Genomic DNA, 57,069 nt, shown 5'->3' on the forward strand with positions numbered 1-57,069 from the left:
CGATTCGCGCCCAACGTGGCCTAGGTACGTCCCTAGACTTTCGGCGAGCTGAACTAAGGCGTTTTCACACACCCTCGGCCGTAAAGCGCCATCTAGGAGGTCGGCGGCCTGGGAGGGCACTCGACTGAATCGTCGTTCGATGCGAAGAGAGGATGGTTTCGCAGCGCCTGTTCGAGGTCGAGTTGATTTACCAAGCGCTGGCGCTTGACGTTCAGCGGCACCTTGGCGGGCCGCGGCGGCTCGCCGTGCAGCGTGCGTGAGGGGGCTGCGAAGCGGCGGTTGTCACGCAACGCCTGCACCTCGGCTGCGATAGCCAGTGTCCGACCCAGCCGCTTGTTGTCGACGATTGCTCCCTGGTCGACCTCCGGGAAGCGATCGTAGATGGTGTAGGGCAGGGAAGCGCCATCCGCCCACAATTCGACATGACCATCCGGATACTCGGCCACCTCGATGTATCGGTGGATCAGGCCGCGGTGTTCCGGGAGATCTTCGAGCAGGTACAGCACCTTGGCGTACTGCAGCGTCAGGCTCTGTGACACCTTGCGCCACTCGCGCCAACTGAAGATCCGTGCCAGATCCTCGTCGCCGCGCAGCGGCCGGTGGGCATCGAACTCGCTGCGCGGCGTTTTGCCGAAGCGAGCGTTGAAGTCGACCATGAAGATGGGGGCGAACCTGTTCGCCGCTTCCATCGAAGTGATACCGTGCAGCCGCAGCTCCTTGACCAGACGGTCCTGCAGGGTACCGTTCATCCGTTCGACACGGCCCTTGGCCTGACTTGTGTTGGCGCACAGGATATCGATGTTGAGCTCGTACAACGCCCGGCCGAACTGTGTATAGCCGCGGCCTTCGGCATTGTCCTTCGCATTGACCCGAAAGACGCCAGCCTTGTCGGAATAGAACGCTTGGGGCTTGCCATGGCGCTCGAGGTAAGCGCGTGTGGCGGCGAAATAGGCCAGCGTCGATTCTGTCGGCACGAACAGCAATTGCAGCAGGCGGCCGGTGGCGTCGTCCACGAAGACGAGCAGCGTGCAGGCCGGCGCCCGGTCCTCGAACCAGGCGTGATCGCTGCCGTCGATCTGCACCAACTCGCCCAGACAGGACCGGCGATTGCGCGGTTGATGGATCTGGGGCGGACGTTGCCTGCGTGGCACCCAGAATCCCGCGTCGATCATGATCCGGCGCACCGTCTCCTTGGCCAAGTCGATGCCGTGACGCTCGCGCAGCTTCTCGGCGGCCAAGGTCGGGCCGAAATCGGCGTAACTGTCGCGGATCAGGCCGCGCACGCGCGCCTCGACGCCTGGCGGGAGCTGGTTGTGTCCGGGCTGCCCCCAGCGGCGGGAGACCAGACCCTGTGGGCCGTCCAGCCGGTAGCGCTGCGCCAGCCGCTCGATCTGGCGCCGGCTGATGCCAAGCTTCTCGGCGGCGCGCCAGACCATCAGACCGTCCCGCACGACGGCCTCGATGACCTTGCAGCGATCCAGTTCCCGCAGGCTCATGGTGATGGTGTCCGGTCGTGTCATGTCGCGCTCCAACGAAGCCATGGGGTACGACATCTCAATCTAGCCCAGGTACGACATTACAACTTGGCCGTGACATCTCTTGTACGTATAATGTTTGTTATGTTAAATCACAAATAAATCCCCCATGAACACACCCCAGCCCCCTATCATCACGGCCTTTGAACGATCGCCCGATGGCGGTCGGGGGCTTGCGCGGGATACGCGGGTGCGTTGGGCGCTCGAGGAAGTTGGCGTGGCTTATGGCGTCCGGCATGTCTCGTTCGCGGCGATGAAACAGCCTGCGCATTTGGCGCTGCATCCGTTTGGGCAGATTCCTACCTTTGAGGAAGGCGATCTGGTTCTGTTCGAGACCGGCGCGATCGTGCTCCATATTGCCCAGCGCTATCCGGGGTTGTTGCCTGACGATGGCAATGCCCGCGCCCGTGCGATTGCGTGGATGTTTGCCGCGCTCAACACTATGGAGCCGCCGATTCTGGAGCTTGCGGTCGCCAAGTTTCTGGAGGGCGACCGGCCGTGGGCGGCGGAGCGGCTGCCGCTGGTCATGGGTCGGATCCGCGATCGGCTGGTGCAACTGTCCGCGCACCTTGGCAAGTCAGACTGGCTCGACGGTGCGTTCAGCGCGGGCGATCTGATGATGGTGTCGGTGCTGTTGCGGCTACGGTCGTCAGGGCTGCTGGCCGAATTCTCGAATCTCGCGGCCTACGTCGGCCGGGGCGAAGCGCGGCCCGCGTACCAGCGGGCCTTCGACGCGCAACTGGCGGATTTCAATGCCGCCAATCCGGCAGGCTGAGAAGAACCAGAACCAATAGCGCCGCCGAGTCGTTTCAGACTCCGCGGCGCCCTGCCCTCAGGCGCCTACCGGTTTGCCTTCGCGATGCCGCACCACCACCGTCGACGAGCGCGACGGGAGGTTGGCGTCGGGCCAGTTTCCGCCTGCCGCGCCGGTGCCGGTCGGGTGCTGGATGTTGATGAAGAACGTGGTCAGATCCGGCGTATAGGCCAGGCCAGTGATCTCGCATCCCACCGGGCCGACCAGCAGCCGCCGCACTTCCTTCGTGACCTGATCGACGTAGTGCATCGAGTTGGCACCGAAGATGTTCGTGACGGAAGAACCCGTGCCGGCGTCGGTTTGCACCCAGAGGCGTCCCTTCGGATCGACGCGGATGCCATCGGGGCTGCTGAAAGTCGCGCCGACCATGTTGCCCTTGAGATTGGCGGCGGCAATCGACGGATCGCCGGCCAGCAGCAGGATTTCCCACTTGAACTTGGTGGCCAGCGGGCTATCGCCGTCCTCGCGCCAACGGATGATATGGCCGTGCGAGTTGTTCGGGCGCGGGTTGGCGGCATCGGTCTGGACGCGGCTGCCGTTGTTGGTCAGCGTGCAGTACACCGTCCGATCCTGACCGACCGTGATCCACTCCGGGCGGTCCATCAGCGTGGCGCCGGCAACGCGGGCCGCGGCTTTGGTGTTGACCAGCACATCGGCCTGGGTATTGAAATCGACGTTCACCGGCGTGACGACGCCCGGCGCGGCCTGGGTCCAGTTGCCGGGGTCCGACGCGCCGGCGACGAGACCGTTCTTGCCCTGGGTCAGTTCGACCCATTCGCCCGTGCCGTCGCCGTTGAACTTGGCCGCGTAGAGCGTGCCGGTGTCGAGCAGGCTGGCGTTGTTCAGGCGATTGGTGGCGTCGAACGCGGCGCTCGGGATGAACTTGTAGATGCAGCCCGGCGTGCCGTCGTCGCCCATGTAGAAGGCCACGCGGTTATCGGCCGTGGTCATGAACGCGGTGTTCTCATGATCGAAGCGGCCCATCGCAGTGCGCTTCACCGGCAGGCCACTCAATTGCTGGAGCGGATCGATCTCGACCACCCAGCCGTAGCCCTGCTCTGCCTGGGTCGGATCCAGATAGTTGTCGGTGGTTTCCTCGCACGTCAGGTAGGTGCCCCACGGCGTATGGCCGCTGGAACAATTGTTGAGCGTGCCGATGACCACCGGTCCCACCGTCGTGGCGGCCGGGCCGGAGACGCGATACGAGGTATTGCCCGAGTAACGCTTGTTGTACAGCGAGTTGCGCTTGACGCCCCACTTGCCGGCAACGAGTTCGATCTCGATCACGGACACACCGACCGACGACAGCACGAGACGCTTCTGTTCGGGCGTCGCCGTGGCGGCGTTGTACGAGCCGGACATCAGGATTGCGGCATCCGGCGCTTCGTGATTGATCACCAGCAGGCCGCCCTTTTGCGGATCGACGCCCGGGATTTCGAAAAAGTGCATGCCGTCGTGATTGCCACCGGCCTGCTGTTCGGTTTCCATCGACGTCTGAAATGCGCCCTTGTACCCGACCGCGCCCGGCGCAACCGGATCGCCGGCGGAGAACAGCACATAGCTTTCGTAGGTCGCGGGCACGGTCACCTGGTTGGCCGTGATCTTCGCATCGAGCCCCTTGAAGGTGACGCTGTAATCGAGCGGCTGCTGCGGCGTGGGGCCAGGTGCCGGGGCCGGTGCGGGACCCGGCGCAGGAGCGGGCGCGGAATTGTCGTCGCCGCCGCAGGCCGCGAGCAGCGATCCGCCGCCGAATGCCGACAAGAGCGACATACCGAGGCTGCCGCGCAGCACGCGGCGGCGGGCCGGGTTGGCTGCCACCAGTTCTTCGAGCGTCTGGCCCGGAACCGTCTTGATGCCTTCGGCTTCGCGACGCGGTGCGCGCAACTCGTCAGTGATATACGACATGCTTCCTCCAGTCTTTGCGGGGCAGGCGCTCGTTGCATGCAGAGCACCCGGTTTCGGGATCAGCCGCAGATACTAGGGAAGTGATGTGTCGGTTTCGTTACTGAATGACTGGACAATCAGTCAGATAGTCAGATGCCCGGACGGGACGGTGAGATTCGGGCCGCTCAATCCAAGCCCTTCGATCCTCGTCGATACACGCCAGGCGTGTGGGATGGCAGGCGCCGATTCGCCAACGATCGCTGCATCGGCGCCCTTCCCTGCGCTCGTTCCGACTTTGGCCCAACGCCATTACGGATCGCCCGCCGCGAGATAGTCGTCCACCGCACTGCCCACGGTCGGATGGAAGCGGTCATCGCCGAACACATCGGTCAGTTCGAAGCGCCGGAGCTTGTCGCGCACCGGGTCCTTCATCTCGGCGAAATGTAGTGCGATACCGTCTTCGGCCAGCGCTTGCGCAAGTTCGCGCAGCATGTCGGCCGACGTCACGTCGACGCTGGTCACGGGTTCGGCGGCAACTACCACGCGGCGCACCGGCGTAGGCGCCGCCGCGACGGCTTCCAGCAGCCGCTGCTGGAACAGTTCGGCATTGGCGAAGAACAGCGGCGCATCCCAGCGGAACAGCACCAGCCCGGCAATCTGCTCGCCATGCGGATATCGCTGCAGGTCGTGGTAGCCGCGCAGGCCCGGCACGCGGCCCAGCACGGCAAAATGCGGCCGCCAGCCGTCCCACAGGAATTCGATGATCGCCAGCGCCACCGCGATGCAGATGCCGGGGATGGCGCCGAACGCCGCCACCGCGACGAAGCACAGCATCGACAGCCAGAACTCCCATTGCTGGATGCGGAAGATGCGCTTGAGATCCTTGAACTCGAACAGGCCGAGGGCCGCGGCGATCACCACGGCAGCCAGCGCGCTGTGCGGCAGATCGCGCAGCAGTTTGGGCGCGAACATCAGCAGCACGGCCACCGCGACCGCGCCGACCACCCCGGTCAGCTGCGTGCGCGCGCCGGCGGCTTCCGCCACGGGCGTGCGCGACGCACTACTGCTGACCGGAATCCCCTGGAAGAACCCCGCCGCCAGGTTGGCAACGCCCAGCCCGACCATTTCCTGGTTGGGATCCACATGCACGCGTGCGCGCGCGGCGAACGTGCGCGAGAGCACGCTGGTGTCGGCAAAGGCAATCAGTGCCACCGTACAGCCGCCCAGCACGATCTTGACCAGATCCGCCCCCTCGAACCATGGCACCACAAACACCGGCAAGCCTTGCGGAATCTCGCCCAGCACCTTCACGCCGAATGCGTCCAGATCGAAAACGATGACCGCCAGCGTGGCCAGCACCACCGCGATCAGCAGCCCGGGAATGCGCAGGAAGCGCTTGAGCAGCAGGATCACCGCCAGGCTGCCCGCTCCTACCGCAAAGCTGTACCAGTTGGCCTTGCCGGCGAAGATCGACTGGGCCAACTGCCATAGTTCGGCAAGCGGTCCTGCATCGTCGACCTTGATGGCAAACAGCTTGGGAAGCTGACTGACCAGCACCGTCAGCGCGATGCCGTTGGTGTAGCCATAGCGAATCGGCTTCGATAGCAGTTCCGTGATGAATCCCAGCCGCAGCAGCCCCAGCGTGATGCAGAACACGCCCGCGACGATTGCCATTAGGCTGGCCGTGGCGATCGCGCGAGCCGGGTCTCCGGCCGATGCGCTGAGCACCACGGCAAGGATCGGTGCGGCCAGCGCGGAGTCCGGGCCGAGCACAAGGATGCGGCTCGGGCCAAACAGCGCATAGGCCAGCAGCGGGACAATCGTCGCGTACAAGCCGTAGACGCCCCCCACGCCCGACGCCTCCGCGTAGGCGATCCCGACCGGCACCAGCATCGAGGTCAGCACCAGCCCGGCCGCCAGATCGCGCGGCAACCAGGCAGCCTGATACCCCTTCAGTATCGCGATGCCGGGAAGCCAGCGCAGTGCGCCGTCCAGCGATGCGGGTGGATGCAATGCCATGGCCGTGTGCGATCCGTTTTGCCTCGATCAGGTTTCGATGATAGTCATCCACTACCTTTGCATCGCGGGCCCCGATTTGCCATTGGACTTTGGACTCACGACGCCGCGCGCGCCGCGGGCGCGGGGAATTGCGGTATCCCTTTGGGCCAATTGAGCGTCACGCCTTCGCGCACTACGTTGACTATCGAGAACGAGTACGACGCGATCTTCGCGTCGGCTTACGTCATGCCACCGGAGACGCGCAATGAGCAAACGGGATACGTCCAGCCTGGCGAGCTTGTCGCCATTCGAACTGAAAGACGAGCTGATCAAGCTTGCGGGCAGCACCAGTAACCGGCTGATGCTCAATGCCGGGCGCGGCAATCCGAACTTCCTTGCGACCGTTCCGAGACACGGATTCTGGCAACTGGGGCTGTTCGCGATGACCGAATCGGAGCGCTCGTTTTCGTATCTGAGCCCGGGCGTGGGCGGATTCCCGCGCCGCGCGGGCATCGAGGAGCGCTTTGACCTGTTTGCGCGCCATTACCGCGATGTGCCCGGTGTGCACTTCCTGGCGGGCGCGGTCTCCTATGTGCGCGATCAGTTGGGGCTCGACGGCGGCGATTTTCTATACGAAATGTGCGAGGGCATCCTGGCCTGCAACTACCCGGTGCCCGACCGCATGCTCAGGTTGAGCGAAAAGATCGTCAAGCAGTACATCCGCAGGGAAATGATCGGCAAGCATCCGTTCACCGGTGACTTCGATCTCTACGCCGTGGAAGGCGGCACGGCCGCGATGACCTACCTGTTCAACTCGATGCGCGTGAATCATCTGCTGAAGGCGGGCGACACGATCGCGCTGGGCATGCCGATCTTCACCCCGTACATCGAGATCCCGGAGCTGGCCGAATACCACCTGACCGAACTGTCGATCGACGCCGATCCCGCCGCCGGCTGGCAGTATCCGAAGCAGGAACTGGACAAGCTGCGCAACCCCAAGGTGAAGGCGTTCTTCCTGGTCAATCCCAGCAACCCGCCCTCCGTGCGCGTCAGCGACGAAAGCCTGGAATATCTGGCCGAGATCGTCAAGGAGCGTCCGGACCTGATCATTCTGACCGACGATGTGTACGGCACGTTTGCCGACAACTTTGTCTCCCTGTTCGCAATGTGTCCGCACAACACGATCCTCGTGTACTCGTACTCGAAGTACTTCGGTGCCACCGGCTGGCGGCTCGGCGTGATCGCCACGCACAAGTCGAACCTGCTCGACGCCAAGATCGCTGACCTGCCCAAGGACGAGCGCCACGGCCTCAATCAGCGCTATGCGTCGATCACCACCAAGCCGGAAAAATTGCTGTTCATCGACCGCGTGGTGGCCGACAGCCGCACCGTGGCGCTGAACCACACCGCCGGCCTGTCCACGCCGCAGCAGGTGCAGATGGTGTTGTTTTCGCTGTTCTCGCTCGTGGATACGGCCGAAACGTACAAGCAAACGATGAAGCAGCTGATCCGCAGCCGCAAGGCCGCGCTGTACCGCGGCATGGGCACGCCGCCGGCGCCGGTCGACGCTAACGTGGTCGATTACTACACGCTGCTCGACGTGGAGCAGATGAGCCGAGAAGTCGGTCCCGATTTCGTCGCGTGGCTGCTCGATTCGATCGAGCCGCACGAACTGCTGTTCCGCCTGGCCGAAGAAGCCGGCGTGGTGCTGCTGCCGGGCGGAGGTTTCGGCACGCGACATCCGTCAGGCCGCGTCTCGCTGGCCAACCTGAACGAGGAGGATTACGTCAAGATCGGTCGATCCGTGCGCAAGCTGCGCGACGAATACCTGGAACGCTACCGCGCCGCGGGCAAAGAGGGCAAAGAGGGCAAGGCCAAGAAAAAATAGGCGCACCCCGGGCAACGCCAGCACGCAGTTCGGACGCCGATAACAAGAGGGAAACATCATGACCTGGTTCGTTGACACGCTGAAGGCCTATCCGGAGATCGCCATATTCCTTGCGCTGGGCATCGGGTACTGGGTCGGCGGCAAGAGCTTCAAGGGCTTCAGCCTTGGCGCTGTGACGTCGACCCTGCTGGTGGCCATTGTCATCGGCATCCTGGGCGTCAAGATCTCGGCCAACGTGAAGTCGGTGTTCTTCCTGATGTTCCTGTTTGCCGTGGGCTACGGCGTGGGGCCGCAGTTCGTGCGCGGCATTGCCAAGGACGGGCTGCCGCAGGCGATCTTCGCGGCAATCATGGCGGTCTTCTCGCTGGCAGCGGCGGCCGTGGCGGCGAAGATCGCCGGCTACGATCTCGGTTCGGCGGCGGGCCTGTTCGCGGGGTCGCAGACCATCTCCGCATCGATGGGGCTGGCCACCGACGCCATCAATCGGCTGGGGCGCTCGCCCGAGGAAACCAAGGTCCTGCTGGACGGCATGCCCATCGCCTATGCGGTGACCTATATCTTCGGCACCGTGGGCTCGGCCATCATCCTGGCGCAGCTGGGGCCCAAACTGCTCAATATCGATCTGGTGGCGGCATGCAAGGAATACGAGACGATGCTGGGCGCCGGCTCGGCCAGCGCCGATGGGGCGACCGAATGGCATGACTTCGAGATGCGCGCGTATTCCGTGGCGCAGGACAGCCCGTTCATCGGCCGCACGGTCGGCGAGATCGAGGCCGGCACACGCGAAGGCGTGCGCGCATTTGTGGAGCGGATCCGGCGCAACGGCAAGATCATCGAGATCGACCGCACCACCGTGATCGAAGCGCAGGACGTGGTGGCGATCGGCGGCAAGCGCGACCAGATGATTCTGCGGCTGGGACCGAGCGGACGCGAGGTGGAAGATGCGGAATTGCTGAACATCCCGACCGAAGGCGTCGACATCTACATCACCAATAAGAAGGTCGACGACAAGACGCTGCAGGAGCTCGCGCGCTGGCCCGGCGCGCGCGGCGTGTTCCTGAAAAAGATCAAGCGCGGCCCGACCGAGACAGTGATCCCGGTGCTGCCCAAGACGCGCCTATATCGCGGCGACGTGATCACCGTGGTCGGGCGCACGCAGGACATCAACGCCGCCGCACGCGAGATCGGCTACGTCGATCGCCCCACCACCGTGACTGACGTGGCGTTCGTGTCGCTTGCCATTACCGTCGGCGCGCTGATCGGCGCCGTCGTGATCAACGTGGCCGGCATCCCGCTGACGATTTCGACGGCAGGCGGATCGCTGATCGCCGGCATCGTGTTCGGCTGGTTCCGTGCCATTCATCCAACCTTTGGACGGATCCCCGAACCGACGTTGTGGTTCATGAACTCGGTGGGCCTGAACGTGTTCATCGCCGTGGTCGGCATTTCCGCCGGGCCCGGCTTTGTCGCCGGGCTGCAGAAGCTCGGCATCAGCCTGTTCCTGTGGGGCATTTTCGCCACCACCGTGCCGCTGCTTCTCGGCATGCTGCTGGCAAAGTTCGTGTTCAAGTTTCACCCCGCGCTGATCCTCGGCATCTGCGCCGGCGCGCGCACCACAACGGCCGCGCTCGGCATGGTGTGCGAAGCGGCCAAGAGCCAGGTGCCCGGGCTTGGCTACACGGTTACGTATGCCGTGGGCAACACGCTGCTGACGATCTGGGGCATGGTGATCATCATCATCCTGTCCTGACGCAGGACCGCGCGCATACGCCGCGTGTCTGCGGTTATCGCCCCAGGGCCTTGGGGGCGCAGCAAGCGCCGCCTGACGTCCAACGGGTTTTCCCGCACTGTCCCAAAATGCAAAACCGTTGTCACGGATAATCAAATCGTCGCCTCCCAATACGGGATACTTCGCTCGTCGCGGCCAGCCCGGCGCGCGTAGCCGCAAGCAGGTTTTCACCTGCTGTGGCGCAAGTATTCGAGGAGACGGTTTTCATGTTCCCACGCAACCGCAACCGCAACCGCACCTATGCGGACGCTCCGGCCCGTAACGGCGGCCCACCGCGTTCGCGCCATTACCCCTGGCTGGTCTTTGCATTGAGCTTTTGCCTGCTGTTGTCCGACTACATGTCGCGCCAGGTGCTCAACGCACTGTTTCCGCTGCTCAAGGCGGAATGGCTGCTGAGCGACGCCAGCCTCGGCGCGCTCGGCGGCGTGGTGGCGCTGATGGTGGGCGTGCTGACCGTGCCGCTGTCGATGCTCGCCGACCGTTGGGGACACGTGCGCAGCCTCACGCTGATGGCGTTGCTGTGGAGTCTGGCCACGCTCGGATGCGCGCAGGCCAATTCGTTCGGCGCGATGTTCGTCGCCAGGCTATGCGTGGGCGTTGGCGAAGCGGCCTACGGCAGCGTCGGCATCGCGCTGGTGCTCTCGGTGTTTCCGCGCGACATGCGCTCCACGCTCAGCGCGGCGTTCATCGCCGGCGGCGCTTTCGGATCGGTGTTGGGCATGGCGCTCGGCGGCGTGATCTCGGCTCATTTCGGCTGGCGCTTTGCGTTTGCCGGCATGGCGCTGTTCGGGCTGGTGCTGGTTGTGCTGTACCGCATGGTCGTGACCGAACGCCGACTGCAGCAGCAGCGCGTAACAGTCGAGCCTTCGCACCCCGCCGCCGCGCCGGGCTGCGCCATGTCGATCCGCGCCCTGCCCGCGGCGCTGTTCTCGTCGCGCTCGATCCTGTGCGCGTACGTGGGCAGCGCCTTGCAGTTGCTGGTGATGGGGTCGCTGCTGGCGTGGATGCCGAGCTATCTTGGCCGCTACTACGGCATGGCCACGGCGCCCGCGGGCCTGGCATCGGCCGGCTTCGTGCTGGCCGGCGGCGCCGGCATGATCATGTGCGGCGTGCTGACCGACCGCGTAGCGCGCCGCACGCCCGCGCTGAAGTGGCGCATGGCCATGCTCTACAGCGTGGGTTGCTTCGCCCTGCTCTTCACTGGATTTCATATGGCGCCCGGCGCGGCGCAACTGGCGCTGATGGCGGGCGGCATGCTGCTGGCCGGCGGCAGCGCCGGACCGGCCAGCGCGGCGGTGGCCAACCTCACCGACCCGAGCATCCACGCCACGGCATTCGCCACGCTGACGCTCGCCAACAACCTGATCGGCCTGGCGCCGGGGCCATATCTGGCCGGCGTACTGGCCGACCACATCGGCCTGTCGCTCGCGTTGCAGTGGCTCACGCTCGGTGCGTTGCTGGCCGCGCTGTGCTTCGTGATCGGACGCCGCACCTATTCGGCCGACCTGTTGCGCCTGGCGCAGCGCGGCCGGTACGCCTGATTTCTTCCACGACACCGACTGACGATGACGATGACGATGCACCTGCCATCCGACACCACGATCCTGATCGTCCCCGGTCTGCGCGACCACGTTGCCGAGCACTGGCAAACGCTGTTGCAGGCCGAACTGCCAAACGCGCGCAGCGTGCCGCCGCTGGAGATCGACAAGCTTAGCCGCGCAGCGCGTGTCGCCGCACTGGACGCGGCCATGGCCGCCATCGACGGCCCCGTGATGCTGGTCGCGCACAGCGCCGGCGTGATGATCACCGCGCATTGGGTCCACAGCGGCTCGGCTCATCTGGGCCGCGTGCGCGGTGCGCTGCTGGCAACGCCGGCCGATCTCGAGCGCCCGATGCCGCCCGGCTATCCCGACATGGCGACGCTGGACCAGCACGGCTGGCTGCCGGTGCCACGCGGCCCGTTGCCCTTCCCCGCGCTACTGGCCGCGAGCCGCAACGATCCGCTTGCGGCGTTCGAGCGTGCCGCCGATCTGGCCGGCGATTGGGGTTGCTGGATCGAGGACCTGGGCGAAGTCGGTCATCTGAATCCCGCTGCCGGCTTCGGGCCATGGCCGCAAGCCAAGGCGCTGATCGGGAGGCTGGTGGCACTGACGTCGCACCCGGCACCGAGCGCACCCAACGGTTCAGCGCAATAGGTTTTCGCAGTCATCCGCAGTACCCCACGTTGTAATTTCCGACGGAAAAACCGCAGCAATTCAGCACAAAAAACACAAGAGGAGACTTGTCACATGAAGCTCAAGGGCATGGCCATGGCCGCATTGCTTGCGTGCACCGGCAGCGCTTTCGCGCAATCGAACGTCATTCTGTATGGCGTGGCCGACATCAACATGGAATACGTGAACCACGTGGGCGCCGTGCCTACCGCGGCGAACGGCTTCAATCCCGGCCCGTCGCACGACGTGTACCGCATGAGTTCCGGCGGTCTGGCGGGCTCGCGCTGGGGCTTGCGCGGCACCGAGGACCTGGGCGGCGGCCTCAGTGGCGTGTTCGTGCTGGAGAGCGGTTTCAGCCTCGACAACGGCACGCTGCAGCAAAGCGGCCGGCTGTTTGGCCGCCAGGCTTTCCTGGGATTATCCGATGCACGTTTCGGGCAAATCAGCCTGGGCCGCCAATACACCTCGATGTTCGAGGCGCTGGCCAACTTTTCGCCGACCGCGTATGCCACGCAGTACGAGCCCGTGGTGCTGCAATCGGGCGCCAACTTCCGCGAGGACAACACCGTCAAGTACACCGGCAAGTTCGGGCCGGTGACCGCGTTGGCGCACTATTCGTTCGGCACCGGCCTGGCGCTGCCGGCCTCGGTGGGCTTGCCGATCCCGATCGGCGGCAATGGCGAGGTGCCGGGATCGTTCCGCCGTGACACCGCCTACGGTGCGGCGCTGGCCTGGCAGAGCGGCCCGTTCGGCGCGACGGTCGGCTATGACCAGTGGAATCCCACCATCGGCACCAGCAGCGGCACGCTCAAGAAGCTCGCGGTGGGCGCCAGTTATACCTTCGGCAACGTTGCCAAGATCATGGGCGGTTATCGCTGGGGCCAGAACAAGAACGCCGCGGGCGACACCCTCCAGCGCGACGACTTCTACTGGATCGGCGCCAACTACCAGCTGACGCCAGCCGTCGGCCTGACGCTCGAATACAACTATGACGACGTCAAGAACCTGTACGGCGCCAACGCCCCCAATCCATGGCAGATTGCCTTCGTCGCCAACTATGCGTTCTCGAAGCGCACCGATGTCTATCTCACCACGGCCTACGCCAAGAACGCGGGCCTGATGATGGAATCGCTGGCGACCGTCTACGCCAACAGCCTGTCGCTGGGCAACAGCTACGCGCTCGCCAACGGCCAGAGCAACATGATCGGTGTGGCGATCGGCGTGCGCCACAAGTTCTGATGCCTGCCATCGACTGACGCGTCCAGTATCTCGCGTGCGGCAGTCGGTTGGTATCGGGATCTCTTACCCCGCCCGGCACGAACCGAACCGCATGGGCCACCCGGCACGATGCCGGCGTGGCCATTTTTCATGGTGCGGGCGAGTCATGCGCTGCGCCATGCGTGGCGCGCCACTTCGATACGCTGCAGCCAAACTGCGTGCCAAACCAGCGCGAGAACGCGCTCAGCGATGAGAAGCCGAGCAAGGTGGCCACTTCCGACAGCGGCCGTGCGCGATTCTCGATATAACGCGTGACCAGCGTCTTGCGCGCGTCGTTGACCACCTCCGAATAGGTGGTGCCTTCCTGCTGCAGCCAGCGATGCACGGTGCGGCGGTCGACGCCAAGCTGCAGCGCCACGCGATCCACGGAACACGTGCCGCCCGCCAGCAGTGCGTGCACCAGCCTGCGCACCTTGTCGGCCATGCTGGCGTTGGACTGCGCCAGCAACGCGTGCAGATAGCGCCGCACCTGCTGCGCCATGACCGGATCGTACGAAGGCAGCGGCGCGTTCAGGTCCGACGCCACACACACGATGCCATCGAAATCCTGGTTGAACAGCGCCTGCATGCCGAACACGCGCAAATATGCTGCGTGGCTTTCGGGCGGCGCATGCGAAAAGCAGATGCTGCGCGGCCGCCACGACGGCCCCAGGAACAGGCTCAGCATGCGATACACCACGCCTGCGGCTAGTTCGGTAGCCTGGCGCAGCGATCCGGGCGCATCGCTGAGGATGTGCAGGCGGATCACGACCAGGCCGTCGACATCTTCCACGCGCATCGCCAGCGCCTCGTTCTGCAGGCCCATGTACCGCACCATCGATTCCAGCGCGCCGCGCAGCGTCGGTTCCTCGCGCACTACAAAGGCGAGCGGGCCGAGATTGGAGAACTGGCGCAGCTCGGCCATGCGCAGCGCAAAATCGGGCGCGTTTGCCAGCAACGCCGACGCTTCCAGCAGCCTGCCCACCGACGCGGCGGGAATGCGTGTATCGGGATCGAGCAGCGCGTTGCGCCCGATCCGTGCATTGCGCAGCATCTGGTGGGGATCGAGCCCCACCGCACGCGCCACTTCCACGTAGTTGGTAAGGCTTGCGCTGCGAAGGTAATAGGACATCGTGTTTTCCCTGACTGTCCCGAAATGTAAATCGACTGTCCCGCAGCGTCAAATTGCCGCGCGCCGTTGATCGATACTTCCAGCACCGAAACGCACCTTCAATGGAGCCAGCACATGCAATTTCTCGACGATTCGCTGCACCCGGAAAACATGGAAAAAGTGGTCATCACGGTGGCCCCGTATGGGCCGGAATGGATGCCCGAGGATTTCCCCGAAGACATCCCGGTGACGATGGAAGCGCAGATTCAGAAGGCAGTGGACTGCTACGAGGCCGGCGCCACGGTGCTGCACCTGCACGTGCGCGAACTCGACGGCAAGGGCTCCAAGCGCCTGTCGAAGTTCAACGAGCTGATTGCCGGCGTGCGCGCGGCCGTGCCCGACATGATCATCCAGGTGGGCGGCTCGATCTCCTTCGCACCAGAAGACGAAGGTCAGGCCGCGGTGTGGCTGTCCGACGATACGCGCCACATGCTGGCGGACCTGGACCCGAAGCCCGACCAGGTGACCGTGGCAATCAACACCACGCAGATGAACATCATGGAACTGCTCTACCCCGAATATCTCGAGGGTACGTCGCTGTCCAATCCGGCCTTTATCGAGGCCTATCGCGAAATGACCGTGCCGGCCGGTCCCGGTTGGGTCGAAGAGCATCTGCGCCGCCTGTCCGCGTCGGGCATCCAGCCGCATTTCCAGCTGACCGGCATCCACGCCCTGGAAACGCTCGAACGCATGGTGCGCGCCGGCGCGTACAAGGGCCCGCTGAACCTGACGTGGATCGGCATCGGCGGCGGCTTCGACGGTCCCAACCCGTTCAACTTCTTCAACTTCGTTCATCGCGCGCCAGACGGCTGCACGCTGACGGCCGAATCGCTGCTCAAGAACGTGCTGCCGTTCAACATGATGGCGATGGCGATGGGCATGCATCCGCGCTGCGGCATCGAGGACACCATCATCGACCAGCACGGCAGGCGCATGACGTCGGTGCAGCAAATCCAGCAGTGCGTGCGCGTGGCGCATGAACTGGGCCGCGAGATTGCCAGCGGCAAGGAAGCGCGCGAAATCTATCGCATCGGTACGTGGTACGACAGCGTCGATGAAACGCTCGCCGCACACGGCATGCTGCCCAACCGCCAGCCGGGCCAGAAGCGCGCGCCGCTGCGTGCCGCTGCCTGACCGCCACGCCATACGCCCTACGCAATAGGCCATGTCGACGCCCGACGCATGCACGCCAGTGCCCAATCCCTGCATCAACATCTGCCGGCTCGACGCCGCGCGCAAATATTGCCAGGGATGCTGGCGCACCTCGGTCGAGATCGGCCTGTGGAGCGGCATGAGCGATGCCCAGCGGGCGTTCGTGATGGAAGCGTTGCCGTCGCGGCGCCAGCGCGGCAACGCGGCGCCGCCGGGCGGCCAGCCCTGAGCGGCCATCGCGCCGCTACGCGCACGGCGCATGTCCCCTGCTTTTCCCGGACCTGCTGAGATTCCGACACTTTCCTGTTCAGCCCACGCGGGGCAGGTCCGGCTCTTTACACACCTACAATATCCACACGATGGAGGAGACAACCATGCCGAAGAGAAACGCCTTGCTCTTCATCCGCCGCGCCGCGGTGCTTGCCGCAGCGGCCCTGCTGATCCCCGCGGCCCACGCATGGACCAACAAGCCGGTCCGCATGCTGGTGCCCGCGCCGGCCGGCGGCACCATGGACGTAATGGCGCGGCTGCTGGCCGAGCAGCTTACCGCTGACCTGGGCCAGCCGGTGGTGGTCGACAACAAGCCCGGCGGCGGCGGCGCGATCGCCATCGCCACCCTGCTGGCCGCCCCGGCCGACGGACAGACCGTGATGGTGACGGCCACCAATGTGCTGACCGAAGTGCCGCAGGTGCAAAAAACGCCCTACGACACGATGAAAGACATCCGCCCACTAGCCGCTGTGGGCCGCTCGCGCATGGTGCTGGTAGGCGCGCCGGGACTGCCGCCCAAGGATCTGAAGAGCCTGATCGCGTACGTCAAGGCCAATCCGGGCAAGCTGAGCTTTGCGTCGTACAGCGCGGGCACGGCATCGCACTATGCGGGGGCCATCATGAACCAGGAAGCCGGCATGGACCTGCAGCACGTGCCGTTTGCGGGTTCCGGCCCGGCGCTGTCACAGGTCATGGGCGGACAGATTCCCCTGATGTACGACGGCATGGTGACATCGCTGCCGATGATTCGCGCTGGCAAGGTGCAGCCGTATGCGGTGGCGTCGAAGACGCGTTCGCCACTGCTGCCGCAGGTGCCGACCTTTGCCGAACAGGGCTTTCCCGATATCGATTTCAGCAACTGGGTGGGCGTGATCGGCTCATCGCATCTGCCGATGGATCTGTCCGTGAAAATCCAGAACGCCGTGTACAAGGCCGCAAACCAGCCCAAGGTGCGCGAACGACTCGAAGCGCTCGGCTATGAACCGATGCCGCCGCAGACGCTGCACGAACTGGAGCGCTCGCTGCACGCCGAATACGATCGCAACGCCAGCATCGTCAAGAATTTCCGGATCCAGCCCTGACGCGCGCAACGCCGGCGCAACCACGGGCCGCCACCACACCCACCATCCAGCCGCCTGCCACCGCAGGCGGTTTTTTTTCGTCCCGGCTCCGCCACGTTGCACCTTACCAGTCCGCCTGCTGTCGATTGTTGTCGTTCAGACAACACGATGAGCGCCCGCGCGACGCTACTGGCGCGCGCTTCGGCTACCTACAATCCGTTCCGACGATCGACGCACAAGCTGTTGCAGCCGTCGAACGGTCGACGAGGATGGCCGCGCAACGACGCGCGCCGAACCACATCCCCACAGTCGGTCAAGACGCGGTCCAGACCACCAGGTCCGCAAATATGGCAGCACCGCCGCACCGCGCGGCGTATCTCAACCCTACAGACAGGACTAACGAAGATGAGCGCAACCACCCGCAATGTGCAGCCGGTTACCGCCAGCCTTGGCAAGCAAGGCTCCGGCGAACTCGTATCGTCCCGCTACGCGGTACGCGTCGGCGACGTCGACGTCGCGATGATCAGCGATGGCGTTCTGCCGCTGCCGACGTCCACCATGTCCACCAACGTGAGCGAAGGCGACCGCAACGACTGGTTCGACAGCCGCTTCCTGCAGCGCGACATGTTCGACTGGGCGCTGAACATCGCGCTGATTCGCAGCGGCGACCGCCTGATCCTGGTTGACTCGGGCGTGGGCGACGGCTTCGAGTATTTCTCGCGCGCCGGTCGTTCGGTGATGCGCCTGGAGACCGCCGGCATCGACCTCGCCGCAATCACCGACATCGTGATCACGCATATGCACATGGATCACGTTGGCGGCCTGAACATCGATGGCGTCAAGGCCAAGCTGCGCCCCGACGTGCGCATCCACGTGGCGGCGGCCGAGGTGGAATTCTGGAAGAACCCGGACTTCAGCAAGACCGTGATGCCCGAGGCGGTTCCCCCCGCACTGCGCAAGGCGGCAGCCAAGTTTGTGCAGCTCTACGGCGAGAACATCGTGCAGTTCGACCAGACCGTGCAGGTGGCGCCGGGCGTCTCGGCGCGCGTGACCGGCGGTCACACGCCCGGCCACTGCGTGGTGGATGTCGCATCGAAGGGCGAGAAGCTGACCTTCGTCGGCGATGCGCTGTTCGAAGTCGGCTTCGACAACCCGGCGTGGCAAAACGGCTTCGAGCACGAGCCCGAAGTGGCGGTGGACGTGCGGATCGCGCTGCTGAACGAAGCTGCCGAAACGGGATCGATGCTGGCCGCCGCGCACGTGGCGTTCCCGTCGATCGGTCACGTTGCACGGCAAGGCGACCGCTACCGCTTCGTGCCGGTGCAGTGGGACTACTGAAATCGGCCGATCGGCGATCGTCATGAAGATGGCGCCGCCGCACCAAGTCTTCAGCCAACGGCAAGCGCCGCGGGATTCAGGCCCCGCGGCGCTTGGTTCATTCGAAATCAAAACCGCCCGCACATCGGGGCGGCTGCCGTTCAGAACGGCACGCTGCCGATGATGCCCGCGCGTTCCATCTTGCGATGGCAGGGGGCATAGTCCATCACCGCGTAGTGCTGCGTGGCCGTGTTGTCCCAGATCGCCACGCTGTCTGGCTGCCAGCGCCACCGTACCTGGAATTCCGGGATATACGCCTGCGACACCAGATAGCGCAGCAGGTCCGCCGCACCGGGATTGGCGTCCTGGCCAAAGCGCACGCGCCCCGGTGTGTGGAAGTTGGTGAAGTGCGTCGTGAAGCCGTTCACGTAGAGGATCTTCTCGCCGGTTTCGGGATGGGTGCGCACCACCGGGTGTTCGGCGTCCGGATACTGCGCCTTGAGCGCCAGACGCTTTTCAATCGGCATCGCGGCGCCGAAACTGGCCTCGATACTGTGGCGCGCACGCAGGTCGGCGATCTGGGTCTTGACCTGGTCGGGCAGCCGTTCGTAGGCCAGCGCCATGTTGGCCCACATCGTGTCACCGCCCACCGGCGGGCATGCCACGCAGCGCAGCACCGCGCCGAACTGCGGCGCCTCGCGCCATGTGGTATCCGAATGCCAGCAGTTCTCGTAACGATCGTTCGGCTGATCGGGTGATTTGTAGATCCGCACCAGACCCGGATGCTCCGGATCGCTGCCCGCCACCGGATGATCCTCCAGTTCGCCGAACCGGCGCGCGAAGGCAACGTGCTCGGCGCGGCTGATCTGCTGACCGCGCAGGAACAGCACGCGGTGCTTGAGCAACTGTTCGCGGATCGCCCCGAACAGGTCGTCATTGCGCACGGCTTCGCCAAGATTCACGCCGATCAGTTCCGCGCCGAGGGCGCAGGTCAGTGGTTGCACTTGCATGATGGGTTCCTCAGATGACGAAGATCGACGATCCGGTGGTCTTGCGCGATTCCAGGTCGCGATGCGCCTGCACTGCGTCTTCCAGCGCGTAACGCTGATTGATCTCGATGCGGATGCGGCCCGCTGCCACGTGGTCGAACAACTCGCGTGCCAGCGTGGCTTTCTCGGCCGGATCGGCAATGTAGTCCGCCAGCGCCGGGCGCGTCAGGTAGACCGATCCCTTCATCGCCAGCAGCACGGGATCGAACGGCGGAATCGGCCCGGACGCCGTGCCCACGCACACCAGCAGGCCGCGCCGCTTCAGCGCATTGAGCGAAGACATGAAGGTGTCCTTGCCGACGCTGTCGAACACCACGTCCGCACCCACGCCGTCGGTGATCTCGCGCACGCGCCGGGCCACGTCCTCACGCGAATAGTTGATGACGTGATCGCAGCCATGTGCGCGCGCCACATCGGCCTTGGCTTCAGTGGAAACCGTGCCGATCACGTTCAGGCCCAGCAGCCGGGCCCATTGCGAAACGATCAGCCCCACTCCGCCAGCAGCGGCGTGCAGCAGGATCGTGTCGCCCGGCTCGAACGCGTGGATGCGGCGCATCAGGTAGGCCGATGTCAGGCCGCGCATCGTCATGGCCGCAGCGGTCTCGAAGCCGATGCTTTCCGGCAGACGGATCAGCGGCGCAGCGGGCACCAGGCGCTCGGTGCTATAGGCGCCCAACGTGTTCAGAAATCCGGTATAGGTCACGCGGTCGCCGAGCGCGACGTTGGTCACGCCCGCGCCCACCGCCTGCACCACGCCGGAAGCCTCGACGCCCATGCCGGCGGGCAGCGGCACGGGATACGTGCCGTTGCGGAAATAGGTGTCCGCATAGTTCAGGCCCACCGCCACGTGACGGATGCGAACCTGCCCCGGCCCGGGCTCGCCCACTTCCACGTCTTCGTAGCGAAGCACCTCCGGTCCGCCGGTTTCGTACATGCGCACTGCCTTGGCCATCGTCTGTCTCCAGGATCGCGGCGGCACGATGCGCGCCGCCATGCCTGCAAATCTAGTGGCCGACGGCTTGCCCCGCTTTGCATCGGGCACCGGAGACTTTGCATTTCATGCCAGCGGCCCTATCATTCCGCCCATCACGACAAGCACGTGGTCCGGCACGCCGCCGCGCGTCGCCCGCAACACGTGCGCATGGGGACAAACAAGGTGAGCACGCTGATACGCGCCGCGGCCCTGACCAACTTCTTCGAAGTGGCCGCCGCCATGCATCTCGACGGCCAGCCGCTGCTGCGCCGGGTCGGACTGAGCCGCGCGCTGCTGGCCGATCCCGACCAGCGCATTCCGGTGCAGGCGTGCGTGGCGCTACTGGAGGCCGCTGCGGCCGCAGCCGACTGCCCCACTTTCGGACTGCGCATGGCCGAATCGCGCCAGTTGTCCGATTTCGGCACGATGAGCCTGTTAATCAGTCACCAGCCGACCCTGCGCGATGCGCTCGGCACCATCGTGCGTTATCGCCATCTGGTCAATGAATCGGTGGCGATCCTGATCGAGGACGCGGACCACGTGGTGATCATCCGCCAGGAAGTGGTGCTCGACGCGCCGTCGCGGCAAGCGACGGAACTAGCGCTGGGCGTGGTGTTCCGCCTGTGCCGCGCGCTGCTTGGCCCGCAGTGGCATCCGCTCAGCGTCAACTTCACGCACGCGGCGCCGCCGGACACGCGCGTGCATCGGCGGTTATTCGGATGCCCGCTGGCGTTCGACGCCGAGTTCAACGGCATCGTCTGCCTGCGCGCCGATCTCGACATGCCGCATCCGATGGGCGATGCGGCCATGGCGCGCCACGCGCAGCGCATCGTCGATACGCTCCCGCGCATCAACCAGCCGTCAATCGGGCGCGATGTGCGCAATGCGGTCTACCTGATGCTGCCAATGGGCCGCGCCACGAGCGAGGCCGTGGCGCAGGGCATCGGCCTGAGCCTGCGCTCGATGCAGCGCGCGCTCGATGCCTCCGGCGAATCGTTCACCGACATCCTGACCGAAGTGCGCCGCGATCTGGCGCAGCGTTACGTCGGCAATCCGGCCTATTCGCTGCTGCGCGTGTCCGAACTGCTTGGCTACGGTTCGGCGGCGTCTTTCACGCGCTGGTTTTCAGCGCAATTTGGGCAGCCGCCCAACGTCTGGCGTCGCGAGCACGCGGGCAAGGCCGACGCGGCAACGCGAACGTAGCGCGCGCGCTCGCCATCGGGTCAGGACGCATCGTTGCGCCGGGCGGAATTGACCTTGACCACATCGAGCACGGCGGCGGTCATCAGCGCCGTCGACAGTCCGAACATCAGGATGCCGTGCGCCGACTCGATCGGGCCCAGCATGCGCCAGCGTGCCGACATCACGATGTCGCCATAGCCCAGCGTGGCGAAGTTGACCGCCGAGTGGTAAAACGCGGCCGAGAATTCGCCGAACTCGCCAAGCAGCACAAACAGCGCGGCCCACACCGCCATCTGCGCAAAGTTGCACAGCAGCGTCAGCAACATCACGGCCGCCAGCAGCGCAACGTCGGTCCAGAACGGCCGCCGGCCGGTGCGCACGCTGCCGACATGGACGTAGCGCAGGCAGACCGCCACCACGATGCACTGCAGCAGCAGGCACACCAACATCACCGGCGCGGCGATGAGCAGATGCAGATGCATGACGCACTCCCTGGTTGCGTGAATCGATGTGCGCCGGATGGCTTTGGCGGCGCGCCCATATGGCGCTATACGGTGGCGCGCGGCGCGCTCCGGCGCCGGTCCAGCAGCAACAGCATGGCGTACGCATAGAGCGAAACGCCGGTAAACAGTGCCATGCGGATCGCGAACGCCCGATACACGTCCTTGCCGGCGGCGCTGTCTTCCACCGATTGACCGAGCAGGATGATCATCGTCACCAGGCTGTTGGACCAGAATCCGGGCGATGCGCGCGCGCTGCGCAGGCCAAACAGCCGCCGCCCCACCAGCAGCGCGATAAATGCCATCCACAGGCAGTACATCCAGAGATGGACGAACAGGCCCAGCGCCAGCCAGAACGTCATCGCCAGCAGGCCGCCCATCAGCGTGGACCCGACCAGTTCGAGCGCTGCCTGGCGCGCCGTGGTGCAGCTCTGGCGCGCCAGGCCGATCGCCTTCATCACGATCGGCAGGTATGCGGCCGGGTCCGTCATGGCCAGCAGAAAAGTCGGCATCACGACCAGCGTGGCGCGCCATGCGAGGCGGTCGGCATCGCCAGGAACGATGGCGGGCGCGGGCGCGGCGCGCGGTGGCGCGGCTGGCCCGGGAATCAGCCACACACTCACGCCCAGCGCCGCGGACGCGCACAGCAGACCCTTGCCCAGGCCCTCCACCACCGTCAGCGCCAGCGCGGTGCTGGTGGTGCCTGCCGCGGCGATCAGCGTCACGCCGGCCGCCAGGAACATCGACACCAGCGCATTGCCGCCGCGCAGCCCGTGGCGAAACGCGAGGAACAGGCACAGCCCCGTGATCAGCACTCCGCTGAACGGCGCCTGCCGCAGAATCGGCGCGATCAACAGGCCGCTGCCGGTGGTCGCCATCACCATCAGCGCCAGCCCCACACCGGCGCGCAGCGAAAGCGCCCGGTCCATCGACACGCACAGGTAGACCGCCATCACCGGCGCCACCATCGGTATCGGCAACTGCGCGCCATAGCTCACGCCAACACACAGCGCCGTTGCCAACGCAAGCCGCATCGCGCGCCGTGCCGGCGCGGCAGCGATCGACGATGGCCGCGATTCAGTAGACGATTGACTAGACGATTCAGTAGACATAGGACAGCCAGCTCATCAGCCACAGAAACAGCCGACCCAGCGGATTGAGCGGATTACCGGGCTGCGGGAATGCCATCACTTCAGCCTGGCCGCCCACGCGAATGCCGTGCAGCGAGGCCAGTTGGCCCGGGTCGATATCGACCACCACCGGAAAGCGCTGCGCAGGACGCAACCAGTCGCGGCTGGTTTGCACGGTGGGCAGGCCGCCCGGCGGCGGCTGCTGCCCTGCGCTGACGCCATACCCGATGCTGCGGATCGTGCCCTCGAAAACCTTGCCCGGATAGGCGTCGAGCACCACGGCGACCGGCGTGCCGGGGCGCAGTCTGCCAAGGTTGTTTTCAGTCATGTCGGCGCTGATCCAGACGTCGTGGATCGCGATCAGCGTCATGACCGGCTGGCCCGCCGCGGCATAGCGATCGGCCTCGGCGCGCAGGTCGGTCACCAGCCCGCGATTGCGCGCGCGCACGCTGGCGTTGGCCAGATCGAGTTCGGCCTTTTCCAGCGCCGCCGCCGCACTGCGCAGCTTGGCATTGTCGTCCTCCGATCCGCCCTGCTGCTCGCGCGCGCGATCCACTTCGGCGCGCGCCGCGCTGACCTGGCTGATGGCCTGCACATGCGTGGCGCGGGCCACTTCCAGCCGGCGCACCGATATCGTCCCCGGATCATCGCGATACAGCCGCTCCAGGCGCTCGCTGTCCTGCCGCGCCTTGAGTTCGTTCGCCTGCGCCGCGCGCAGCCCCGCCTGCGCGGAGGCAATGCCGGCGGTATTGGCGCCGATCTGCCGGCGCGTGGTTTCAAGATCGGCGCGCGCGCGGTCCACCGCAATCCGGTACTGGCGCGCATCGACTTCGAACAGCACGGCGCCTGCCGCGACGTCCTGATTGTTGTGGACGAAGACGCGCGTGATGCGGCCCGATACATCGGGCGCCACCGGGATCACAAAGGCCTGCACGCGCGCCTGCTGGGTATATGGCGTCAGGCGGTCGGCCAGCAGATACCACGTCAGGCTCACGACAATCAGGCCCAGTATCCAGCGGATCGTCTTGCGCGAAGGATCGGCGGGTGGCGCCGCGACGGGGGCGTCCTGCGCGGCGTCACTCATGGTCGGCTGGCTCGGGTGCGGGCAAATCTTTGCCGATCGGCGCGCGCGGCGCTTCGTCGAGCAGGTCGCCCCATGACACGCGCTTGCGCATCTGTTCGCGCGTGGCGTCGTCGACCAGCGGCTGCGCCGTGTACCAGCCGCCGCCGAGCGCCTTGTAGAGCGCGATCAGAAAGTTCACGGCGTCGCCGCGATTGAGCAGATAGGTGTCCTGCTGCGAAAACAGCGCGCGCTGCGCGTCCAGCACGCGCTGAAAGTCCGAATAACCCTCGCGGAACAGGGCGTTGGCCAGCGCCAGCGAGCGCTGCGCCGCATACGCCGCGTCGCGCAGGATCGCGTCGCGCTGCAGCGCGCGCACCAGTCCGCTGGCCGCGTCGTCCGCTTCGCGCGCGGCCTGCCGCACGCTGTCCTGATAAGCGACGATCAGCTGTTGCAGGCGTGCGTCCTGCACGCGCACGTTGTTGGTGATACGGCCATAGTCGAGGATGTTCCAGCGCACGCTGGGGCCGGCCACCAGCAGCAGGCCGTTCTGTGTGCCGGGCAACGACGTGGCCGACCAGCCGATGCTGCCGATCAGCGACACCGCTGGAAAAAGATCGGCGCGCGCGACCCCGATCTGCGCCGATTGCGCCGCCATCTTCAATTCTGCGGCGCGCACGTCGGGACGCCGCAGCAGCAGGCTGGCGGGCACGTCCTGCAGTACCGCGCGGTCGATCAGCGGGACCACGCCCTCGCGGTCCGCGTTGGCGTCGAGCTCGCGCAGCGGCGACGGCGGGTGGCCCGTCAGGATGGCCAGCGCATTGCGCGCCTGAACGATCTGCGTTTCCAGCACGGGCTCGGTGCTGAGGGTGCCCAGATACTGCGTACGTGCCTGCTGGAAATCGAGCTCGTCGCTTTCGCCCGCCCTGAACAGTTTCTCGGTGATTTCGAAACTGCGCTTCTGCAGCCGCGCGTTGTCGCGGGCGATACGCAAGCGCGCCTCGGCCGTGCGCATCGCAAAGTAGGTGGACGCCAGTTGCGCATGCAGCAGCACCAGCGCGCTCTCGTGGTTGGCCTGGGCGGCAAAGTACGCGGCGTCGGCCGATTCGATGGCACGCGCGAAGCGTCCCCAGAAATCGAGTTCCCAGCCGATGTCGACGCCAGCGCTGTATTCCCAGACGCGGCTGGTCTGTGCCGTTGCGCCCGACTGCCGGCTGCGCACATACAGCGCATCGGCGCCCGCCTGCTGCATCTGCGGAAAGCGCCCCGCCAGCGCCATGCCCAATTGCGCGCGCGCCTCCATCACGCGCAGTCCGGCGACGCGCACGCCAGCGTCGTTGGCGTCGGCTTGGGCCATCAGCGCATCGAGCACGGGATCGTCGAACACGCGCCACCATTGCCGCATGTCCGGCGCGTCCTGCTGTGTGGTGGCATCCGCCACGGCCTCGTCATGCCACTGGCCGGACCAGGCCTCGCGCTGCGTCTGGAAATCGGGGCCGAGCATGGTGCAGCCGCTGGCCGCCATGGCCAGCGCGATCCATGGGGCGGCGTGCGGCGACATCGCTATCCGCCCGGCAGATCCGCATGGCCGAGCGGCGCGGGATCGGCCCGCGGGGCCATGTCCAGCGCGGCGCCGGGCTGCGGCGCATCTTCAACCCACTGCCAGAACAACTGATAGCCCACCGCCAGCACCACCGGCCCGATAAACAGCCCGATCACCCCGCCGGCCACCATACCGCCCAGCGCCCCGATCAGCACCACCGGCATCGGTACATCGACGCCGCGCCCCAGCAACAGCGGCTTGAGCACGTTATCGGCCAGGCCCGCAATGAAGACGTAGATCGCGAACACGATGTTGGCCGCGGCGATGTCCTCGGTGGCGAACACGTACACGATCACTGGGATCGTTACCAGCGTGGCCGGCAATTGCATGATGCCCAGCAGCAGCACGGCCAGCGACAGCAGTCCCGCGCCGGGCACGCCCTTGATGACGAACGCGATGCCGATCAGCAGCATCTGGATGAACGCGATGCCGATCACGCCCTGAGCGACGGCGCGGATCGTGGCGGTGCACAGCGCGGCAATGCGCGGGCCACGCTCCGGGCCGGAGATGCGCGAGGCGATCTGCACGGCCGCTTGCGTGCCGTTGGTGCCGTACGCCATGAAAATGCCGGCGATGATCAGTGCGCCAACGAACATCAGCAGCCCGACGCCGACACTGCCTACCGTGCCCAGGATCGTCACGCTGGCCGTCTTGATCTGCGGCGCAAGTTTCTGCAGCAGCCCGGTTGCGTCGGTCGACGCCATCAGCCAGAAGTCGTGCAGGCGCTGCCCGATCAACGGCCATTGCGCTACCGAGTCGGCCGGCGGCGGAATGCGGATTTCGCCGCTCTTGGCCACCGCCATGGCATGCTCGGCCGAATCGATCAGCGCCATGCCCAACAGGTAGGTGGGCGCCAGCACCACGGCGATCACCATCAGCACCAGCAGCGCCGCGGTGTGGCCCTCACGCGAGAACACCTTGCCGTGCAGGCGCCGTTGCAGGGGATACATCGTAATCGCCAGGATCACCGACCAGACGATCAGGTCCATGAAGGGCCGGAAGATCTGGAAACACAGCACGGCCAGCAGCGCGACCAGTCCGAAGCGGATGTAGGTGTCGATCAGCGTGCGCGACACCAGCGCAACGGGAAGAGGCGAAGGCGTCATCGAAGCTCTCCTTGCATGTCTTGCCGGTGCGACGCTAGCCGCGCTGGCGTGCGCGTCCCGCGATGGCCAGCGCCGCGCCCAGCAGCGCCAGCACCATGCATCCGAGCAGCCAGTCGCGCGCCAGCACGCTCACCAGATAGCGCGGCGGATCCGCCGACAGGCGAATCATCTGCACTTCCAGCCCGCGCAGCGCCATCCTGAACAGGTTGAGCCTGTCAGGCATCTGCCCGCTGGGATCGCTAAAGAAGATGCCAAGGAACGCCAGCGCCAGCGCCACACCCATCAGGTATAAACCGGTCTTGTACATGATGGCCACCCCCATGGAAAAGAGTCCGCCATGCACCGCGCCAATGCAATTGGTCCTTGGGCCAAGCATTGGACCAAAGGCCCTTGCCAGTGAGGCCACGGTGATCCAGATTGAAGGAAACGCGGCGCACCGGCCACGTATCGGGAAGGACGCCATGGGAAAGAAGCACGCACGCGAAACCGACGCAGCCGGCCACGGCGCCGTGCCCGCGCTTGACCGCAAGACCTACGACGCGGCGCTGCGCGAGCTGCATGTGGAACTGGTGCGCATGCAGGACTGGATCAAGGCCACCGGCACCAAGATCTGCGTGGTGTTCGAAGGCCGCGACGGCGCCGGCAAAGGCGGCACCATCAAGGCGCTGACAGAGCGCGTGAGCCCGCGCATCTTTCGCGTGATCGCCCTGCCCGCGCCGACCGAGCGTGAAAAAAGCCAGATGTACATGCAGCGCTACATCCCTCATCTGCCCGCCGCCGGCGAAGTGGTGATATTCGATCGCAGCTGGTACAACCGCGCCGGCGTAGAGCGCGTGATGGGCTTCTGCGACGAGGACCAGGTCGAAACCTTTCTGCGTGCCGTGCCGCTGCTAGAGCGGGCGATTGTCGGATCGAACGTGCTGCTGATCAAGTACTGGCTGGAAGTGAGCGAGCCGGAGCAGACGCGACGCCTGCAGCAACGCATCCAGGATGGACGCAAGACGTGGAAGCTGACCGACATGGACCTGAAGTCCTACAGCCGCTGGTACGACTACTCGCGCGCGCGCGACGCGATGTTTGCCGCCTCCGATACCGATTTCGCGCCATGGCATGTGGTGCGGTCCGACGACAAGCGGCGCGCGCGGCTCAACATCATCAGCCACCTGCTATCGCAGGTGCCCTACGAGCGCATCCATCGGAAAAAGATTTCGCTGCCCCAGCGGCAGAAGCCTGGCGGCTACCGCGAGCCCGACTACCCGTACCGCTACGTTCCCGAGACCTACTGACGTGCCGACCGACTGAAGCCGCCGCGCAAGCTACGGAGCCCGGCGCTCAATCCTTGATCAGCGTCTTCTTCCACTTGCCGTCAGCCTGCTGGCAGTACCAGCCTTTCCATCGTTCGGGCTGACGTCCCTGCTGGCGCAGTTCGCTGCTCACCTGCCGGCAGCGCAGACCCGCGTGCGTGCGCGTCTGTACCGGCGTGATGCTGCCTTCGGTCACTTTGCCCTTGGCGTTCGGCGACAGCGTGAAAGGCACGGCCGTGCCGTCTTCCGCCTCGTTGAGGGTTTTGGTGAAAGTGCCGACCAGTTCCGCGGTCTGGTCCTTGCCCAACGTGCCGACGATGGTCCCGTTGAGGAAGTGGTCGTAGTAAGCATGCGCAGGCCACGCCGCACCAAGCAGCAGCGCACAGCAAAAGATTCGCCGGTTCACGATGACATTCACGATGCTCTCCTGCGGTCCGGCCGCACCGCGTCTGGTGATTGCGGCCCGGCCGAACCTGTTGGCGCGCCGCGCTACTTCGCGGCCCCTGGTTCCACCGACACCGCCACGGCCTCGGTGTAGACGGCCTGGACACGGTCGCCCTTCTTCACATTCTTCATCTGATCGGGGTCGCTGACCAGCAAGTCGACCACGCGGCCGTGCGGCCCCTTGACGGTGACGATCTGGGCATCCTTGTTGACCGCTACCACCTGCGCCACGACGGTGACCTCTCGTCCTACCGTTCCGCCAGGCTTGGCGCCCGGTTCGGCCCGCTGCGAGATCTCGCGCTCCTGCACCGTGGCCGCGCCGCTACCTTTCTTCAGACTCACGGTGAGCGCCTCGTTGTACGACACGGTGACCTTGTCGCCCACCCGCAACTGCTCGAAGTTGCGCGCTTCGGGGCCGACCGTCATCTCGGTGATCTTGCCTTGCGCGGTCTTCAGCGTGATCTTGCGCGTCGCGGTATCGATGGCCGTAATCGTTGCGGTCACTTTCGCCGTGCCGGTCGCGGTGGTCTGCCCTTCGGTGCGCGTCACGTCCATCTTCATGTCTGGCTGGCTCTGCGCCATGGCAGGCGCTGCCAGCAGCAATGCCACCGGAATCACGAGTTGCTTCCACATACTTCCTCCTTAGCACAAGGCTGACTGAAAAACTTGCGGCGGGCCGGCGGCCCGTCAGCGGATCGAATAGCCGCGCCCTTGCATGCAGGCGCCCCACGCCCGGTAATACGTATCCATCGCGCCAGCCGACTGCGCCTGCGAGTTGGCCTGCGCGTTGCGCTTGTTCTGCCGCGCACGCGAGCCGCCTGCCACGGTGCCGACCGCCGCGCCAGCCGCCGCGCCCTTGCCCGCATCGCCGGCAATGCCGCCGATCACCGCGCCGCCGAGCGCGCCGCGCGCCGCCCCGCCTACACGTTCTCCGCCGCCCACGGCAGGGCCGCTCGGCGGCGGCGGTGCGCTGCTGACCGCGGCGGGGTCGATGCCGGTATTGGACTTGGCCCACGCGTAGCAGGCGCCGTCATCCTGTTGCTGCTGCGCAGCGCTCTGCCCCTTTGCCGGATAGGCAACCGGCTTGGACTGCGCCATCGCGCCCGTGCAGAGACCGAATGCCCACAACACGACCAGCGGAAACCTCATCGATCTGTTCATGACTACTCCTTGATGGCGCCGCTGAGCGTATCGAGCTGGGCCTGTGCGCCGGGTCCCACCGGCCAGCCGCCCCCGAGCGCCTTGTAAAGCTGAATCAACTGGCCAAACTCCGCGCTAAGCAGACTCGACTGATCGAGCTGCGCCGAAAACAACGCCCGCTCGGAATCAAGCACCTCCAGATAGCTGGTGTAGCCGCCCTCGTAACGGTCGCGCGCCAGCAATGCGTAGCGCGACAACGCGTCGACCTGTTCGTTCTTGGCAATCAGCTGGCCGCGCGTGCGCTGCGCGCTGACCAGTGCATCGGCCACTTCGCGAAAGGCGGTCTGCACCGACTGCTGATACGACAGCAGCGCCTGCGCCTGGCGCGCTTCGGCCTGTTTGACGTCGCCGGCAATCGCGCCGCCGGTGAAAATCGGCACGCTGATCAGCCCGCCAAACGACCAGGTGCGCGCCGATCCGACCCACAAGCCGGACAGAGCGGTGCTGGCCGCGCCAAACAGCCCGGTGAGCGAAATCGTCGGGAAATACTCGGCGCGCGCCGCGCCAATGCGCGCGTTGGCGGCCACCAGGTTCTGCTCGGCCAGCAGCAGATCCGGCCGTTGTTCAAGCAGCGACGACGGCAGCCCCACGGGCACCGTGGGCAGCACCAGATCGCCGATTTCCTTGCCGCGCGGCATGTCGCGCGGGTTTTCGCCGAGCAATCCGGCCAGCAGGTTCTCCTGCAGCGCCACCTGTTGCTGGAACTGTTCGACCGACACCTGAGCCGACGCATATTCCGAGCGCGATTGCGAATACTCGACCTCGGACACCACGCCGCCCTGAAAGCGGTCGCGGAACACCTCGAGCGCGTCGGCGCGGCTGCGCAGCGTGTCCTGCGCGATGCGCAACCGGTTGTCGAGATCGCGCAGCGTCACGTAGGCGCTGGCCACCGACGCCACCACACTGATTTCCGTGCTGCGGCGCGCCTGTTCGCTCGCGGCCCATTCGGCTCGCGCCGCTTCGGTGAGCCGGCGCACGCGGCCAAACATGTCGATTTCCCACGAGGCAAATGCGTCGACGCGCACCTGGTTGAACGGGTTGTCGAGCGGGACGACGCTGCCGCCGCTTGCGCTGACACGCTGCCGGGTGCCGCCCAACTCCGCGCCGACCTGCGGAAACAGCCCCGATCGCGCCACCATGACGCGGCCGTAGTATTCCTCCACGCGCGCGGCGGCGATCAGCACGTCGCGATTGTTGGCGCGCGCCGTGGCGATCAGGCCGTCCAGCACCGGATCGCCGATCTGCGCCCACCAGTACGCGCTGTCCGTCGGCGTGGCTGCCGCTGTAGCGGCGTCGGTTTCGCTGGCAAAGCGGTAGGTGTCCGGCACGCTGACGTCGGGCCGCACGTAGTCCGGTCCCAGCGTGCAGGCGCCGCACGCCAGCGCCGCGGCGACCATCGCGCCACGCGCGCACCTGAGGCCGCAGGCGACCGGCCGGCTCATGCGCTGCCTCCACCTGGCGCGGCGGGGTCCGGACTGACCGGCGTGACGGCCGGTGGCGTGGCCGGCGGGGTCGCTTTCTTGGCCGACGTGCGCTCCAGCCCCCAGAAGAACATCGGGATAAAGAACACCGCGATCACCGTGGCGCCCAGCATCCCGCCGATCACACCTGTGCCCAGCGACTGGCGGCTGGCGGCCGAAGCGCCACTGGCAATCGCCAGCGGGATGCAGCCAAGAATGAACGCCAGCGATGTCATGATGATCGGGCGCAGCCGCAGCTTGGACGCCTTGACCGCCGCATCGTAGGCGCTCAGCCCTTCCTTTTCGCGCATCTCCACGGCAAACTCGAAAATCAGAATCGCGTTCTTGGCCGCCAGGGCGATCAGCACGGTCAGCCCGATCTGGAAATAGACATCGTTTTCCATGCCCCGCACCAGAATGCCAACGAGCGCGCCGAACAGCGCAAACGGCACAGCCAGCAGCACGCCAAGCGGCAACGACCATTTCTCGTACTGCGCGGCGAGGATCAGGAACACCATCAGCAACGCGAAGGCGAACACCATGGCGGCCGTGGAGCCGGCCTTCTTTTCCTCATAGGCCTGCCCGCTCCACGAGAAGGCGTAGCCTTCGCCGAGCGTTTCGGCGGCCACCTCTTCCATCGCCTTGAGCGCCTGCCCGGAGCTGTAGCCGGGCGCCGCGTCTCCGGTGATCTTGCCGGCCGGAAAATTGTTGAAGCGCGTCACCAGGTCCGCGCCCGCCACATATCGCGCGTTGGTCACCGCCTTGATCGGCACCATCTCGCCGCGCGCGTTGCGCACGTACACCTTGTCGAGATCCTCGGGGCGCGAGCGATATTCGGGCTCGGCCTGCAGGATGACCTGGAACAGCCGGCTGTTCTTCGGGAACTGGCTCACATACAGCGATCCGAACATGGTCTGCAACGCCGAGTAGACCTGCTCGACCGGCACGCCCTGGGTCTCGGCGCGTTCGCGGTCCAGATCGACCAGCAACTGCCGCGAATGCGTGTTGATGGTGGTGCTGACGCCGCGCAGCTCGGGCCGCTGGCGCGCCTTGGCGATAAACGCGCGAACGCGCTCTTCCAGTTGCTGGTACGTGCCGTCGCCCGTAGCCTGCAGCCAGAACTCGAAGCCGCCGGTGGTGCCCAGGCCCGGGATCGACGGCGGATTTACCGGGATGACGAGGCCTTCGCGATAGGTCGAGAATTCCCGGTTCGCGGCGGCGATCAGGTCGGCGGCGCTCTCGCCCTTGCCGCGCTCATGAAAGCCCTTCAACGTGATAAACAGTGTGCCGGCGTTGGACTTGTTCTGCGAATCGATCAGGCTGAAGCCGTCCGGCGACGCCACCGACTTCACGCCCGGCTGCTTTTCGAACCATTGCTCGGCACGCCTGGACAACTCTCCGGTGCGGTCCAGGCTTGCGGCGTCGGGCAGGATCACCGCACCGAGCAGATACCCCTGGTCCTCGACCGGCAGGAACGATGACGGGATGCGCATGAACAGCAGCACACTCACGGCGATCAGCGCAATCACCAGCGCCACCGAGATCACCGTGCGCCGGATGATCGCCTGCACGACGCTGCCGTAACCTTCCACCATGCGGTCGAAGCTGCGATTGAACCAGCGGAAAAATCGGTTTTTCTCGTGACTGCCGGGCTTGAGCAGGATGGCTGCCAACGCCGGCGACAACGTCAGCGCCACCACACCGGACAGCAGTACCGACACCGCCAGCGTGATGGCGAACTGCTTGTACAACTGACCGGTGATGCCGGACAGGAACGCCACCGGGATGAACACGGCCAGCAACACCAGCACGATGGCGATCACGGGACCGCCCACTTCGTCCATGGCCGCCTTGGCGGCTTGCTTGGGCGGCATATGGAATTCCATCATGTTGCGCTCGACGTTCTCGATCACAACGATGGCGTCATCCACCACGATGCCGATCGCCAGCACCATGCCGAACAGCGTCAGCATGTTGACCGAGAAGCCGAACGCAGCCATGGCCGTAAACGTGCCGATGATCGATACCGGAACGGCGAGGATCGGCACCAGCGTGGCGCGAAAACTCTGCAGGAACAGGTACACCACCAGGATCACCAGGATCACCGCGTCGCGCAGCGTATGCACGACCTCGTTGATCGATTCATGCACAAACTCGGTGGTGTCGAGCGCCACTTCGTATTCCAGGCCCGGCGGAAACGTCTTGCGCGCCTCTTGCAGCGTCTTGCGCACCTGTTCGGCCACGGCCAGCGCATTGGCGCCGGGCTGCTGATAGACCGCCAGCAACGTTGCCGTCTTGCCCTTGTAGCGGCTGCGTAGCGAATAATCCTTCGATCCCAGCTCAGCGCGGCCGATGTCCTTGAGACGCACCAGCGCCGCATCGCCCGACGCCGCGCGCAGGATGATGTTCTCGAACTCCTTGGGCTCGGTCATGCGGCCCTTGGTGGTGACCGGAAAGGTCTGCTTGACCGGCTCCGAGGTGGGCGACTGGCCGATGCGCCCGGCCGAGAACTGTTCGTTCTGGTTGGCCACGGCGCTCTTCACGTCCTCCGCGGTGATGCCAAGCTGCGCCATGCGGTCGGGACGCAGCCAGATGCGCATTGCATAGTCGGGCGTGCCGAAGATCGCCGACTGATTGGCGCCCGGAATGCGCTTGAGCGAATCGAGAATGTAGATGCTCGTGTAGTTATCGACGAATGTCTGCGGATAGCTGTTGTCGGGCGAATAGACGGCAATCACCATCATGAACGCCTGCGAGCGCTTTTCCACCGTCACGCCCTGCCGCGTGACCGCGTCGGGCAAGGTGGGCAACGCCAGGTTGACGCGGTTCTGCACATCGACCTGCGCCAGCGAAGGATCGGTACCGATCTCGAAATAGACCGTCAGCGTCATGTTGCCGGTCGACGAGCTGGTCGACGACATGTACAGCATATTGTCCGCGCCGTTGACCTGCTGCTCGATTGGCGCGGCCACGTTCTGCGCCACCACTTCGGAGCTTGCGCCCGGATAGGTCGTCGACACCGTGATGCTGGGCGGCGTGATGTCGGGGAATTGTGCGATCGGCAGATTGAACACTGCCACGAGCCCGCCTACCACGATAATGATCGACAGCACCGATGCGAAGATCGGCCGGTCGATAAAGAAGTGCGATAGCTTCATGACGCGCTACCTTTCGGCGGCGTGGCAGGGGAAGGCGTCGGAGCATTGGGGGTCGCCCCGGCGGGCGGCACGGCAGGGGGCACGGCGTGCGGCGTGCCGGCAGCGTTCGCGGGCGCCGTCGACGGCGGTCCCTCGGCCACGCGCGGGCGCGGCTGTGCAATCACCGGCTTGACTGGCGCGCCGGGCGCCAGCCGCAGCGATCCATCGACCACCACCACATCGCCCTCGCGCAGGCCCGAGCGCACCACCCAGTTGCCTTCGGACCACTCGCCCACTTCGATCACGCGCGACTCGGCCTTGTTGTCCTTGCTCACCGTCCACACCGACTGGCCGCGCTGGCCCTGCACCACGGCTTCCTGCGGCACCGTGATCGCGCGCGTGCGCGAGGCGCCCATCACGTGCACGCGCACGAATTGGCCGGGGCGCAGCGTGCCGTTCGGATTCGGCAACTCGGCGCGCACCAGATACGTGCCGGTCTCGGAATTGAACGCGGCATCGGCAAATGCAATATGCCCGCGCTGCGCATACCTGGTGCCGTCGGCCAGCACGATCTCCACTTCGAGCGCACCACGCGCCGGCATCTTCAATTCGCCGGAAGCCTGCTCGGACTGGCTGCGCAACACTTCGTTCTCGGACAGGCTGAAGTTGACCCAGATTGGATCGAGCTTGGCCACATATGTCAGCAGGCTATTGGAGGCATCGATGTAGGACCCGACCTGCTTCTTGGCGAAGCTCGACAGGCCCGCCACGGGCGAGGTGATCGTGGTGTAGCCCAGATTGAGCCTGGCATTGGTGACATTGGCACGGGCTTGCTCGACCGCCGCGGCGGCGGCCTGCTCGTTGCCGGTCGAGTCATCGAGATCCTTCTGGCTCAACGCATTGCGCGCCGCCAGCGGCCGCACGCGCGCAAGGTTGGCGCGCGCCGTGGTCAGGCGTGCCTGCTGTTGCGCAAGTTCTGCCAGCGCGGCGTCGAGTGCGGCCTTGAACGGCTTTTGATCCATGCGGAACAGCACTTCGCCAGCCTTGACCAAGGCGCCCTCGGTGTACAGGCGCTGTTCCAGGAAACCGTTGACGCGCGCGCGGATTTCCACCTGTTGCGAACTCTGGGTCTCGCCCACGAAGTCGAAGGTCAGCGGCACATCGCGCAACGCCACGTGCATCACACCCACCTCGGTCACAGGCGGCGCGGCCGGCCCCTTGGCCTCCTGCTTGCTGCAGGCCGCCAGGGCCAGTGCCGCAAGCACCGGCAACACGTATCGACAGCCAATGGATTCCAGACCGGTTGCCATCGTCTCCCCTTCGTTCGCCTTGTCCACGCCACGCTCACCGCATGGCGCGCGCCGCGCGGGCGTGGGCCACAAGCACGCGCCGTTGCCGCCCGGCATTACCGGAAGCGCTCCCTGAGCACCAGCGCATTGATCTTGTGGCCGTTCCAGAACACCCCGTGAATGCGCGGCGCAAGCTTGTACAGCTCGGCCAGATCCATCGTGAGGAAAGTCACCGTGACCGATGGGCGCGTGCCGTCGCCCTCCTGGCGCTCGATCTCGTCATAGGGCGGAAATCCGTAGCGCCCCAGGAACGCCTGCACGTCGTCATCGGTGGTATCGGGATGGAGATTCGATAACATCATCAGCGGCATATTCCGCTCCTCGTCGCGATTCCGGCGTCACGCCCGCGAGAAGGCTGCGACCCGATATCGTCCTGACTAGAGTTTGTCTGCTATCGGGCTGTTGGCAATTGGACCAAGGACCATGCCGCCGCGCGCGCTACACCAGCGTGCTGCGCACCAGGTCGATCAGTTGCGTGGCGTTGAAGGGCTTGCGGAAATAACCGATGGCGCCGGCCGAGAGTGCGGCGTCGCGCGCTTCGGGCACATCGTGGGCGGTGATGAAGATGACCGAGAGCGGAAAGCGGGCAAGACGGCGCTGCACTTCCAGGCCGTCCATGCCGGGCATGCTGACATCGAGGATCACGCACGCGGGCAGATAGCCGGGCTGCGTGGCGATCCTGGCAAGGCAGTCGGCGCCGTTGTGGAAAGTGTCGACCGTCATGCCCGCGGCACGCAGCAGGCGCGAGATGGCGCGCGCCACCGACACGTCGTCATCCACCACCACCACAAATCGACCGGTCGAAGCCATATGCGTGCGAAGAGAGCGTTACCAAGCCGTATTCCTTCAAGGCTAAGTAACCTGCCTCGCATGCGATATTGGCCCATGGTCCCATCGGATGACGTGAAAGCGGTCAGGTCGCCGCAAGCCCGGCGTCGCCCATGCCCATTCTGTCGGCCAGCCGCACCAGCGCGGGCAGCGAATTGACCTCAAGCTTTTGCATGACGTGGGCGCGATGCACCTTGATGGTCTTCTCCACGGTGCCCAGCTGGCTGGCGACCTGCTTGTTGCGATAACCGGTCACGATCCATGCCAGCACTTCGCGCTCACGCGGGGTCAGGCGCTCGATCTTTCGCAGCAGTGCCTGCTGGTCCTGATGGAACGCGAAACGCTCCACGGCTGCCGCGCAGGCGCGCTCGACGGCGGAAAGCAGCAGCGTGTCCGCGACGGGCTTTTCCAGGAATTCAATCGCGCCGGCCTGCATCGCCCGCACCGCCAGCGCCACGTCGGCGTGGCCGGTCAGAAAGATCACGGGTAGCTTGCGCTGCAAATCCCGCTGCAGCATCAGGCCGTCCATGTCGGGCATCATCAGGTCCAGCACCACGCAGGCCGGGCCCGTATCGAGCGTAGCGGTGTCGAGAAATTCCTGCGCCGATGCGGCCAGCGATGTCAGGTAGCCGTGTGCGCCCAGCACGCGACCCACCGCGCGCCGCACGCTCTCGTCGTCATCGACGATATGAACAGTGGTTCTGGTTTGCATGGTCCTGCCTCCGGCGATACGTTGCGGGCCGTGCCGCGCTGATCAGGCGGCGACGAGCCCGGTGTGCTGCGCCAGCGGACCGGTGCGCAACACGCATTCGAACTTCATACCCTGCGCGGCGTTGCGCAGAGCAAGGATGTGCCCCCCGTTTCGCTCCATCAACGCGCGGCTGAATGACAGCCCAATCCCCATGCCCTTGGATTTGGACGAGTAGAACGGCCGAAAAATGCGCTCCAGGTCGCCATCGGCGACGCCACAACCGTTGTCATGCACGCTCAGGCGTAGCGTGCCGTCTTTCATGCACGCATGCACCATCACCTTGCCATCGCCAGTCGGGTGCGCGGACTCCACCGCGTCCAGCGCGTTGACGATCAGGTTGAGCAGCACCAGTCGGATCTCGACCGGATCGCCAAGCGCGCGCGGCAAGCCGTGCGCCACCTCGCTGCCGATCGTCACGCCGCGCGACGCCGCGTTGGCCTGCACCATGTCGAGCGCCTGCTCGACCACGTCGCCGACGTCGAAGGGCAGCATGCGCGGCGCCTCGCCCAGCACAAGCGCACGCACGCCGCGCACGATGTCGCTGGCGCGCGAGGCGTCGCTCACGATGTCGTCGAGAATGTCGCCAAGCTCGGCCTGTTGGAAGTTCCCTGACGCCAGGTATGCGCGTGCCGCCTGCGCATTGCTGGTGATGGCGGTCAGCGGCTGGTTCAGCTCATGGGCGAGCGATCCGGCCAGCTCGCCCATGCCTTTCGGCATCGGCCCGTCCAAATGCCGGCCACCGTCGGTGCGGTGCAGATGCTGGCCGATGCGGCGTTGCTGGCCCAGCGCGAAAGCGGCCGCCGACGCTAGACACAACCCGACGAAAAGCCCCCACGCTCGTGCAGGTGTCGTCCGCATGCAGGACCCCCGCTGTCAGATATCAAGCTTGCTGATCTTCGTGCCTTCGAGCGACAGGTTCGCCATCAACCCAGCGTTGGTCAGTACGAAGGCGACGATGGGCGCCCGCGCGGTGTTGGTGTCCACCTGCCCGTTGGCCCCGACCTGCAAGACCGCGACCGAGCCATCCACACCGGCGGTCCAGCCCTTGCTCTGCTGGAAGCTGCGCAGCGCATCGTCGGTCATGAACAGCATGATCAGCGCCTTGGACTGCGCGCCGGCCAGCAGCCCGAACGACGCCGAGGTGGTGCGGTAATAACCGACCGGCGCGTTGTTCACGCGCAGCGCGCCCTCTCCATATTCCGCGCCGACAATAAAGCCGCCGGCAAGAATCTTGGGAAATACGAGCACGCCTCTGGCGTCATTGACCAGCGATTGCGCCGAACTGGCCGTATTGAAAAGCCGGGTCAATGTTCCATCCACACCGGCATCGATCTCGCGGCGCTTGGCGGCCGCATCCGATGGTGTGGCAGGCGTGCCGGTGCACGCCGCCAGCGTGGGTACAACCACCAACGATGGCAACAACAGGAATAAGCGTCGGTTCACGATGTCCTCCCATAGACAGTATTCGAGCCGATACAGATGGCGATACGGGCCGCAATGGCCGGGAGGCGCGACCATTGCCCGGTTGAGGAGGCGGCCGGTACAAGAGTCGTCGAATGCGCACCGGCCCGCCGCGGAATCACGACCTGCTGCCTGGCGCCACCCCTGAAGACTATTGCGAACTATTGCTTTTTAGACGCCGACTTTTTATGGGTTTTGGCGTTTGTGCAATACACGTTAGGTCGGCAAACTGAGCATTGCAATATTTGCTGTAGAGAATCTGATGAAAATATCGATGCAAAAAAATTTCATTGGTAATTAATGTCAATGCCTCCTATTAGGCAATTATTCGGTCAATGCCGAACGGCACACGCGCATTGCGCGTCACTACTGCAATGGCGCAGAAGCCTGCGACGGTACCTTGGTCCATCCGGGGCCAGGGTCGAACTGGTCGATCGCCGCGGCGCGCGCCGCCGTGTCTGCGCCGAGATCGCGTTCGTAGACCTGCCCGTCGTGATTGACGATAAAGCTCTTGATGCCCGACTCGCCGTACTTGACCGGCCAGGCCAGTACCGCGAATCCGCCGAACAGCATGCCGTTGACCTGGTACGAATATGCGCCGCCGGGCGCGGCGGGCCCTTGTCCGGTCAGCAGCTTGTAGCGATAGCCGTGATAGCCGCCCGCTGCGGTGTGTTTTGACGTGGCGTCGATAAAGGCCGGTCCCAGCGGACTGACGGGCTCGCCAGGCGCGCTCGGCCAGTACAGGCCGTCTTTCTTGCCCGGGGAGCTCACCAGGCGTGACGCATAGATCGTCATGCCGCGCGGCCCATGATCGCCGGCCGCGTATTCGCGCTGTGCGTCGTACACCGCGAGCATGGTCTGTATCGTGTTGAGTTCATTGCGGCCGATGCGGCGCAGACGCATCTCGTTCTGGCCGGCGCGCATGTCGAAATGCCAGCGCCCGTTGCTGCGTACCAGCGGGATCGGCAGCGTCCAGCCGTCGTTGCCCACCGTAATGCGCGCGCGGTCGGCTCCTTCCATCTGCACCGCATGGGCCTGGCTCCACGCCGACAGAAAGCGATAGCGCAGCTCGGCGCCCAGCGGCGGAATCACGCTGCGCCACCCGGGACCCAGGAGTGCCTGCACGGCGCTGTCGTTGCTCGTGGCGATGGCGTCCCCGAATGCGTGCATCGCAGTCTCTGGCGTATCGAACGCCTGTTGCGCATGCGCGATGCCGGGGCTCCCCGCGCACATCGCCAGCAACAGCATGGCCATTGCCATGTGCCGCCGCGCAATCTCCGTCAATGCCCGCATGGCCCTTCCCCCTCGTTGTCGATGGTGGCGCGCGATGCGCAATGGTGCTGGCGTGCGATCAACGCCGTCCGCCGCCGCCACGGCCGCCCCCGCCACCGCGGCCACCGCCGAATCCACCACCGCCGCCGCTGAATCCACCACCACCACCGCCGCTGAATCCACCGCCACCGCCGCCGCGCTGGCCGGCGTTGCCGCCACCCATACCCGATGAGCCGGCGCTGGCGCGGCCGCGATCGAAGTCGCGCTGTGCGGAACCCCCGCCGCCGCCGACACCCTGGAACGCGTTGTCGCGCCCACCGCCGACGCCGTCGCCATAGCTGGTACGACTCGCCCCGCCTGCGCTGCGGTCCCCCACGCCTGCGCTGCCCCCGCGATTGCTGGAAAGTCGGTCGCCGCTGCTGGCGCGATCGGCCGTGCCCGCACGGTCCCCAGCCCGGTCTCCGGCGCGGTCGCCTTGCCGGTTGCCCGCGCGATCGCCAGCCCGGTCCCCGCCGCGGTCGCCTTGCCGATTGCCTGCGCGGTCCGACACCCCTTCGCGTCCGCGTGCATCGTTGCGTCGGTCGGCGCCGCCGACGTTATTGCCGAAGCGTTCGCGCGTGGCGTTGTCGCGATATGCCACGCCTTTGCGGTGGCTGGAATCGTGCTTCCAGCGATTGCCGCCTTCCACCTTGGTGCGGTCGAAACTGCGGTCGATGTTGGTGGCGCGGTTCACGTCGATATTGACGTCGCCGCCGCCCCAGTTGCAGTTCGAGAAAATGGCGCCGGCAGCGGCCAGGCCCACGCCCCAGGCAAAGCCGGTCATCAGCGCGCCGCCCGGATAGTAGGCCGGATAAGGTGGCCAGTAGTACGGCGGATACGACGGATATCCCCAACTGCCGTAGACCACCGTGGGGTTGTAAGACGGCACGTAGATGACCTGCGGGTTGGCCGGCTCGATCTTGACGATGGTCTGCGTGGTCGCGCCCTGTGGCGCTGGCTCGACAATCACGTTCTGCTGCTCATTCGACTTCAGGTTGCCCGACTGCTGCGCCTTGGCGCGCAGGCGCTGCACCGCCGCCAGCACATCCTTTTCCTGCGCCAGGAATGCATCGCCAAGCTTCTGCGTCCAGTCGAGCTTGTCGTTCATCGGTTCAAGCACCTGCGGAAACGCCACCAGCGACTTCACGCTGACATCCCATGGCTGGTCCTGCACGGCCTTGATGGCCGCATCGCCCTTGACGTTGGGATTGGCCTTGAGCCAGCGCGCGGCCTGCACGATTTCCAGCGGATAGGTGGACGCCATCAGCGCCTGCGACAACACCGAATCGGGGTACAGTGCGATGGGCGCCACCAGCGCCTCGATTTCCTCGGGCTTGAAGGTAGGCGGCTGGCTTGCCGCATTCTGGGCCTGGGCGCCGCCAACGCCTGCCAGCACGCAGGCGACAAGCCACGCGCCCAGCCAGCGCAGGGCCCGCGACGGCCGGATCCCTCGCACGCAGGCGTGCGTCATGGCGTTCTCCCTGACAAATCGAGCCACCACCTCCCGTGGCGGCATCGTTGAGGAACTTATAGATGGCGCGTGCGACACCGGCAATGGAACCTTGGTCCAATACGCAGCATCTGACGGCGGCGCTAATGTGTAGGGCATCGTGGATCGACGCCGGATCGCCGGTGGATGCCATGGCCCGTTACCTGCCACGCCGCATCAGACGAGCCCTACCCGCGGGTGCCGCGTTGCTGGCGCTGGCCAGCGCCGCGCCGCTGTTCGCGCAGACGGCGCCCGACCCGCAGCTGTTTGGCGCGGGCGTCCAGCGGCACGCCGACGCGGTGTTGACGCTGATGAGCTTTTCCGTGGTGCCCGATCTGGCTTCCAGTTCGCTGTCGCTGAACAATTCCCAGACCCAGAACCCGGGCATCATCATGTCGCAACTGGGCGGCGGCTTTACCTTCAGCAAGTCGTTCCCGCTGTATATGGAGGGGGCGATCGCCTATAGCCGCTACGATCCGACGTTTGTCGCCACGCAGGGATCCGAGTCTCGCCCGCTGCCCACGCGCTGGAACACCGTGTCCGGCACGATCGGCGTGGGCTGGGATTTTCCGCTGACCGACGACAAGGAACTGGTGATCCGTCCGATTCTCAATGCGTCGCTTGGCAATGTGTCGAGCGACTTGCGACTCGCCCAGGGCTTCGTCAACCACAAAACCGATCGCGACATCAACTTCCTCGATGGCGGCACGCTCAACGCGTACGGATTGGGCGGGTCGCTGATGTTGGACTGGGAACACTATCGCGAGACGCACGAGATCGACCTCGAACTGCGCTACACCCATATCCATCTGCAGAGCTTTGGCGGGACGTCCGACGCGGTGAAGGGCTCGGCCGAGGCGCAGACTGCAAGCCTGTACGCGAGATGGCGTGCGCCGACGGGCATGCATGCGCTCGATCGGCCGGTCCGATACGTTCTCGAACTGTCGCATTCCCACTATCTCGGCGCGCAGGCCGGGGCGCTGGGCTTCGACTATCTCACCACGGTCGGTGTGGGCCTGGAACTGGACACCAGCGCGCACGAGATCTTCGTCACGCGGGTGCGCACGGTGTTGCGCTATGTGTTCGGCAATAACGTGAGCGGCTTTTCGCTCGGTATCGCAGCCAGCTTCTGAGCCGCGCCCGCGGCGCGCGTCACGCCGTTACGCCGTTACGCGCGGCTGCGGAAACTGCAGATCGAATTCGGTGTATTCGTGTTCGACCGAACGGCAGGAAATCGACGCGCCCCAGCTGCGCAGCACGTCGCGGCAGAAGGCCAGGCCGATGCCGGTGCCGCGATGCGCCGGATACGAGAAGAACGGCTGGAACATGCGCGCCAGCACATGCGGGGGCACGCCGGTGGCCGTATCGCGGAACAGCACATGGACGTTGCCTTGCCGGCTCTCGCAGCGGATGCGGATCGCGCCCTTGCCAGCCCGCTTGATGGCTTCCAACGCGTTCTTGGTCAGGTTGGTGATCACCAGTTCGAACAGTTGCGCATTGCCCATCACCAGCATGGGCTCGGCAATCTCGATACTGACGATGTCCTGATGCGGGACGTCGAACGGAAAGCGCTCGATGGCGCGGCGAATCGACTGGCCCAGTTCGAACACCTCCTGGCGGGCCGCCTTCGGATCTTTTGAATTGGCCACCAGCAATTCCAGGCTGCTGTTGACGTGCGCGAGATCGGCCTGCAGCCGGGCCACTGCCTGCAGCAGGCCGGCGCGTTGCGCCGCCTGCGGATCCAGCGCTGCCGGCAGCGCGTTCCTGAGCCCGTTGGCGGTCATCGTCAGGCTGGTCAGCGGCGTGCGCAGTTCGTGCGCAACGGTGGCCAGCGCTACCGCCATGCCGCGCCGTTTTTCCTCCATCAGCAGTTGGCGGTCGAGCTTGATCACCACCAGCACCGCGATCACAAACGCGATGATCGGGATCTGCAGCAGCAGCGGTTGCCACGGGATGCCGGCCACCGAATGCCCCGCCACCACGAATATCGCAAAGGCCCCTGCCGCGCCGGCCAGCAGCGCGATCGTCGCAAACACCGAACTGAAGTGATAGAGCACCACCACGGCAATGATTACCGATTCGGCCCACACCAGCGACGCGTGGTTTTCCAGGTAAAAGAAGATGAATGCGAAAGGCATGCCGATCGTGATCGCAAACAATGCGTACGCGGGCAGCCAGCGCTTGTGCGACAGTGCCGATGCAAACAGCAAGGGAACGAACAGCGCCGTGCAGATCAGCCTCAGCCAGATGTTTTCATACGGCTGCGGAAATACGTAGGACCAGATGACGAAGTACAGCGGATGTCCGATCACGCCCAGCGCGCCGACCATCTGGATGCGGCGCAGCCGCACGACGCTCTCTTCGTCGAGCAGCGTGGTGCGCGACGCCTTCTCGAACATCGCGCGCCTTGCGTCCCGGGCCAGTCTGGCCACCGCGGACGGGCGTCTGGCTTGCTCTTGCGTTGCTTCCATCTCCGGCTCTGTCTCCTGCAAAGGTGCCGTGCATCGCCTATTGGGGCGAGACACCGCGTCGCGCGCGGCGCGTCGAGGACCATTCTTCGAGCCTCACCTCGTCGCGGATTTCCGCAAGTACCGAGACCAGGCGGTCTATTTCAAAGGCAGTGAGTTTCGCATGCAGCGTAAGGCGCATCAATGCCCTATTCTTGGGGGTAGCGGGCGAACAGAACACCGCGCCGAAGATGCCGCGCCGCTGCAGGGCGTCGCGCAGCACCATCACCTGGGGCTCCGTTCCCGCCTCCAGGCCGATGATCTGCTCCGAACCGTCGCTGATGTTGTAGCCCAGCGCGGTGATCGCCGCCCGCGTGGTTTTCGTGATCTCGTGCAGCTTGGCGCGACGATCGTCGGCTGCGGCGATGAAATCGGCGGCCGCCTCGAACCAGGCAATCTCATGGCGCAACAGGCCGGAGCTGAAGATCGCCGGCCGCGCCTCGACGGCAAAAAAATCCTTGAAAGCGGACGAACAGGTGACAAAGCCGGCCCGGCCGCCGAACGCCTTGGCCAGCGACGCCGTACGGAAGTGAACGCGCTCCGAAAGCCCCAGTTCCGCCACCAGCCCGCCTCCGCGCGGCCCGTGCGTGCCAAGCGAGTGCGACTCGTCAACCACCAGCACGCAGCCCGTGCGCTCGGCCACGCGGACATATTCTTCCAGCGGCGCCAGGCTGCCCGTGGTGCTGTAGACCGAATCCACCATGATCACACCGGGTCCGATCCGCTCGATCTGGCGCAACGCGTGCGCAAAATCGTTATGGCGCACCGGCACGGCCTGAGCGCCGGCGGCGGTGATCCCTTCCCATAGCGACGCATGGCCGTTCATGTCGATATAGACCGGCACGCCGGGCCCCGCAATACATTGCACCAGCCCAACGTTGGCGGCCCAGCCGGACTGGGCGATCAGGCCGTCCTCGGCGTGCATCAGTGCCGCCAGCTTGCGTTCGACGCGTTGCTGCGGCGTGTCGCCATGGCGGAACACCGACGACATCAGCAACTCCGGCGACTCTTCCAGCAGCGCGCGCGCTTGCGCCTGCACCAGCGATCGCTCGCCCAGCAGGCATAGATAGTCGTTGCTGCTCAGATGCAGCGCGTCCGGCCCCGGCGTGCGCCCGTGCAGCAGATGGTCGCCGCCCCACAGTTTCTCCATCCGGTCGACGAAGTGGGCGTCCATCCGTTTTGCGATCCATTCCGGCAGCGGCGCGGATCTGCCGGGACTGATAGAAATGGTCGGGTGTGACTGATGTGCGGATAACGGCATCGATGGTTTTCCAGGTCGGAACTGCGGGGGTTGAAATAGGGAATCGCTTTGACGAAAGCTTGAGGCCTACCGGGGAATTGCACTGTGCTCCCCTGCTCCCTGCGGTGCGGAATCGACCGATGCGGGTCCGAAACGTCGTCAAATCACAACAACGCCCGGCAAGACATGTGCAATATCACCGTTGCAGCGTGCATCTTGCCTCAAAGGTATGTCCCGCACATTCCCCCAGGTGGCTGGGCGGACAAAGGCACGGAAAAGGGGCGGCGGCGGTGGCCCGGCGACGGGGCCAATTGCCGGCGCAAGGCGCGCGGCGCCCGGTGACTACGGCTTGCCGGCCGCCTCGGAATCGAGGCGTGCCGCGCTCGCGTCGGCCGCGGCCGGTGCGCATGCGCGCAATCCGCGCAGGCAGAATTCGGACACCACGGCGGCCATTTGGCCGACGTCCATCGGCTCGGGCGAAATGCTGGACACGCGCGCGTTGCTGGCCGTCAGCGTGGCCAGTCCGTGGGCGGCGATCCACACCGCGAAGGCCAGTTTGTCCTCGGAAAGGTGCACGGGAGGCTGGCCATCGAGGCAGGCCGTTACCGCTTCGCGCACGCGCGAAAACGAGTTGCCGGCGGCCTGTGCCAGTTCAGGGTACTCGTCGCGACGTTCGATCGACGGGCCGAACATCAGGTGAAAGCGCGCCGGATAGGTGTGGGCGAATTCCGCGTAACCGACCAGCAATCCACGCAGGCGGTCAGCCGGGGTGCTGTTGGGCAGGCTGGCAGCTTTTTCGCTCTTGAAATCCTTGAGTTCACGAAACGCCTGTGCGGCGATGGCGGCCAGCAGTCCGTTGCGATCCTGGAAATGGTGCGAAGGCGCGCCGGGCGATACCCCGGCGAGCTTGGCCGCGGCGCGCAGGCTCATCGCGCCGATGCCTTCGGTATCCAGCAGATGCAGGCCCCAGGCAATCAGCGATGCGCGCAGGTCGCCGTGATGCCACTGTCCCTGCGGCTTGATGGCGCCGCCGGTGGTTGCGTTGGGCGGCCGATGCGTGCCGCTGGCGGCGGCCGAGGCAGAAGCGCGGGATTCTCGGGTCATACCGGATACGCAGGAACAGGGGGCTTCCATCTTACATGGCGATTTGGCTATCGGCCGATTCGCCGCCGGGACCGGGCTGCAGCGACGATTCGCCCGCGGCCGCGGCGGGCGCGCGCCTGCGCAGCGCGGCCTTCACCACCGCGTATTGCAAGCAGAACAGCGCCGCCTTGGATGCCGCCGGATAGATCGCGATAAACGTCGGCCAGGAAGCCGTGTGCCAGACCGCCACCACGAGGTTCAACGCGGCCGACACCAGCATCAGCGCGGCCCACGCGTAGCCGAACAGCGTCATCTCGCGCGCCACCCGCGGTGCCACTTCGGCCGGCACATAGCGATTCATCCACCCCTTGCGCAACATGACGATGCCGATGACCAGGAACAGCACGCTGGGCTTGGCCATGACAAAGCGCGCATCGGACGTCAGCCACGTGGCGATGGAAGACACCACGACCGACGCCAGGCTGATCCATTGCAAGACCGCGACGCGCCGGCCCTGCAGCCGTTCGCGGGCCACCACCGCGAGCGCTATCGCCAGCCCAGCGGCGGTGGCGATAGCGACGTTGACATGCAGCGCCATCAGCACCGCAAATACCAGCACGCCCAACGTATCGAGCACCAGCGGTTTGGCTACACGCAGCAATCGGCTCATGCGCATTCTCCTGCAACCCAGTTGCCGTGGAAACCGAACGGCACGCGCTGGGGCAATGCCACGGTAGCGACCGGGCCGGCCGCGATATCGCCGGCGTCGAGCACCAGCAACTCGCTGGTATTCGATGCGGCGCGCCACACCACTGCCAGGATCCAGCCGTCGCCTTCGGCATCGCCGCGCGCGGCAAACACCGGTTCAGACGTGACATCGCCGGGCGGCAACCAGAACGCGCGCGATGCGCCGGTCGAGACATCGACATGCACGATGCCGCTGAGATCAGACTCGCCGGGGCGCGACGCGGCAAACCAGCCATAGCGATACTTGCGGCCCGCATACCGGTCGTCGATGCGCGGAAACTCACCGGCCACATCGCACAGACGCTGTTGCGTGAACGTGCCGCTGCCGGGCGTCAGGTCGAAGGTCCAGCGGGCAAGGTAGGCCTGCTGGCGCGCCGGGTCGCCCGGAGATCCGTCCGGGCGCGGAAACAGCGGCGGTTCCTCGTACACCATCACGTCGGCCAGCAGCGAATTGCCAGACTGCCACGCGTTCATGGTGTGAAACACATAGCAGGCGGGACCCTCGTACCAGCGCACCGTAGCGGACGGCCCGTCGCGGTCCAGCACGCCGATCATCGACGAACGGCCGCCCTCGAACGCATAGGCCGGCAGCTTCTGCTCGGCGCGCTGGCGGCTGCCGGTCAGCGGCAGGATCGGAATCAGCAGATGGCGCTCGGTCATCATGAAATCGTGGACCATGCTGCAGTACGGCGCATCGAACCTGAACTGGCGCGTGATCCGCCCGTCCGGCGCGATCGTGCCGACTGTGATGGCGGGCGTGAACGGGCCGTCGGCGTTATAGCCGAAATAGAACATCTCGCCGGTGTGGGGATCGATCTTCGGATGCGCGGTGAACGGGCCGCGCTGTCTGGCCGAGTCTGCCCCGCCTTGTGCCGCGCCCGGCTCCCCGCCGTACTGCGCATAACCGAGCGTTTCGAGCGTGCCCGGCATGATGCCGGTCGGCCAGTGCGCTTCCTCGAGCGCCAGCAGTTGCCCGGCGTGCCACACGATATGGGTGTTGGCCACGCCGCGGTCGTCACCGGCCCAGTCGGGCGCATCGGAGACTTTCCCCGCGAAGGTCCGGAACAGTGGACGCCCGGCGCGGTCCTCGTCGCGCCATTTGGGCGTGCGCACCCAGCGGTTGCGATACGCCGCCGCGCCGTGGGTCAGCGAAATCGCGTGGATCATGCCGTCGCCGCCAAACCAGTGCGTGGCCGCCGACGGAAACCGCGGATTGGGGCCGATCCGGAACAACGTCCCGCTCAGCCCGGGCGGCAGCGTGCCCTGCACCGCCAGCCCGCCGGCGTCTATCTCCTGCATGACCGGCGCGTAGTTGCCCTGTTCCCAGATGCTCTGGGGCGCTTGCTGTACTGGATCCACTTTGCCTCCCGTCAATTTGAACATCGTATAGTTTGACGTATTCAAGGTGGTAGGCTGAGTTTTGTCAAGAAACGTTTGAATCGAACGCCGGGCGCCCATGAAAAAGGCTGTCACTGCGCGTTGCAGGACAGCCTGGTTTTCTGGCGAACGCCCGGTGGCGGCGTCAGGTCTTGGTCTTCGAGCGGTTCAGGGCCACGGCGGCCTGGATCAGCGTCCGCAGCGCCTTTTCGTCGATCTTGTCGCCTTCGTGGAAATCGATCGCCCGCCGTGTGTTGCCTTCCAGGCTGGCATTGAACAATCCGGCCGGATCGGGCAACGACGCACCCTTCGCAAAGGTCATTTTCACAGCGGTCTTGTAGGTTTCACCGGTGCAGAGGATGCCGTTGTCAGACCACGTTGGCACGCCGCGCCATTTCAATTCCTCGATGACCTCCGGATCGGCCGCTTTGACGATGGCGCGCAGACGCCCGAGCATCGCGCCGCGCCAGTCGGTCATCGCGGCGATTTTCTCGTCGATCAGTTGCGATGCCGAAGGACCTTCCTGCGTGTCGTTCTTCTTCACTGCATGTTCTCCTCGGATGGAATGGAGCCTGGCATGACCGCGAGCGATGACGCCGCGCGCCGCGCATCGCCATGGCAGGCGACGCCGCACGCCAAAGCTTACTGCAGCCGTGATCGCTCTCGACAAAAGAAAAAGGACGCCAGTGGCGTCCTTGGCGTCCTAAGCGTCCTTTGCTCGGTCGGCCCCGGCCGCACACCGGAGCGCCGCGCGATCAGCCCAGGATCCGCGCCGCGTTGGGCTCCAGGAAGATCTTGTCGTTCATGCTGGCCATGATGCGGTCGCGTTCTTCGCCTTTGTCCCGCAGCCCGGTTTGGCTGTTGCGCTCGGCGGCCTTGACCATGGCGAGAATATCGATGGTGCGGGATTTCGACGTGGGCGTCGTGTAATCCTGTTCCAGCTGACCCATCACGTATTTCTGCGTCTGCTGCGACTGCTCGGCGGTTTGCGTAACCGTGGCCTTCACCAACTGGCCCTTGCGATAGGCAAATTCGGTCTGGCTGCTGGCCTTGTCGTGAATCTGCTCATAGTAATAATTCTGCGAATACTTGCTTTCGGTCAGATTGAGCGGGATATCGGGCGTCAGCGCGCGATGGTAGCTGGCGTCCAGACTGGACTGCTGGGTCTGCGTCACGCCGCGGTCGGCCTGGCCGCGTCCCTGCAGTTGGGTCGTTTGCGAAACCTGATACGCAAACGCATCCACTTCGTCCGATCGCTTCGGATTGACCGATTGTGGCGTCTGCGTGACCGACGCCGAAAAATCCGCCAGACCCGTCAGCAAGCCGCGGTCGCCATTACTGAGCGTGAAGCGCGACTGCTGCGTCGTGGTGGTGTTGTACTGGCTGTGCAAGGCGCTGAACGCGTCCTTGAACATCGACATCAACGACGCATCGCCCTGCCCGCGCGTTTTGGCGTCGTCAAACTGCTGCAGATACTTGCTGACCGCCTTGGCTTGCTGTGCCGGCGTGCCGAAGGTGACCGCCTTGGTCATGTCGACGCTGAGGTCGACGGTGCCGGCCGGGCCCGCAGCGGTGACCGAGCGATGTTTGTCGTCGGCCTGGAAGTCAAGCGTCTGCGTCTGATTGTTGCCCAGCGACAGGTTGGCCTGCAGCCGCACCGACGACAGCGCCGTGGCGTCGTATTGCGTCAGGCCGCTCAAGTCCAGCCGGGGCGGCGTCTGCGTCAGGCCATCAATCGATTTCTGGAACGATTCGGAAAGCTTGCCCAGCGCATCGCGCTCCGCATCGGTCAGTTGGCCGTCCTTGACCGACATCTGCACGCTCAGGCGGTCGCCGTTGCTGCCCAGCTTGATATTGACGGTCGCACCGCTGCGCGTGGTGACGGTCAGCGCGATTTCGTTGGCGGCCGGCGCGTGCAGGTCCGCCGACGACACGGCATCGGCCGATTGGCCCGGCGCCAGCTGCATCATCGACTGCGAAAAACTCGCGCCGTCGGCCTTCACCTGATCGAGCAGCGCCGCGCCAAGTCCGCCGAAGCGCGCCGATAACGTCGAGCCCGACATATTGCCGGCCATCCGCATCGAGATCAGGTCGTTGGATGCATGCTCCCATACCGGTGTTGGCGTTACCGGCGTGATCGAATAGGTGGGCGACGCGGCCGACTGGCCGAGCGTGACGGTAGTGGACGCAGTGGGCTGTGCCGCAGCGGGCGCGCCATTGGAGGCGGCGGCGGCCGCGGCCGGGCTGCCGGACTGCGTCAGGGCGAGGCTCTGCGAGCCCACGGAGGAGATGGCGACCATACGATCCGTATCCACTAGGGTTGATCCAGTGTAGTGATCTAACGGCAACTTTCTGGTGGACTTTAGGGGCGATCAAGCGCGCCGGTCCGATTCGGATCGATCGGTTGGATCGCGCCGCCGTGTTGTCTACCATTGACGGCACGCCCCTCGATCCTGCCGATGCCCGTCAATCCGCCCGATTCCTCCAATCCGCCCGCACCCCGTCCTGCCGATCCAGCCGGCGCGGCCGAATCGTGCGCCCCGCGCCTGCCCATGCGGGTGACCTTGCGGGATGGCCGCGAGGTCCTGCTGCGGGCGATCCGCGATGACGACCGCGCCGGCGTGCTGGAAGCCTTTGACCTGCTGTCGGCCGACGCGCGTTATACCCGCTTCATGACCGCGATGAAGGATTTGCCAGACTCCATGCTCGAAGCGGTCGTCCACCCGGTCGGACACGACTGCACGCTGGTCGCCGAAATGACCGACGGCTCGGGCGATCTGGTCGGCGGCGCGCGCTACAACGGCATTCCCGGCAGCAAGCGCTGCGAATTCGCGGTCACGCTGCTGGATGGCTGGCGCGCCAACGGGCTGGCCAGGCGCCTGATGGAAGCGCTGATCGACTGCGCGCGCGCGGCGGGCTTCGAGGTCATGGAAGGCTTCATCCTCGCGTCCAACCGGGGCATGCGCGGGCTGGCGCGCCGCCTTGGCTTCAAGGACGTCGCCTCGCCCGACGACGCCACGCTGCGCGTGGCAACGCTCGATCTGCGGCAAGCGCCCGGCAAGCCGCCTCGCGCGGACTGATCCGCTGCCGGCGTTCCACCGGTTGGTGCGCCGCCGCACGGAGCGCACGCTGGCGCGCAAATACATTGCCGACGTGGACGGATCGCTTGCCCGGCCGTCCATAGGCCCTGGCGCGCCCCATCGCTCGCCGCGATGACAAGAAAAACCGGAGAGGCATCGATGGCCCCGAGCACCCCGTCGCCTGAGGCGACCCTGCAGACCCGCGTGTGCATCATCGGCGCCGGTCCGGCTGGTATCGCCTGCGCGCTGGAACTGGCGCGGCGCAAGATCGATGTGGTGCTGGTGGAAAGCGGCGGCGCCCGATCTCATACGCCAGCGCAATCGATGTGCGACGCCGAGATCGTCGATAGTCGCCGCCATGCGCCGATGCAGGACGCCGTGCGCCGCGCGCTGGGCGGCACATCGTGGTTATGGGGCGGGCGCTGCATCCCCTTCGATCCGATAGATTTCGAGACGCGCGACCATGCGCCGGGCACGGACTGGCCGATTTCGTACGCGCAGATATTGCCGTGGTACGACATCGCCTGCGACTACGCCGATTGCGGCCGGCCGGCATTTTCGCTGCACCAGCTTGACGCGGCCACGGCGGCGCGTCCGCTTAGCGGCACGTTCCGCGCAGGCGATTTCATCGCGTCCGATCTGGAACGCTGGAGTGGCGAGCCGAACTTCGCGCAACGCTACGCGCAGGTGCTGACATCGCATCCGCATATCCGGCTGCTACTCGATTCCACCTGCGTCGACATCGACCTCGATCCGCACAGCGAACAGGTGCGCGGCGTGGTGGTGGCCAGCGGCGAGTCGGGCGCCGCGCGCGTGCGCATCCAGGCCGAGCGCTTTGTGCTGGCCTGCGGCGGGCTGGAAGTGGCGCGCCTGCTGCTCAACGCCAACACCCGCCACGACAACCGCCTGGGCAATCGCAGTGACATGCTGGGCCGGCACTATATGGGACATATCTCCGGCAAGATCGCCAGCGTGCGGTTCCATGCCGACCCGGCGCGCACTATCTATCACTTCGAACGTGACGCCCAGGGGTTCTATGCGCGGCGGCGGCTGACCGCGCCGGCCGCGGTGCAGCGCCAGCATGGCCTGCTCAATACCGCAATGTGGCTGGACAATCATCCACCCGCCGATCCCGCGCACGGTAACGGCGTGCTGTCGCTGGCCTATCTGGCGCTGCGCACGCCGGGGCTGAATCGCATGCTGGCCGCGCCCGCCATTGCCAAGAGCGTCACGGCGGCCAATGCGCGGGGCAGCCAGGCCGCGCACTGGCGCAACGTGGTCCGCCAGTTGCCGCGCATCGCCACGTTCGTGCCGCCGTTCGTCTATCGGCGCTATTTCGCGCGGCCGCGCCTGCCGGGCTTCTTTCTGTCGAGCCCGAACAATGTGTATGCGCTGCACTATCACGCCGAACAATTGCCGTCGCGCGAAAGCCGCGTGACGCTGGCCGACAGCGTGGACGCCTACGGCATGCGGCGTCTGAAGGTGGATCTGCGCTATCAGCCCGCGGACGGCGAATCGGTGCTGCGCCAGCATGCGCTGCTGGACCGGCATTTGCGCGAAACCGGCGCGGGCCGGCTCGACTACTGGATGCCCGAATCCGAGCGGCTGGCCGCAGTGATGGCGCAGGCCACCGACGGTTTTCACCAGATCGGCACCACGCGCATGGCGGCCGATGCGCGACGCGGCGTGGTCGATCCCGATTGCCGCGTATTTGGCACCGACAATCTCTATGTGGCCAGCAGCGCGGTGTTTCCGTCTTCGGGGCAGGCCAATCCGACCCTCACCATCCTGGCGCTGACCGCGCGGCTGGCCGACCATCTGGCCACCCAGCTCAGCGCGCTGGTCGCGTGCGACGTGCGCGCGCCGGCTCACACGGAGCCAGCAGCCGACGCGCCGATGGCGGCAAGCACGTCGCACGGCTACGCGGGCTGATTGGGACGGCGCGATGCAAGTCGGCGCACCGCGGCGCGTGGCTCACACGCGCGCGCTCAGCCTTGCGCGGCGGTGAGCGTTGCCTTGTGTGCGCCGAGTTTCGCGCCCATCGCGTCGGCCAGCGCATGCAGGCCGGACATCGGCCGCACCATGACCTCGAATTCCTCGATCTTGCCCGCATCGTCGAAACGCAGCATGTCGATGCCCTTGAGCGCCTTGCCGTTAATTTCGGCACTGAACTCGAGCACCACGCTCTTGCCGTCGGCCGAGGCAAGCACGCGGTGATAGGTGAAGTTCTCGAACACCGTGTTCACGGTCTTGAGCACCAGCTTGATCGCGGCGCGCCCCGGATACGGCGTATGGGCGACCGGCGAGCGGAACACGATGCGGTCCGACAGCAACGGATCCAGTTCTTCCATGGCGTTGCGCGCCAGCAATGCGTGCCAGGCGGTCAGCGTCTGCCGCGCCTCGGGAATCAAGCCTTGGACGTCCATATCAGTCTCCTCGATGTTTTATCTGTCGTTTCCCCGCCTTTGGGGATCTATGCAACTGGTTGCATAGCGGCAAATGATAGCGCGACATCGGGACGCTGAACAGTCCGGTCGCGCGCGATAACCGCCACGCGCAAGCGTCGGCCGGCCCTTCGTTCGCTATCCAACAGACCCCTCGCAGCCCCGGGCCAGATACTCGCTCGACGGCTGGAGATCCGGGGAAAGCGTTTGCCATGGCGGATTCCGGTCGACCGCGCCGCCGACTGAAATCGCCGAGGAGAAACACCGTGCCGCCCTATCTGAATGCGAACGACGCCACGCAAGCGGAAGGGACGCCATGCGGCCCGCGCACCGCGTCGTCGACCGCATGGCAGGCGCGCGCGTTTGCGCTCGGCTACGGATTGCTGTGCGTGCTTTACAGCGCGGTGGCCTATCTGTCGCTCGGTTATGACGACGAATTCACCAACATGGGCCTGGTCGAGCGATTGGGTCTTGGCGTCGTGCCGTTGATGCAGACCGAGGATGTGCATCCGCCCGGCTCGTATTTCATCAACTGGCTGCTGCATGCCATAACCGGCGACTGGTCGCTGGTGCGGCTGGCCACAGCCCTCATGACCGCGGGCGCCCTGGTGTATGCCACGGAGGCGATCCGCCAGCGCCACGGCAATCGCGCGGCGGCGCTGCTGTTCGTCTTGCTTTGCCTGAATCCCGCGATCCTGATGTGGTGCACCGGGGTGCGCTGGTACGCGTATTTCGTGCCGGTGCTGGTGTGGCTGAGCATCACGCCCCCGCGCGATGGCTGGCGCTACTGGGGCAAGTGTTTCGGCGGACTGGTGGTGCTCGGCTATCTCGGCTATGCGGTGTTTGTGGTGGCGTTGCCGGTGCTATGGCTGTACTGGACCGGTACGCGGCAAAGCGTGCGCGAGCGGCTCGTCGGCATCGCCTGGGCCGCGCCGTTGGCCGCGCTGCTGTATGCGTACCAGTTCCATATATTCCTGACCGTTCACCTGCAGTCGAAGGGATCGCAGGTGTCGTCGATGACCAAGAACCTGATGGGCTTTGCCATCGCGCAAATCTCCAATCAGGGCGTATTTCCGGTATCGGTGCCGGCACTGCTGTCCGCTCTGGGACTGAGCGGCATGGTGGCTCTGGCGTTCGCGCTCGACGCACGCGGCAACCTGCGCAACCGCTACCTCCATGCCTACGGACTCGGCGTCGCAGCAACCCTCGCGACCGGACTTGCCGGCAAGTTCCGCAACCTCGTGATCGTGTCGCCATGGCAGGCGTTATGGCTGGCCACGCTGCGTGTGCCGCCGGCGCGCGCCCGACTGTTCCTGGCATGTTTTGCGGCGCTGGCGCTGGGCAATCTGTGGGGCGTCTTCAACGTTGCCACGCATCAGAACACCACCAAGAACAGCTGGGACCTGCAACTCGCTCCGGTCCTGGCCGACCTGCAACGCCAGCGCGCCGCGTGCGGTGGCGATCTGGTGGTGGTGGCGCATGACCCGGCGCTGAACTGGCATGTCGATGTGGGCGGATATCCGCAACTGGGGCCGTTCTCGCGCCAGACGCTGCCGGCCGACGTGCTCGCCGCCCCGCACCGCTGCGTCGCCGTGGTGCGCAGCTACGCGGGCATGTTCGACACCGCAACGATCGACCGCATGTACGCGCAGGCGGACGCGCTGCGCCACGCCGGCGAAGCGCGCCAAGTGTTCGGCCGCGACGCCAACTATCGCATCAAGCAGCGGCTCGACGGACGCTATCCGCAATACCAATTCGATATCACGATCTATCGCGACGTCACGGGCCTGGACGCGCTGACTGCGTGGCAGCCTCTCTCGCTGCGCAACGAGGATGGAGCGCCGCATGGACGCTAGCGCCGCGCGCATCGCCGTGACCTATGTCGTACTGGCGGCGATCGCCATCGTCGCCAACATCGGCGCGCAGGATCTCTTTCTACGGCTGTACGGCGGCGCGTACGACATCGTGCTGTCCGTGGCGATGGGCACAGGCGTTGGCCTGGTCGTGAAGTACGTGCTGGACAAGCGCTTCATCTTCGGTTTCGAGGCCGACAACGCCGCGCACGATGCGCGCGTGTTCGCGCTCTACACGGTCATGGGGCTGGCCACCACGGCAATCTTCTGGGCCTTCGAATTCGGTTTCGCACAGATCTTCGGCACGCACACCATGCGCTATGCGGGCGGCGTGCTGGGCCTGAGCCTCGGCTACTACACCAAGTACCAGCTGGACAAGCGCTTTGTGTTCAGGCGCGGCTGGAGCGAGCAGTCCGTTTGCATCGGAGAAGGTAAATGAGCCACGCCGCCGTTCCGTTGTGCGTCGATCTCGACGGCACACTGATCCACGCAGACCTGCTGGTGGAAACCTGCGTGGCGCTGCTGCGCAAGAATCCGCTCTACCTGTTCCTGCTGCCCTGGTGGCTGCTGCGCGGCAAGGCCCATTTGAAAGCGCAGGTCGCCAGCCGCGTGTTGCTCAACCATGCCGCGCTGCCGTTTCATCGCGAGCTGCTGCAATGGTTGACCGATGAGCGCCGCGAAGGCCGCCAGATCTGGCTGTGCACCGCATCCAACCAGCGCCTGGCCGAAGCGGTGGCGCTTCATCTGCAATTGTTCGACGGCGTGCTGGCCAGCAGCGACACGCTCAATCTATCCGGCAAGCAGAAGGCCGAAATGCTGGTGGCGAAGTTTGGCAACCGGGCTTTCGACTATTGCGGCAACGACACCGTCGATCTGCATGTGTGGTCGGTCAGCCGCGGCGGCGTGGTGGTCAACGCGCACGGCGACCTGGAGCAGCGCGCGCGCCAGGTCACCGACGTCTACCGCACGTTTGGATCGCCGGGCCATCACGTCCGCGCGCTGTGCAGGCTGCTGCGTCCGCATCAATGGGCCAAGAATGCGCTGCTGTTCGT

The 57,069-nt window shown here is 65.6% G+C and carries 51 protein-coding genes (1 of these 51 only partly in view); 18 read left to right on the forward strand and 33 right to left on the reverse strand.

Annotated elements, in window-relative coordinates; translation table 11 throughout:
• Window positions 1-92: 92 nt before the first annotated feature.
• Window positions 93-1,520 carry an ISNCY family transposase gene (locus AC1RKI_RS14740; RefSeq protein ID WP_492796472.1) on the reverse strand — a complete coding sequence of 476 codons (1,428 nt, stop codon included), beginning with the start codon at window positions 1,518-1,520 and terminating at the stop codon, window positions 93-95.
• A 124-nt stretch (window positions 1,521-1,644) separates the two neighbouring features.
• Between AC1RKI_RS14740 and AC1RKI_RS14745 the strand changes: the two genes are divergently transcribed.
• Entirely contained in the window at window positions 1,645-2,310 is a 666-nt protein-coding gene (locus AC1RKI_RS14745; RefSeq protein ID WP_492796470.1) for a glutathione S-transferase family protein, read from the forward strand.
• A 57-nt stretch (window positions 2,311-2,367) separates the two neighbouring features.
• On the opposite strand, the gene AC1RKI_RS14750 is transcribed toward AC1RKI_RS14745, so the two are convergent.
• Window positions 2,368-4,254: a PhoX family protein gene (locus AC1RKI_RS14750; protein WP_492796468.1), complete on the reverse strand. Its 1,887-nt coding sequence runs from the start codon at window positions 4,252-4,254 to the stop codon at window positions 2,368-2,370.
• A gap of 288 nt (window positions 4,255-4,542) precedes the next feature.
• A complete protein-coding gene (locus tag AC1RKI_RS14755; protein WP_150979104.1) occupies window positions 4,543-6,252 on the reverse strand; it encodes a SulP family inorganic anion transporter in 1,710 nt (569 codons plus the stop codon).
• Window positions 6,253-6,496: 244 nt separating this feature from the next.
• Here AC1RKI_RS14755 and AC1RKI_RS14760 point away from each other — a divergent pair, with 244 nt between their 5' ends.
• The 5 genes from AC1RKI_RS14760 to AC1RKI_RS14780 all read left to right on the forward strand — a co-directional run bounded on the left by AC1RKI_RS14760 (window position 6,497) and on the right by AC1RKI_RS14780 (window position 13,360).
• Window positions 6,497-8,119, forward strand: a complete 1,623-nt coding sequence (locus AC1RKI_RS14760; RefSeq protein ID WP_492796466.1) for a bifunctional aspartate transaminase/aspartate 4-decarboxylase — start codon at window positions 6,497-6,499, stop codon at window positions 8,117-8,119.
• A gap of 58 nt (window positions 8,120-8,177) precedes the next feature.
• A complete protein-coding gene (aspT, locus tag AC1RKI_RS14765) occupies window positions 8,178-9,869 on the forward strand; it encodes an aspartate-alanine antiporter (RefSeq protein WP_061955149.1) in 1,692 nt (563 codons plus the stop codon).
• A 245-nt stretch (window positions 9,870-10,114) separates the two neighbouring features.
• Window positions 10,115-11,449 carry an MFS transporter gene (locus AC1RKI_RS14770; protein WP_492796464.1) on the forward strand — a complete coding sequence of 445 codons (1,335 nt, stop codon included), beginning with the start codon at window positions 10,115-10,117 and terminating at the stop codon, window positions 11,447-11,449.
• Window positions 11,450-11,485: 36 nt separating this feature from the next.
• Window positions 11,486-12,103 carry an RBBP9/YdeN family alpha/beta hydrolase gene (locus AC1RKI_RS14775; protein WP_492796487.1) on the forward strand — a complete coding sequence of 206 codons (618 nt, stop codon included), beginning with the start codon at window positions 11,486-11,488 and terminating at the stop codon, window positions 12,101-12,103.
• A 93-nt stretch (window positions 12,104-12,196) separates the two neighbouring features.
• Window positions 12,197-13,360 (forward strand): porin, encoded by a 1,164-nt coding sequence (locus AC1RKI_RS14780; protein ID WP_061955147.1) that lies wholly within the window; start codon window positions 12,197-12,199, stop codon window positions 13,358-13,360.
• 127 nt (window positions 13,361-13,487) lie between these two features.
• Here AC1RKI_RS14780 and AC1RKI_RS14785 read toward each other — a convergent pair whose 3' ends face one another.
• On the reverse strand, window positions 13,488-14,510 hold the full coding sequence (locus AC1RKI_RS14785) for an AraC family transcriptional regulator (RefSeq protein WP_492796462.1): 1,023 nt from the start codon (window positions 14,508-14,510) through the stop codon (window positions 13,488-13,490).
• A 114-nt stretch (window positions 14,511-14,624) separates the two neighbouring features.
• On the opposite strand from AC1RKI_RS14785, the gene AC1RKI_RS14790 reads away from it, so the two are divergent.
• The 4 genes from AC1RKI_RS14790 to AC1RKI_RS14805 all read left to right on the forward strand — a co-directional run bounded on the left by AC1RKI_RS14790 (window position 14,625) and on the right by AC1RKI_RS14805 (window position 18,370).
• On the forward strand, window positions 14,625-15,683 hold the full coding sequence (locus tag AC1RKI_RS14790; RefSeq protein ID WP_061955231.1) for a beta-keto acid cleavage family enzyme: 1,059 nt from the start codon (window positions 14,625-14,627) through the stop codon (window positions 15,681-15,683).
• Window positions 15,684-15,714: 31 nt separating this feature from the next.
• Complete coding sequence (locus AC1RKI_RS14795; RefSeq protein WP_061955143.1) at window positions 15,715-15,930, forward strand: DUF1289 domain-containing protein; 216 nt, start codon at window positions 15,715-15,717, stop codon at window positions 15,928-15,930.
• 145 nt (window positions 15,931-16,075) lie between these two features.
• Window positions 16,076-17,053, forward strand: a complete 978-nt coding sequence (locus tag AC1RKI_RS14800) for a tripartite tricarboxylate transporter substrate binding protein (RefSeq protein ID WP_492796460.1) — start codon at window positions 16,076-16,078, stop codon at window positions 17,051-17,053.
• Window positions 17,054-17,437: 384 nt separating this feature from the next.
• A complete protein-coding gene (locus AC1RKI_RS14805) occupies window positions 17,438-18,370 on the forward strand; it encodes an MBL fold metallo-hydrolase (protein ID WP_492796458.1) in 933 nt (310 codons plus the stop codon).
• Window positions 18,371-18,510: 140 nt separating this feature from the next.
• Here AC1RKI_RS14805 and AC1RKI_RS14810 read toward each other — a convergent pair whose 3' ends face one another.
• On the reverse strand, window positions 18,511-19,359 hold the full coding sequence (locus AC1RKI_RS14810) for a TauD/TfdA dioxygenase family protein (RefSeq protein WP_150979099.1): 849 nt from the start codon (window positions 19,357-19,359) through the stop codon (window positions 18,511-18,513).
• Window positions 19,360-19,369: 10 nt separating this feature from the next.
• Window positions 19,370-20,350 (reverse strand): quinone oxidoreductase family protein, encoded by a 981-nt coding sequence (locus tag AC1RKI_RS14815; protein ID WP_061955137.1) that lies wholly within the window; start codon window positions 20,348-20,350, stop codon window positions 19,370-19,372.
• A gap of 204 nt (window positions 20,351-20,554) precedes the next feature.
• Between AC1RKI_RS14815 and AC1RKI_RS14820 the strand changes: the two genes are divergently transcribed.
• Window positions 20,555-21,574: an AraC family transcriptional regulator gene (locus AC1RKI_RS14820; RefSeq protein WP_492796456.1), complete on the forward strand. Its 1,020-nt coding sequence runs from the start codon at window positions 20,555-20,557 to the stop codon at window positions 21,572-21,574.
• Window positions 21,575-21,594: 20 nt separating this feature from the next.
• Here AC1RKI_RS14820 and AC1RKI_RS14825 read toward each other — a convergent pair whose 3' ends face one another.
• The 6 genes from AC1RKI_RS14825 to AC1RKI_RS14850 form a co-directional block, all read right to left on the reverse strand.
• Window positions 21,595-22,035 carry an ion channel gene (locus tag AC1RKI_RS14825; RefSeq protein WP_061955135.1) on the reverse strand — a complete coding sequence of 147 codons (441 nt, stop codon included), beginning with the start codon at window positions 22,033-22,035 and terminating at the stop codon, window positions 21,595-21,597.
• Between the two features lie 65 nt (window positions 22,036-22,100).
• Window positions 22,101-23,165 carry a DUF2955 domain-containing protein gene (locus tag AC1RKI_RS14830; protein ID WP_492796454.1) on the reverse strand — a complete coding sequence of 355 codons (1,065 nt, stop codon included), beginning with the start codon at window positions 23,163-23,165 and terminating at the stop codon, window positions 22,101-22,103.
• Window positions 23,155-24,267 (reverse strand): HlyD family secretion protein, encoded by a 1,113-nt coding sequence (locus AC1RKI_RS14835; RefSeq protein WP_150979095.1) that lies wholly within the window; start codon window positions 24,265-24,267, stop codon window positions 23,155-23,157. Before AC1RKI_RS14835 ends, AC1RKI_RS14830 begins: the two co-directional genes overlap by 11 nt.
• Window positions 24,260-25,804, reverse strand: a complete 1,545-nt coding sequence (locus AC1RKI_RS14840; RefSeq protein WP_244787436.1) for an efflux transporter outer membrane subunit — start codon at window positions 25,802-25,804, stop codon at window positions 24,260-24,262. Before AC1RKI_RS14840 ends, AC1RKI_RS14835 begins: the two co-directional genes overlap by 8 nt.
• Window positions 25,805-25,806: 2 nt before the next feature.
• A complete protein-coding gene (locus AC1RKI_RS14845; protein WP_492796451.1) occupies window positions 25,807-26,952 on the reverse strand; it encodes an AI-2E family transporter in 1,146 nt (381 codons plus the stop codon).
• Between the two features lie 34 nt (window positions 26,953-26,986).
• The gene (locus AC1RKI_RS14850) at window positions 26,987-27,274 is read right to left on the reverse strand and encodes a hypothetical protein (RefSeq protein WP_061955128.1); all 288 of its coding nucleotides are present in this window, start codon (window positions 27,272-27,274) and stop codon (window positions 26,987-26,989) included.
• A 139-nt stretch (window positions 27,275-27,413) separates the two neighbouring features.
• Here AC1RKI_RS14850 and ppk2 point away from each other — a divergent pair, with 139 nt between their 5' ends.
• On the forward strand, window positions 27,414-28,238 hold the full coding sequence (gene ppk2 / locus AC1RKI_RS14855; protein WP_492796449.1) for a polyphosphate kinase 2: 825 nt from the start codon (window positions 27,414-27,416) through the stop codon (window positions 28,236-28,238).
• 46 nt (window positions 28,239-28,284) lie between these two features.
• Here the strand turns inward: ppk2 and AC1RKI_RS14860 are convergent, their stop codons facing one another.
• The 13 genes from AC1RKI_RS14860 to AC1RKI_RS14920 all read right to left on the reverse strand — a co-directional run bounded on the left by AC1RKI_RS14860 (window position 28,285) and on the right by AC1RKI_RS14920 (window position 41,668).
• The gene (locus tag AC1RKI_RS14860; RefSeq protein WP_061955126.1) at window positions 28,285-28,674 is read right to left on the reverse strand and encodes a hypothetical protein; all 390 of its coding nucleotides are present in this window, start codon (window positions 28,672-28,674) and stop codon (window positions 28,285-28,287) included.
• Between the two features lie 71 nt (window positions 28,675-28,745).
• On the reverse strand, window positions 28,746-29,333 hold the full coding sequence (locus AC1RKI_RS14865) for a hypothetical protein (protein ID WP_061955124.1): 588 nt from the start codon (window positions 29,331-29,333) through the stop codon (window positions 28,746-28,748).
• Window positions 29,334-29,387: 54 nt separating this feature from the next.
• Complete coding sequence (locus AC1RKI_RS14870; protein ID WP_223505956.1) at window positions 29,388-29,849, reverse strand: glycine zipper domain-containing protein; 462 nt, start codon at window positions 29,847-29,849, stop codon at window positions 29,388-29,390.
• A gap of 14 nt (window positions 29,850-29,863) precedes the next feature.
• Window positions 29,864-31,342 carry an efflux transporter outer membrane subunit gene (locus AC1RKI_RS14875; protein ID WP_492796447.1) on the reverse strand — a complete coding sequence of 493 codons (1,479 nt, stop codon included), beginning with the start codon at window positions 31,340-31,342 and terminating at the stop codon, window positions 29,864-29,866.
• Window positions 31,339-34,518, reverse strand: coding sequence for an efflux RND transporter permease subunit (locus tag AC1RKI_RS14880; protein WP_061955120.1), 3,180 nt, complete (start codon window positions 34,516-34,518; stop codon window positions 31,339-31,341). Before AC1RKI_RS14880 ends, AC1RKI_RS14875 begins: the two co-directional genes overlap by 4 nt.
• Window positions 34,515-35,807 carry an efflux RND transporter periplasmic adaptor subunit gene (locus AC1RKI_RS14885; protein WP_061955220.1) on the reverse strand — a complete coding sequence of 431 codons (1,293 nt, stop codon included), beginning with the start codon at window positions 35,805-35,807 and terminating at the stop codon, window positions 34,515-34,517. Before AC1RKI_RS14885 ends, AC1RKI_RS14880 begins: the two co-directional genes overlap by 4 nt.
• Before the next feature lie 95 nt (window positions 35,808-35,902).
• Window positions 35,903-36,157, reverse strand: coding sequence for an RNA recognition motif domain-containing protein (locus AC1RKI_RS14890; RefSeq protein ID WP_061955118.1), 255 nt, complete (start codon window positions 36,155-36,157; stop codon window positions 35,903-35,905).
• A gap of 127 nt (window positions 36,158-36,284) precedes the next feature.
• A complete protein-coding gene (locus tag AC1RKI_RS14895) occupies window positions 36,285-36,656 on the reverse strand; it encodes a response regulator transcription factor (RefSeq protein ID WP_061955116.1) in 372 nt (123 codons plus the stop codon).
• A 103-nt stretch (window positions 36,657-36,759) separates the two neighbouring features.
• Window positions 36,760-37,386, reverse strand: a complete 627-nt coding sequence (locus AC1RKI_RS14900; protein ID WP_490713336.1) for a response regulator transcription factor — start codon at window positions 37,384-37,386, stop codon at window positions 36,760-36,762.
• Window positions 37,387-37,428: 42 nt separating this feature from the next.
• Window positions 37,429-38,283, reverse strand: coding sequence for a sensor histidine kinase (locus tag AC1RKI_RS14905; RefSeq protein ID WP_150979089.1), 855 nt, complete (start codon window positions 38,281-38,283; stop codon window positions 37,429-37,431).
• 15 nt (window positions 38,284-38,298) lie between these two features.
• The gene (locus tag AC1RKI_RS14910) at window positions 38,299-38,868 is read right to left on the reverse strand and encodes a BPSL1445 family SYLF domain-containing lipoprotein (protein ID WP_061955218.1); all 570 of its coding nucleotides are present in this window, start codon (window positions 38,866-38,868) and stop codon (window positions 38,299-38,301) included.
• Window positions 38,869-39,252: 384 nt separating this feature from the next.
• Window positions 39,253-40,146 carry a DUF2950 domain-containing protein gene (locus tag AC1RKI_RS14915; RefSeq protein WP_223505730.1) on the reverse strand — a complete coding sequence of 298 codons (894 nt, stop codon included), beginning with the start codon at window positions 40,144-40,146 and terminating at the stop codon, window positions 39,253-39,255.
• A gap of 91 nt (window positions 40,147-40,237) precedes the next feature.
• The gene (locus AC1RKI_RS14920; RefSeq protein WP_150979088.1) at window positions 40,238-41,668 is read right to left on the reverse strand and encodes a DUF3300 domain-containing protein; all 1,431 of its coding nucleotides are present in this window, start codon (window positions 41,666-41,668) and stop codon (window positions 40,238-40,240) included.
• Window positions 41,669-41,838: 170 nt separating this feature from the next.
• Here AC1RKI_RS14920 and AC1RKI_RS14925 point away from each other — a divergent pair, with 170 nt between their 5' ends.
• A complete protein-coding gene (locus tag AC1RKI_RS14925) occupies window positions 41,839-42,819 on the forward strand; it encodes a hypothetical protein (RefSeq protein ID WP_061955214.1) in 981 nt (326 codons plus the stop codon).
• Between the two features lie 27 nt (window positions 42,820-42,846).
• Here the strand turns inward: AC1RKI_RS14925 and AC1RKI_RS14930 are convergent, their stop codons facing one another.
• The 7 genes from AC1RKI_RS14930 to AC1RKI_RS14960 form a co-directional block, all read right to left on the reverse strand.
• Window positions 42,847-44,157: a sensor histidine kinase gene (locus tag AC1RKI_RS14930; RefSeq protein ID WP_061955107.1), complete on the reverse strand. Its 1,311-nt coding sequence runs from the start codon at window positions 44,155-44,157 to the stop codon at window positions 42,847-42,849.
• 37 nt (window positions 44,158-44,194) lie between these two features.
• Window positions 44,195-45,454, reverse strand: coding sequence for an alpha-hydroxyketone-type quorum-sensing autoinducer synthase (cqsA, locus tag AC1RKI_RS14935; RefSeq protein ID WP_492796442.1), 1,260 nt, complete (start codon window positions 45,452-45,454; stop codon window positions 44,195-44,197).
• A gap of 321 nt (window positions 45,455-45,775) precedes the next feature.
• A complete protein-coding gene (locus tag AC1RKI_RS14940) occupies window positions 45,776-46,537 on the reverse strand; it encodes a TetR/AcrR family transcriptional regulator (RefSeq protein WP_150979085.1) in 762 nt (253 codons plus the stop codon).
• Window positions 46,538-46,568: 31 nt separating this feature from the next.
• A complete protein-coding gene (locus tag AC1RKI_RS14945) occupies window positions 46,569-47,186 on the reverse strand; it encodes a septation protein IspZ (protein ID WP_227459476.1) in 618 nt (205 codons plus the stop codon).
• Window positions 47,183-48,622, reverse strand: coding sequence for a carotenoid oxygenase family protein (locus AC1RKI_RS14950; protein WP_492796439.1), 1,440 nt, complete (start codon window positions 48,620-48,622; stop codon window positions 47,183-47,185). The genes AC1RKI_RS14945 and AC1RKI_RS14950 overlap by 4 nt, the downstream gene beginning before the upstream one ends.
• A gap of 163 nt (window positions 48,623-48,785) precedes the next feature.
• Complete coding sequence (locus tag AC1RKI_RS14955) at window positions 48,786-49,184, reverse strand: DUF1801 domain-containing protein (protein WP_227459478.1); 399 nt, start codon at window positions 49,182-49,184, stop codon at window positions 48,786-48,788.
• Window positions 49,185-49,395: 211 nt separating this feature from the next.
• Window positions 49,396-50,940, reverse strand: coding sequence for a hypothetical protein (locus AC1RKI_RS14960; protein WP_492796437.1), 1,545 nt, complete (start codon window positions 50,938-50,940; stop codon window positions 49,396-49,398).
• 159 nt (window positions 50,941-51,099) lie between these two features.
• On the opposite strand from AC1RKI_RS14960, the gene AC1RKI_RS14965 reads away from it, so the two are divergent.
• Complete coding sequence (locus tag AC1RKI_RS14965; protein ID WP_492796435.1) at window positions 51,100-51,720, forward strand: GNAT family N-acetyltransferase; 621 nt, start codon at window positions 51,100-51,102, stop codon at window positions 51,718-51,720.
• Between the two features lie 159 nt (window positions 51,721-51,879).
• A complete protein-coding gene (locus tag AC1RKI_RS14970; RefSeq protein ID WP_227459480.1) occupies window positions 51,880-53,652 on the forward strand; it encodes an FAD-dependent oxidoreductase in 1,773 nt (590 codons plus the stop codon).
• Window positions 53,653-53,708: 56 nt separating this feature from the next.
• On the opposite strand, the gene AC1RKI_RS14975 is transcribed toward AC1RKI_RS14970, so the two are convergent.
• Window positions 53,709-54,146 carry a nuclear transport factor 2 family protein gene (locus AC1RKI_RS14975; RefSeq protein ID WP_227459481.1) on the reverse strand — a complete coding sequence of 146 codons (438 nt, stop codon included), beginning with the start codon at window positions 54,144-54,146 and terminating at the stop codon, window positions 53,709-53,711.
• A 284-nt stretch (window positions 54,147-54,430) separates the two neighbouring features.
• Here AC1RKI_RS14975 and AC1RKI_RS14980 point away from each other — a divergent pair, with 284 nt between their 5' ends.
• The 3 genes in view from AC1RKI_RS14980 to AC1RKI_RS14990 are tightly spaced (each overlapping or abutting the next) and all read left to right on the forward strand, a layout consistent with a single transcriptional unit that may run on beyond the window.
• Window positions 54,431-56,020 carry a glycosyltransferase family protein gene (locus tag AC1RKI_RS14980; protein WP_492796433.1) on the forward strand — a complete coding sequence of 530 codons (1,590 nt, stop codon included), beginning with the start codon at window positions 54,431-54,433 and terminating at the stop codon, window positions 56,018-56,020.
• On the forward strand, window positions 56,010-56,456 hold the full coding sequence (locus AC1RKI_RS14985) for a GtrA family protein (protein ID WP_150979078.1): 447 nt from the start codon (window positions 56,010-56,012) through the stop codon (window positions 56,454-56,456). The genes AC1RKI_RS14980 and AC1RKI_RS14985 overlap by 11 nt, the downstream gene beginning before the upstream one ends.
• Window positions 56,453-57,069 carry the beginning of a UbiA family prenyltransferase gene (locus tag AC1RKI_RS14990; RefSeq protein ID WP_061955091.1) on the forward strand. 808 nt of this gene lie beyond the right edge of the window, so only the first 617 of its 1,425 coding nucleotides appear in the window; the start codon lies at window positions 56,453-56,455; the stop codon falls past the right edge of the window. The genes AC1RKI_RS14985 and AC1RKI_RS14990 overlap by 4 nt, the downstream gene beginning before the upstream one ends.

This window comes from Cupriavidus sp. GW822-FHT06G04 (assembly GCF_058799075.1).

Excerpts from the sequence above, each read along its gene's own strand:
- AC1RKI_RS14905 (WP_150979089.1), bottom strand. The coding sequence starts at position 38,283 with ATGCGGACGACACCTGCACGAGCGTGGGGGCTTTTCGTCGGGTTGTGT.
- AC1RKI_RS14845 (WP_492796451.1), bottom strand. The coding sequence starts at position 26,952 with ATGACGCCTTCGCCTCTTCCCGTTGCGCTGGTGTCGCGCACGCTGATC.
- AC1RKI_RS14775 (WP_492796487.1), top strand. The coding sequence starts at position 11,486 with ATGCACCTGCCATCCGACACCACGATCCTGATCGTCCCCGGTCTGCGC.
- AC1RKI_RS14975 (WP_227459481.1), bottom strand. The coding sequence starts at position 54,146 with ATGGACGTCCAAGGCTTGATTCCCGAGGCGCGGCAGACGCTGACCGCC.
- AC1RKI_RS14830 (WP_492796454.1), bottom strand. The coding sequence starts at position 23,165 with ATGTCTACTGAATCGTCTAGTCAATCGTCTACTGAATCGCGGCCATCG.
- AC1RKI_RS14740 (WP_492796472.1), bottom strand. The coding sequence starts at position 1,520 with ATGACACGACCGGACACCATCACCATGAGCCTGCGGGAACTGGATCGC.
- AC1RKI_RS14750 (WP_492796468.1), bottom strand. The coding sequence starts at position 4,254 with ATGTCGTATATCACTGACGAGTTGCGCGCACCGCGTCGCGAAGCCGAA.
- AC1RKI_RS14760 (WP_492796466.1), top strand. The coding sequence starts at position 6,497 with ATGAGCAAACGGGATACGTCCAGCCTGGCGAGCTTGTCGCCATTCGAA.
- AC1RKI_RS14770 (WP_492796464.1), top strand. The coding sequence starts at position 10,115 with ATGTTCCCACGCAACCGCAACCGCAACCGCACCTATGCGGACGCTCCG.
- AC1RKI_RS14945 (WP_227459476.1), bottom strand. The coding sequence starts at position 47,186 with ATGAGCCGATTGCTGCGTGTAGCCAAACCGCTGGTGCTCGATACGTTG.
- AC1RKI_RS14885 (WP_061955220.1), bottom strand. The coding sequence starts at position 35,807 with ATGGCAACCGGTCTGGAATCCATTGGCTGTCGATACGTGTTGCCGGTG.
- AC1RKI_RS14785 (WP_492796462.1), bottom strand. The coding sequence starts at position 14,510 with ATGTCCTATTACCTTCGCAGCGCAAGCCTTACCAACTACGTGGAAGTG.
- AC1RKI_RS14870 (WP_223505956.1), bottom strand. The coding sequence starts at position 29,849 with ATGAGGTTTCCGCTGGTCGTGTTGTGGGCATTCGGTCTCTGCACGGGC.
- AC1RKI_RS14930 (WP_061955107.1), bottom strand. The coding sequence starts at position 44,157 with ATGGAAGCAACGCAAGAGCAAGCCAGACGCCCGTCCGCGGTGGCCAGA.
- AC1RKI_RS14835 (WP_150979095.1), bottom strand. The coding sequence starts at position 24,267 with ATGAGTGACGCCGCGCAGGACGCCCCCGTCGCGGCGCCACCCGCCGAT.
- AC1RKI_RS14880 (WP_061955120.1), bottom strand. The coding sequence starts at position 34,518 with ATGAAGCTATCGCACTTCTTTATCGACCGGCCGATCTTCGCATCGGTG.
- AC1RKI_RS14810 (WP_150979099.1), bottom strand. The coding sequence starts at position 19,359 with ATGCAAGTGCAACCACTGACCTGCGCCCTCGGCGCGGAACTGATCGGC.
- AC1RKI_RS14825 (WP_061955135.1), bottom strand. The coding sequence starts at position 22,035 with ATGCATCTGCATCTGCTCATCGCCGCGCCGGTGATGTTGGTGTGCCTG.
- AC1RKI_RS14920 (WP_150979088.1), bottom strand. The coding sequence starts at position 41,668 with ATGACGCACGCCTGCGTGCGAGGGATCCGGCCGTCGCGGGCCCTGCGC.
- AC1RKI_RS14815 (WP_061955137.1), bottom strand. The coding sequence starts at position 20,350 with ATGGCCAAGGCAGTGCGCATGTACGAAACCGGCGGACCGGAGGTGCTT.
- ppk2 (WP_492796449.1), top strand. The coding sequence starts at position 27,414 with ATGGGAAAGAAGCACGCACGCGAAACCGACGCAGCCGGCCACGGCGCC.
- AC1RKI_RS14840 (WP_244787436.1), bottom strand. The coding sequence starts at position 25,804 with ATGTCGCCGCACGCCGCCCCATGGATCGCGCTGGCCATGGCGGCCAGC.
- AC1RKI_RS14795 (WP_061955143.1), top strand. The coding sequence starts at position 15,715 with ATGTCGACGCCCGACGCATGCACGCCAGTGCCCAATCCCTGCATCAAC.
- AC1RKI_RS14915 (WP_223505730.1), bottom strand. The coding sequence starts at position 40,146 with ATGGCAATGGCCATGCTGTTGCTGGCGATGTGCGCGGGGAGCCCCGGC.
- AC1RKI_RS14960 (WP_492796437.1), bottom strand. The coding sequence starts at position 50,940 with ATGGTCGCCATCTCCTCCGTGGGCTCGCAGAGCCTCGCCCTGACGCAG.
- AC1RKI_RS14755 (WP_150979104.1), bottom strand. The coding sequence starts at position 6,252 with ATGGCATTGCATCCACCCGCATCGCTGGACGGCGCACTGCGCTGGCTT.
- AC1RKI_RS14900 (WP_490713336.1), bottom strand. The coding sequence starts at position 37,386 with ATGCAAACCAGAACCACTGTTCATATCGTCGATGACGACGAGAGCGTG.
- AC1RKI_RS14865 (WP_061955124.1), bottom strand. The coding sequence starts at position 29,333 with ATGTGGAAGCAACTCGTGATTCCGGTGGCATTGCTGCTGGCAGCGCCT.
- AC1RKI_RS14895 (WP_061955116.1), bottom strand. The coding sequence starts at position 36,656 with ATGGCTTCGACCGGTCGATTTGTGGTGGTGGTGGATGACGACGTGTCG.
- AC1RKI_RS14925 (WP_061955214.1), top strand. The coding sequence starts at position 41,839 with ATGGCCCGTTACCTGCCACGCCGCATCAGACGAGCCCTACCCGCGGGT.
- AC1RKI_RS14940 (WP_150979085.1), bottom strand. The coding sequence starts at position 46,537 with ATGACCCGAGAATCCCGCGCTTCTGCCTCGGCCGCCGCCAGCGGCACG.
- AC1RKI_RS14890 (WP_061955118.1), bottom strand. The coding sequence starts at position 36,157 with ATGCCGCTGATGATGTTATCGAATCTCCATCCCGATACCACCGATGAC.
- AC1RKI_RS14800 (WP_492796460.1), top strand. The coding sequence starts at position 16,076 with ATGCCGAAGAGAAACGCCTTGCTCTTCATCCGCCGCGCCGCGGTGCTT.
- AC1RKI_RS14850 (WP_061955128.1), bottom strand. The coding sequence starts at position 27,274 with ATGGGGGTGGCCATCATGTACAAGACCGGTTTATACCTGATGGGTGTG.
- AC1RKI_RS14965 (WP_492796435.1), top strand. The coding sequence starts at position 51,100 with ATGCCCGTCAATCCGCCCGATTCCTCCAATCCGCCCGCACCCCGTCCT.
- AC1RKI_RS14745 (WP_492796470.1), top strand. The coding sequence starts at position 1,645 with ATGAACACACCCCAGCCCCCTATCATCACGGCCTTTGAACGATCGCCC.
- AC1RKI_RS14780 (WP_061955147.1), top strand. The coding sequence starts at position 12,197 with ATGAAGCTCAAGGGCATGGCCATGGCCGCATTGCTTGCGTGCACCGGC.
- AC1RKI_RS14985 (WP_150979078.1), top strand. The coding sequence starts at position 56,010 with ATGGACGCTAGCGCCGCGCGCATCGCCGTGACCTATGTCGTACTGGCG.
- aspT (WP_061955149.1), top strand. The coding sequence starts at position 8,178 with ATGACCTGGTTCGTTGACACGCTGAAGGCCTATCCGGAGATCGCCATA.
- cqsA (WP_492796442.1), bottom strand. The coding sequence starts at position 45,454 with ATGCCGTTATCCGCACATCAGTCACACCCGACCATTTCTATCAGTCCC.
- AC1RKI_RS14970 (WP_227459480.1), top strand. The coding sequence starts at position 51,880 with ATGGCCCCGAGCACCCCGTCGCCTGAGGCGACCCTGCAGACCCGCGTG.
- AC1RKI_RS14790 (WP_061955231.1), top strand. The coding sequence starts at position 14,625 with ATGCAATTTCTCGACGATTCGCTGCACCCGGAAAACATGGAAAAAGTG.
- AC1RKI_RS14875 (WP_492796447.1), bottom strand. The coding sequence starts at position 31,342 with ATGAGCCGGCCGGTCGCCTGCGGCCTCAGGTGCGCGCGTGGCGCGATG.
- AC1RKI_RS14805 (WP_492796458.1), top strand. The coding sequence starts at position 17,438 with ATGAGCGCAACCACCCGCAATGTGCAGCCGGTTACCGCCAGCCTTGGC.